Source organism: Aneurinibacillus sp. Ricciae_BoGa-3 (assembly GCF_028421645.1).
GTDB lineage: Bacteria > Bacillota > Bacilli > Aneurinibacillales > Aneurinibacillaceae > Aneurinibacillus_B.
Genome location: NZ_CP116887.1, coordinates 3,212,892 through 3,270,562, shown reverse-complemented (window position 1 = coordinate 3,270,562; position 57,671 = coordinate 3,212,892). Strand labels below are relative to the sequence as shown.

The 57,671-nt window shown below is 43.2% G+C and carries 55 protein-coding genes and 6 pseudogenes (1 of these 61 only partly in view); 51 read left to right on the top strand and 10 right to left on the bottom strand.

What is annotated here, in order from left to right; translation table 11 throughout:
• Positions 1-36: 36 nt before the first annotated feature.
• The 21 genes and pseudogenes from fapR to ylqF all read left to right on the top strand — a co-directional run bounded on the left by fapR (position 37) and on the right by ylqF (position 19,557).
• The gene (gene fapR / locus PP175_RS16555; RefSeq protein ID WP_272439421.1) at positions 37-600 is read left to right on the top strand and encodes a transcription factor FapR; all 564 of its coding nucleotides are present in this window, start codon (positions 37-39) and stop codon (positions 598-600) included.
• 28 nt (positions 601-628) lie between these two features.
• Positions 629-1,635, top strand: a pseudogene (gene plsX / locus PP175_RS16550) (phosphate acyltransferase PlsX).
• The gene (locus PP175_RS16545) at positions 1,628-2,641 is read left to right on the top strand and encodes a beta-ketoacyl-ACP synthase III (RefSeq protein ID WP_272443294.1); all 1,014 of its coding nucleotides are present in this window, start codon (positions 1,628-1,630) and stop codon (positions 2,639-2,641) included. Before plsX ends, PP175_RS16545 begins: the two are co-directional and overlap by 8 nt.
• 1 nt (position 2,642) lies before the next feature.
• Positions 2,643-3,590 carry an ACP S-malonyltransferase gene (gene fabD / locus PP175_RS16540; protein ID WP_272439420.1) on the top strand — a complete coding sequence of 316 codons (948 nt, stop codon included), beginning with the start codon at positions 2,643-2,645 and terminating at the stop codon, positions 3,588-3,590.
• Between the two features lie 23 nt (positions 3,591-3,613).
• Positions 3,614-4,354 (top strand): 3-oxoacyl-[acyl-carrier-protein] reductase, encoded by a 741-nt coding sequence (gene fabG, locus PP175_RS16535; protein WP_272439419.1) that lies wholly within the window; start codon positions 3,614-3,616, stop codon positions 4,352-4,354.
• Positions 4,355-4,390: 36 nt separating this feature from the next.
• The gene (gene acpP, locus PP175_RS16530; protein WP_272439418.1) at positions 4,391-4,624 is read left to right on the top strand and encodes an acyl carrier protein; all 234 of its coding nucleotides are present in this window, start codon (positions 4,391-4,393) and stop codon (positions 4,622-4,624) included.
• A 111-nt stretch (positions 4,625-4,735) separates the two neighbouring features.
• The gene (gene fabF, locus PP175_RS16525; protein WP_272439417.1) at positions 4,736-5,977 is read left to right on the top strand and encodes a beta-ketoacyl-ACP synthase II; all 1,242 of its coding nucleotides are present in this window, start codon (positions 4,736-4,738) and stop codon (positions 5,975-5,977) included.
• Positions 5,978-6,001: 24 nt separating this feature from the next.
• Positions 6,002-6,691: a ribonuclease III gene (gene rnc / locus PP175_RS16520; protein ID WP_272439416.1), complete on the top strand. Its 690-nt coding sequence runs from the start codon at positions 6,002-6,004 to the stop codon at positions 6,689-6,691.
• Positions 6,692-6,709: 18 nt separating this feature from the next.
• Positions 6,710-7,774, top strand: a complete 1,065-nt coding sequence (locus tag PP175_RS16515) for an elongator complex protein 3 (protein ID WP_272439415.1) — start codon at positions 6,710-6,712, stop codon at positions 7,772-7,774.
• Between the two features lie 544 nt (positions 7,775-8,318).
• A complete protein-coding gene (gene smc, locus PP175_RS16510; protein ID WP_272439414.1) occupies positions 8,319-11,879 on the top strand; it encodes a chromosome segregation protein SMC in 3,561 nt (1,186 codons plus the stop codon).
• Positions 11,880-11,896: 17 nt separating this feature from the next.
• Entirely contained in the window at positions 11,897-12,883 is a 987-nt protein-coding gene (gene ftsY / locus PP175_RS16505; RefSeq protein WP_272439413.1) for a signal recognition particle-docking protein FtsY, read from the top strand.
• Positions 12,884-12,981: 98 nt separating this feature from the next.
• Positions 12,982-13,323, top strand: coding sequence for a YlxM family DNA-binding protein (ylxM, locus tag PP175_RS16500; protein ID WP_272439412.1), 342 nt, complete (start codon positions 12,982-12,984; stop codon positions 13,321-13,323).
• A gap of 10 nt (positions 13,324-13,333) precedes the next feature.
• Complete coding sequence (gene ffh, locus PP175_RS16495; protein WP_272439411.1) at positions 13,334-14,686, top strand: signal recognition particle protein; 1,353 nt, start codon at positions 13,334-13,336, stop codon at positions 14,684-14,686.
• Between the two features lie 99 nt (positions 14,687-14,785).
• Positions 14,786-15,058: a 30S ribosomal protein S16 gene (gene rpsP, locus PP175_RS16490; protein WP_272439410.1), complete on the top strand. Its 273-nt coding sequence runs from the start codon at positions 14,786-14,788 to the stop codon at positions 15,056-15,058.
• 25 nt (positions 15,059-15,083) lie between these two features.
• Entirely contained in the window at positions 15,084-15,311 is a 228-nt protein-coding gene (locus PP175_RS16485; RefSeq protein WP_272439409.1) for a KH domain-containing protein, read from the top strand.
• Positions 15,312-15,394: 83 nt separating this feature from the next.
• Positions 15,395-15,859: pseudogene (locus PP175_RS16480) on the top strand (YlqD family protein); the annotation flags it as partial.
• A gap of 27 nt (positions 15,860-15,886) precedes the next feature.
• The gene (gene rimM, locus PP175_RS16475) at positions 15,887-16,402 is read left to right on the top strand and encodes a ribosome maturation factor RimM (protein WP_272443293.1); all 516 of its coding nucleotides are present in this window, start codon (positions 15,887-15,889) and stop codon (positions 16,400-16,402) included.
• A gap of 17 nt (positions 16,403-16,419) precedes the next feature.
• Positions 16,420-17,187, top strand: a complete 768-nt coding sequence (trmD, locus tag PP175_RS16470; protein WP_272439408.1) for a tRNA (guanosine(37)-N1)-methyltransferase TrmD — start codon at positions 16,420-16,422, stop codon at positions 17,185-17,187.
• A 129-nt stretch (positions 17,188-17,316) separates the two neighbouring features.
• Positions 17,317-17,664 carry a 50S ribosomal protein L19 gene (gene rplS, locus PP175_RS16465; RefSeq protein ID WP_272439407.1) on the top strand — a complete coding sequence of 116 codons (348 nt, stop codon included), beginning with the start codon at positions 17,317-17,319 and terminating at the stop codon, positions 17,662-17,664.
• Between the two features lie 353 nt (positions 17,665-18,017).
• Positions 18,018-18,635 carry a signal peptidase I gene (lepB, locus tag PP175_RS16460; protein WP_272439406.1) on the top strand — a complete coding sequence of 206 codons (618 nt, stop codon included), beginning with the start codon at positions 18,018-18,020 and terminating at the stop codon, positions 18,633-18,635.
• Between the two features lie 22 nt (positions 18,636-18,657).
• Positions 18,658-19,557, top strand: coding sequence for a ribosome biogenesis GTPase YlqF (ylqF, locus tag PP175_RS16455; protein ID WP_272439405.1), 900 nt, complete (start codon positions 18,658-18,660; stop codon positions 19,555-19,557).
• Between the two features lie 945 nt (positions 19,558-20,502).
• Here the strand turns inward: ylqF and tnpB are convergent.
• The gene (gene tnpB, locus PP175_RS16450) at positions 20,503-21,612 is read right to left on the bottom strand and encodes an IS200/IS605 family element RNA-guided endonuclease TnpB (RefSeq protein WP_272439404.1); all 1,110 of its coding nucleotides are present in this window, start codon (positions 21,610-21,612) and stop codon (positions 20,503-20,505) included.
• Positions 21,613-21,789: 177 nt separating this feature from the next.
• Between tnpB and PP175_RS16445 the strand changes: the two are divergent.
• The 5 genes and pseudogenes from PP175_RS16445 to PP175_RS16430 all read left to right on the top strand — a co-directional run.
• Positions 21,790-21,957 (top strand): annotated as a pseudogene (locus PP175_RS16445) (mercury(II) reductase); the annotation flags it as partial.
• Positions 21,958-22,560: 603 nt separating this feature from the next.
• Positions 22,561-22,878: a thioredoxin family protein gene (locus PP175_RS16440; RefSeq protein ID WP_272439403.1), complete on the top strand. Its 318-nt coding sequence runs from the start codon at positions 22,561-22,563 to the stop codon at positions 22,876-22,878.
• Between the two features lie 230 nt (positions 22,879-23,108).
• Positions 23,109-23,954 carry an IS110 family transposase gene (locus PP175_RS16435; RefSeq protein WP_272439402.1) on the top strand — a complete coding sequence of 282 codons (846 nt, stop codon included), beginning with the start codon at positions 23,109-23,111 and terminating at the stop codon, positions 23,952-23,954.
• A 593-nt stretch (positions 23,955-24,547) separates the two neighbouring features.
• Positions 24,548-24,631 (top strand): SHOCT domain-containing protein, encoded by an 84-nt coding sequence (locus PP175_RS30050; protein WP_442870475.1) that lies wholly within the window; start codon positions 24,548-24,550, stop codon positions 24,629-24,631.
• Between the two features lie 54 nt (positions 24,632-24,685).
• Positions 24,686-25,357, top strand: a complete 672-nt coding sequence (locus tag PP175_RS16430; protein WP_272439401.1) for a TVP38/TMEM64 family protein — start codon at positions 24,686-24,688, stop codon at positions 25,355-25,357.
• Positions 25,358-25,697: 340 nt separating this feature from the next.
• Here the strand turns inward: PP175_RS16430 and PP175_RS30045 are convergent, their stop codons facing one another.
• The gene (locus tag PP175_RS30045) at positions 25,698-25,856 is read right to left on the bottom strand and encodes a winged helix-turn-helix transcriptional regulator (protein ID WP_442870385.1); all 159 of its coding nucleotides are present in this window, start codon (positions 25,854-25,856) and stop codon (positions 25,698-25,700) included.
• Positions 25,857-26,007: 151 nt separating this feature from the next.
• On the opposite strand from PP175_RS30045, the gene PP175_RS16425 reads away from it, so the two are divergent.
• Together PP175_RS16425 and PP175_RS16420 are read left to right on the top strand one after the other, a co-directional pair.
• The gene (locus PP175_RS16425) at positions 26,008-27,096 is read left to right on the top strand and encodes an NADH:flavin oxidoreductase (RefSeq protein WP_272439400.1); all 1,089 of its coding nucleotides are present in this window, start codon (positions 26,008-26,010) and stop codon (positions 27,094-27,096) included.
• A gap of 317 nt (positions 27,097-27,413) precedes the next feature.
• Positions 27,414-27,758 (top strand): aldehyde dehydrogenase family protein, encoded by a 345-nt coding sequence (locus PP175_RS16420; protein WP_272439399.1) that lies wholly within the window; start codon positions 27,414-27,416, stop codon positions 27,756-27,758.
• A 61-nt stretch (positions 27,759-27,819) separates the two neighbouring features.
• On the opposite strand, the pseudogene PP175_RS16415 reads toward PP175_RS16420, so the two are convergent.
• From PP175_RS16415 to PP175_RS16405, 3 genes and pseudogenes are all read right to left on the bottom strand, one after another.
• Positions 27,820-28,641, bottom strand: a pseudogene (locus tag PP175_RS16415) (ISL3 family transposase).
• A 74-nt stretch (positions 28,642-28,715) separates the two neighbouring features.
• Complete coding sequence (locus PP175_RS16410; protein ID WP_272439398.1) at positions 28,716-29,060, bottom strand: transposase family protein; 345 nt, start codon at positions 29,058-29,060, stop codon at positions 28,716-28,718.
• A 240-nt stretch (positions 29,061-29,300) separates the two neighbouring features.
• The gene (locus PP175_RS16405; RefSeq protein ID WP_272439397.1) at positions 29,301-29,591 is read right to left on the bottom strand and encodes a YmaF family protein; all 291 of its coding nucleotides are present in this window, start codon (positions 29,589-29,591) and stop codon (positions 29,301-29,303) included.
• Positions 29,592-30,837: 1,246 nt separating this feature from the next.
• On the opposite strand from PP175_RS16405, the gene PP175_RS16400 reads away from it, so the two are divergent.
• From PP175_RS16400 to PP175_RS16320, 17 genes and pseudogenes are all read left to right on the top strand, one after another.
• Complete coding sequence (locus PP175_RS16400; RefSeq protein ID WP_272439396.1) at positions 30,838-31,410, top strand: TetR/AcrR family transcriptional regulator; 573 nt, start codon at positions 30,838-30,840, stop codon at positions 31,408-31,410.
• Between the two features lie 577 nt (positions 31,411-31,987).
• On the top strand, positions 31,988-32,281 hold the full coding sequence (locus PP175_RS16395; RefSeq protein WP_272439395.1) for a Dabb family protein: 294 nt from the start codon (positions 31,988-31,990) through the stop codon (positions 32,279-32,281).
• 41 nt (positions 32,282-32,322) lie between these two features.
• Complete coding sequence (locus PP175_RS16390; RefSeq protein WP_272439394.1) at positions 32,323-32,991, top strand: DsbA family oxidoreductase; 669 nt, start codon at positions 32,323-32,325, stop codon at positions 32,989-32,991.
• Between the two features lie 146 nt (positions 32,992-33,137).
• A complete protein-coding gene (locus PP175_RS16385; RefSeq protein ID WP_272443292.1) occupies positions 33,138-34,070 on the top strand; it encodes a beta-ketoacyl-ACP synthase III in 933 nt (310 codons plus the stop codon).
• Between the two features lie 3 nt (positions 34,071-34,073).
• Positions 34,074-35,315, top strand: coding sequence for a beta-ketoacyl-ACP synthase II (gene fabF, locus PP175_RS16380; protein ID WP_272439393.1), 1,242 nt, complete (start codon positions 34,074-34,076; stop codon positions 35,313-35,315).
• Between the two features lie 868 nt (positions 35,316-36,183).
• On the top strand, positions 36,184-37,170 hold the full coding sequence (gene merB / locus PP175_RS16375) for an organomercurial lyase (protein ID WP_272439392.1): 987 nt from the start codon (positions 36,184-36,186) through the stop codon (positions 37,168-37,170).
• A 134-nt stretch (positions 37,171-37,304) separates the two neighbouring features.
• A pseudogene (locus PP175_RS16370) lies at positions 37,305-38,364 on the top strand (IS4 family transposase).
• Between the two features lie 270 nt (positions 38,365-38,634).
• Entirely contained in the window at positions 38,635-39,162 is a 528-nt protein-coding gene (locus PP175_RS16365) for a putative iron-sulfur cluster-binding metallochaperone (RefSeq protein ID WP_442870384.1), read from the top strand.
• A gap of 103 nt (positions 39,163-39,265) precedes the next feature.
• Positions 39,266-39,664: a polysaccharide biosynthesis/export family protein gene (locus PP175_RS16360; RefSeq protein WP_272439390.1), complete on the top strand. Its 399-nt coding sequence runs from the start codon at positions 39,266-39,268 to the stop codon at positions 39,662-39,664.
• An 8-nt stretch (positions 39,665-39,672) separates the two neighbouring features.
• Positions 39,673-40,368, top strand: a complete 696-nt coding sequence (locus PP175_RS16355; RefSeq protein WP_272439389.1) for a cytochrome c biogenesis CcdA family protein — start codon at positions 39,673-39,675, stop codon at positions 40,366-40,368.
• A 243-nt stretch (positions 40,369-40,611) separates the two neighbouring features.
• Positions 40,612-40,944 (top strand): mercury transporter, encoded by a 333-nt coding sequence (locus tag PP175_RS16350; RefSeq protein ID WP_272439388.1) that lies wholly within the window; start codon positions 40,612-40,614, stop codon positions 40,942-40,944.
• Positions 40,945-41,984: 1,040 nt separating this feature from the next.
• Positions 41,985-42,383 carry a mercury resistance transcriptional regulator MerR gene (merR, locus tag PP175_RS16345; RefSeq protein ID WP_272439387.1) on the top strand — a complete coding sequence of 133 codons (399 nt, stop codon included), beginning with the start codon at positions 41,985-41,987 and terminating at the stop codon, positions 42,381-42,383.
• Between the two features lie 143 nt (positions 42,384-42,526).
• Positions 42,527-42,808, top strand: a complete 282-nt coding sequence (locus PP175_RS16340; RefSeq protein WP_272439386.1) for a hypothetical protein — start codon at positions 42,527-42,529, stop codon at positions 42,806-42,808.
• Positions 42,809-43,484: 676 nt separating this feature from the next.
• Complete coding sequence (gene merR / locus PP175_RS16335; protein ID WP_272439385.1) at positions 43,485-43,883, top strand: mercury resistance transcriptional regulator MerR; 399 nt, start codon at positions 43,485-43,487, stop codon at positions 43,881-43,883.
• Positions 43,884-43,915: 32 nt separating this feature from the next.
• On the top strand, positions 43,916-45,556 hold the full coding sequence (gene merA / locus PP175_RS16330; protein ID WP_272439384.1) for a mercury(II) reductase: 1,641 nt from the start codon (positions 43,916-43,918) through the stop codon (positions 45,554-45,556).
• A gap of 177 nt (positions 45,557-45,733) precedes the next feature.
• Complete coding sequence (locus PP175_RS16325; protein WP_272439383.1) at positions 45,734-45,988, top strand: SHOCT domain-containing protein; 255 nt, start codon at positions 45,734-45,736, stop codon at positions 45,986-45,988.
• A 63-nt stretch (positions 45,989-46,051) separates the two neighbouring features.
• Positions 46,052-46,714 carry a TVP38/TMEM64 family protein gene (locus tag PP175_RS16320; protein ID WP_272439382.1) on the top strand — a complete coding sequence of 221 codons (663 nt, stop codon included), beginning with the start codon at positions 46,052-46,054 and terminating at the stop codon, positions 46,712-46,714.
• Positions 46,715-46,963: 249 nt separating this feature from the next.
• Here PP175_RS16320 and PP175_RS16315 read toward each other — a convergent pair.
• Positions 46,964-47,827, bottom strand: a pseudogene (locus PP175_RS16315) (sulfite exporter TauE/SafE family protein).
• Positions 47,828-48,068: 241 nt separating this feature from the next.
• Here PP175_RS16315 and PP175_RS16310 point away from each other — a divergent pair.
• The 4 genes from PP175_RS16310 (at position 48,069) to PP175_RS16295 (ending at position 51,620) form a co-directional block, all read left to right on the top strand.
• Positions 48,069-48,221 (top strand): hypothetical protein, encoded by a 153-nt coding sequence (locus tag PP175_RS16310; protein WP_272439381.1) that lies wholly within the window; start codon positions 48,069-48,071, stop codon positions 48,219-48,221.
• 234 nt (positions 48,222-48,455) lie between these two features.
• Entirely contained in the window at positions 48,456-48,767 is a 312-nt protein-coding gene (locus PP175_RS16305; protein ID WP_272443291.1) for a metal-sensitive transcriptional regulator, read from the top strand.
• 207 nt (positions 48,768-48,974) lie between these two features.
• Positions 48,975-51,392, top strand: a complete 2,418-nt coding sequence (locus tag PP175_RS16300; RefSeq protein WP_272439380.1) for a heavy metal translocating P-type ATPase — start codon at positions 48,975-48,977, stop codon at positions 51,390-51,392.
• 21 nt (positions 51,393-51,413) lie between these two features.
• Entirely contained in the window at positions 51,414-51,620 is a 207-nt protein-coding gene (locus tag PP175_RS16295; protein WP_272439379.1) for a heavy-metal-associated domain-containing protein, read from the top strand.
• Between the two features lie 291 nt (positions 51,621-51,911).
• Here the strand turns inward: PP175_RS16295 and PP175_RS16290 are convergent, their stop codons facing one another.
• Complete coding sequence (locus tag PP175_RS16290) at positions 51,912-52,241, bottom strand: four-helix bundle copper-binding protein (RefSeq protein ID WP_272439378.1); 330 nt, start codon at positions 52,239-52,241, stop codon at positions 51,912-51,914.
• Between the two features lie 423 nt (positions 52,242-52,664).
• Here PP175_RS16290 and PP175_RS16285 point away from each other — a divergent pair, with 423 nt between their 5' ends.
• Positions 52,665-52,892 (top strand): SHOCT domain-containing protein, encoded by a 228-nt coding sequence (locus tag PP175_RS16285; protein ID WP_272439377.1) that lies wholly within the window; start codon positions 52,665-52,667, stop codon positions 52,890-52,892.
• 54 nt (positions 52,893-52,946) lie between these two features.
• Here PP175_RS16285 and PP175_RS16280 read toward each other — a convergent pair whose 3' ends face one another.
• Positions 52,947-53,159, bottom strand: a complete 213-nt coding sequence (locus PP175_RS16280; RefSeq protein ID WP_272439376.1) for a hypothetical protein — start codon at positions 53,157-53,159, stop codon at positions 52,947-52,949.
• Positions 53,160-54,961: 1,802 nt separating this feature from the next.
• Here PP175_RS16280 and lepB (PP175_RS16275) point away from each other — a divergent pair.
• Positions 54,962-55,477 carry a signal peptidase I gene (lepB, locus tag PP175_RS16275; protein WP_272439375.1) on the top strand — a complete coding sequence of 172 codons (516 nt, stop codon included), beginning with the start codon at positions 54,962-54,964 and terminating at the stop codon, positions 55,475-55,477.
• A gap of 345 nt (positions 55,478-55,822) precedes the next feature.
• On the opposite strand, the gene PP175_RS16270 is transcribed toward lepB (PP175_RS16275), so the two are convergent.
• Together PP175_RS16270 and PP175_RS16265 are read right to left on the bottom strand one after the other, a co-directional pair.
• Entirely contained in the window at positions 55,823-56,623 is an 801-nt protein-coding gene (locus PP175_RS16270; protein WP_272439374.1) for an ExeA family protein, read from the bottom strand.
• Positions 56,616-57,671, bottom strand: the 3' portion of a protein-coding gene (locus PP175_RS16265) for a DDE-type integrase/transposase/recombinase (RefSeq protein WP_272439373.1). It continues 300 nt past the right edge of the window; 1,056 of the gene's 1,356 nt are visible here — the last part of the coding sequence; its start codon lies off the right edge, out of view; it ends in the stop codon at positions 56,616-56,618. The genes PP175_RS16270 and PP175_RS16265 overlap by 8 nt, the downstream gene beginning before the upstream one ends.

Sequence of the window (57,671 nt, the reverse complement as noted above, 5' to 3'; positions counted from 1 at the left end):
AGGTCATAAAATACAGGATAATGGCGGTGATGCAGCATGTCTCGCCTCAGTAAAAAGGTCCGTCAGCAGGTATTAAAAGAATGGCTGGCTAAGAGTCCCTTTCATACAGATGAGGAAATCGCTGCTCGGTTTAACGTAAGCATTCAAACCGTACGCCTTGATAGGCTGGAGTTAGGCATTCCAGAGCTTCGCGAAAGAATCAAAAATGTTGCTGAAAACAATCTTGATAAGGTGAAGTCGCTTCCACTGGAAGAAGTGGTTGGCGAGGTTGTCGACCTGCAGCTTGACAGGTCTGCCATATCTATTTTGGAAATAACGACTCACCATATATTTTCACGCACACAAATTGCCAGGGGTCATCATATTTTCGCCCAGGCAAATTCGCTGGCTGTGGCCGTAATTGATGCAGACGTCGTTCTGACAGCAGCTGCGCGCCTGCGTTACATCCGGCCTGTCCGGCTTGGGGAAAGACTGGTCGCCAAGGCTGTTGTACGGTCAACTGACGGTGAACAGAGCAAGGTAAGAGTGGAAACCCGAAGTCAGGATGAGCTCGTTTTTAGCGGCACGTTCCGTGTTTACCGGGCAAAGGAAGTAGGATAGCGCCAGCCAACCGGAAAGAGGAGGAACCATGATTATTGCGATTGATGCGATGGGGGGAGAGATTTTGCTCCCCACGCAACGGTTGAAGGGGCAATAGAGGCAGCGAAAGATTTTCCAGAGCTCCGTATCGTACTTGTAGGAGACGAGAGCCAACTAACGCCTTTATTGCATGAAGCACCAAAGAACATAGACGTACGACATGCCAGTGAAGTTATAGCGACGGATGAAGAGCCAGTTAAAGCTATGCGCCGTAAAAAAGATTCGTCGCTAGTAGTTGCCGTAACAATGGTAAAAAACAAAGAAGCCGATGCCGTCATCTCCGCCGGAAACACCGGAGCGTTTATGACATCCGCGCTGCTTATTACCGGCAGAATTAAAGGGATTGAGCGGCCTGCACTAAGTCCCATTGTTCCTACGATTAACGGGAGCGGGGTTATGGTTCTGGATGCCGGTGCAAATATGGATGTAGGGCCTAAAAATCTTCTTCAATACGGCATAATGGGCAGCATCTATGCTAATAAGGTATTGAATGTCCAGAGTCCACGCATTGGCCTTTTAAATGTCGGAACAGAAGCGGGCAAAGGCAATGACCTTACCAAAGAGGCCTTTCCGCTGCTTCAGCAGAGCAGCTTAAACTTCGTTGGTAATGTCGAGGCCCGGGAAGTTACCCAACATGTCTGTGATGTTGTGGTATGTGACGGATTTGCCGGAAATATTCTGCTTAAGACGATGGAAGGAATGGCACAGGCGATTTTTAATGTGATGAAAGAAGAGTTCACCCGCAACATACCAAGCAAAGCAGGAGCTATGATGTTAAAACCGGCACTGAAACGCATCAAGCTGCAAATGGATTACGCTGAATATGGCGGAGCCCTGCTAATGGGTGTACAGGGAACGTGCATCAAAGCGCACGGATCGTCTAATGCGCGCGCGATTCGCAACGCGGTGCTTCAAGCAAAGAAATTCGTTGAAAAAGATGTTAATGCATTAATTGCGCAGGAAATTCAAGGAGAAAGCGGTGAACAACATGCTTAAGGAGCATTCTGTTGGTATATTGGCGACTGGTCGGTATTTGCCTGAGAGAGTTCTTACGAATGCTGATCTGGAGAAGATGGTTGACACGTCTGATGAGTGGATTGTGACGCGAACCGGAATTAAAGAGCGGAGGATTGCCCGCGATGATCAGCCTTCCTCAGAAATGGCGGTTGCTGCGGCTCGCAATGCATTGGAGAAGGCGGGTTTAACGGGAGAAGATTTAGATTTAATTATTATTGCGACGGTTACACCGGATATGTTCTTCCCATCCACTGCCTGCATTGTACAGGAACAACTTGGTGCGAAGAAGGCGGCTGCTTTTGACTTGTCTGCAGCCTGTTCAGGGTTCCTGTATGGCGCTTCTGTAGCCACTCAGTTTATCAAGAGCGGCGTATACCGATATGCGCTTGTGGTCGGCGTGGAAAACCTGTCTAAAATAACCAACTATGAAGATCGCAGTACGTGCGTATTGTTCGGCGACGGCGCAGGGGCAGCCATTCTCGGTCCGGTTGAAGATGGAAAGGGATTTCTCTCCTTTGACCTTGGAGCTGATGGTACCGGAGCGGAATCGCTTAAACTTGGTGCCGGCGGATCTCGTATTCCTCCATCAAAAATTCAGCCGGGCAGTCCGGATAATTATCTGTACATGAGCGGAAATGAAGTGTTTAAATTTGCAGTGCGCGTGATGAACACCGCTACCGACACCGTTCTGGACAGAGCAGGCCTGACAAAGGATGATATTGATTTTCTTGTTCCGCACCAGGCTAACTTCCGCATTATTGATTCGGCTATGCGCCGTCTTGGCTTATCGGAAGATAAAGTCGTCGTAAACCTGGACCGGTACGGCAATATGTCATCCGCCTCGATCCCTGTGGCACTCGATGAAGCGGTAAGCGAAGGGCGGATTAAAGAAGGCGATACCCTTGTTCTTGTAGGTTTTGGCGGAGGCCTTACCTGGGCTGCTTCAGCCATGAAGTGGTCATCAGTCGAGAAGGGGCAGGAATAATATGGGTTCTATTGCGTTTGTATTTCCAGGCCAGGGAGCACAGTTTGTGGGAATGGGCCGCGAGCTGTATGAATCAGAAGCAGCGGCCAAAGCTGTTTTTGATGAAGCGGATGAGGCGCTCGGATTTTCGCTTTCCACACTTTGCTTCGAAGGGCCGGAGGAAGATCTGCGTCTTACCGCCAATACACAGCCGGCAATATTAACAGCAAGTACGGCTGTTTGGCGGGTGCTTATGGATAAAATAGGTGTAAAACCGGCTTATACAGCCGGCCATAGCCTAGGCGAGTATTCTGCTCTCGTTGCAGCAGGTGCCCTGAACTTTAAGGATGCTGTACAAATTGTACGGGCAAGGGGCCAGTATATGGAGGACGCCGTTCCAGCAGGCCAGGGTGCCATGAGCGCGATCCTGGGAATGGAGCGAGGACCGCTCGCAGAAATTTGTGGCGAGGTGGCCGATTCCGGTTATCCGGTTCAGCTTGCTAATCTGAACTGCCCGGGCCAAATTGTCATTTCAGGCAGTGCTAAGGGCGTCGAGGAAGCAGGCGCCCGCGCCAAAGAAGCGGGCGCCAAACGAGCGATTCCGCTTAATGTGAGCGGCCCGTTCCACTCTTCTTTGATGAAGCCTGCTGCCGATAAACTGCAGGATACGTTAGCTAGTTATACGATTAACGATGCACAAACGGAAGTAATCGCCAATGTTTCGGCCCGTCCGGTTAAAGTGCAAGATGACATACGCAGCGCACTGATTGAACAGGTGGCTTCACCGGTGCTTTGGGAAGACTCGGTGCGTTTTATGCTCAAAGCCGGCGTTGAAGTGTTTGTTGAACTAGGGCCTGGCAGCGTGCTGTCAGGGCTTGTGAAGAAAGTGGACCGAAAAGCGAAAACGATTGCGATCTCTGACAGCGCTACGCTTGAAACAGCGCTCGAAGAACTAAAGGCATTCGTCTAACCACGTGGAACGGGGGACAGGATATGTTACAGGGAAAAACAGCGCTTGTGACAGGCGCATCCCGCGGCATTGGCAGAGCCATCGCCATTGAACTTGCCAGCCAGGGTGCGGACATCGCGATAAACTATGCAGGCAATAAAACTTCCGCACAGGAAGTTGCGGATATCATCCATGGCATGGGCCGTAAAGCTGTCGTGGTACAGGCAAATGTGGCCGATTCCACGCAGGTTGAAAGCATGGTGAAACATGTCGTTGAAACTTTTGGCAAACTGGATATATTAGTTAACAACGCTGGCATCACCCGCGATAATCTTCTTATGCGTATGAAAGAAGAGGAGTTTGACCAGGTTATTGCAACCAACCTAAAAGGTGTGTTTAACTGTATAAAGGCTGTTACACGCCCCATGATGAAGGCCAGAAGCGGCCGGATCATTAACATATCTTCTGTCGTCGGCGTAATGGGCAATGCAGGCCAGGCAAACTATGTCGCCGCCAAAGCAGGCGTCATCGGCCTGACTAAATCCGCCGCCCGGGAGCTCGCCAGCCGCGGTGTGACGGTTAATGCTGTAGCGCCTGGTTTTATTGAAACCGATATGACAGATGTGTTGGGAGAAGACACGAAGGCATCTCTTCTGTCTCAAATTCCACTTACGCGGCTCGGACACCCGGACGACATAGCGCATCTTGTGAAATTCCTGGCTTCTGACGAAGCTTCTTACATAACCGGCCAGGTTCTGCACGTTGATGGTGGCATGTATATGTGACAATGAAGTATAATACCTTGAGGGGAGGTGAATGAATTGGCTGATACTTTTGAACGCGTAAAGAAAATTATCGTTGATCGCCTCGGTGTTGACGAGTCTGAAATTAAACCTGAAGCTTCTTTTAAAGATGACTTAGGGGCAGATTCACTGGACGTTGTTGAATTAGTCATGGAGCTTGAAGACGAATTTGACCTTGAGATATCTGATGAAGATGCTGAGAAGATCGCAACAGTGGGTGACGTGATTACTTACATAAACTCACGCAAGTAATGGATTATAGGTTAAACAGAGGTCCCGTGTACTTTATGCGGGACTTTCTCTCCATTTTAAGGATTGTATACCAGTTATTACAACTGTTGATGATATTGTAGAGGTGAAAGTATGAAGAATCGTGTAGTCGTGACAGGTTTAGGCGCTGTAACGCCTATAGGCAATAATGCAGCAGAATTCTGGGATGGCCTTTTAAACGGAAAATCAGGCATTGATCTCATACAATCTTTTGACACGAGTGAATACCCTGCAAAAATTGCTGGTGAAGTGAAAAACTTCGATCCGGAACAGTATCTTGACAAGAAGGATGTAAAACGCAGCGACCGTTTTGTGCATTTTGCTGTGGCGGCTGCCAGGATGGCTGTAGACGATGCAAAACTTGATATGAGCCAGGAAGATGCAGAGCGTGTTGGCGTTTATATCGGTTCGGGTATCGGCGGTCTTGGAACGTGGGAAGAACAGCATACGATACTGCTGGAGAAAGGGCCCCGCCGGGTAAGTCCGTTCTTTATACCGATGATGATTGCCAATATGGCATCCGGGCAGGTTTCCATCACGATTGGGGCTAAAGGGCCGAATAGTGCAGCGATTACAGCATGTGCCAGTGCCACTCACTCCATTGGTGATGCCTTTAAAATTATTGAACGCGGCACGGCTGATGTGATGATTACCGGCGGATCAGAAGCGTGTGTACGGAGAATGGCCTTAGCTGGTTTTTCGAATGCTAAAGCTCTTTCTACCCGCAATGATGAACCTCAGAAGGCAAGCCGTCCGTTTGATAAAGACCGCGATGGGTTTGTAATGGGTGAAGGCGCCGGGATTATTGTCCTTGAATCGCTTGAGCACGCGCAAAAACGCGGGGCTAAGATTCTAGCTGAAATTGTCGGGTATGGGATGAGCGCAGATGCCTATCATTTGACACAGCCGGCACCGGAGGGTGAAGGTGCGGCCCGTTCCATGAGGGATGCGCTGAGAGATGCAGGTATGAAGCCGGAGGAAGTGAGTTATATTAATGCTCACGGAACTTCAACTGAATACAACGATAAATTTGAAACAGCCGCTATTAAAAAGACGTTTGGTGAGGCAGCATATAAGGTTGCGATTAGCTCGACTAAATCGATGACAGGCCACCTGCTAGGCGCTGCCGGAGGAATCGAAGCGATCGCCTGCGTATTAGCACTGCGCGACCAGATTGTACCGCCGACTATTAACTATGAAACGCCGGATCCCGAATGCGACCTGGATTACGTACCAAATGAAGCAAGAAAAATGGAAGTGAACACGGCCATGTCCAATTCACTTGGATTTGGCGGACACAATGCAACAATTATCTTTAAAAAATATACCGATTGATAGTCAAGTGGTGGTGAATAAGCATTGGATTTTCAACTGCTGCAAAAGGAGCTCGGCGTTCAGTTTACGAATGAAAAACTGCTTAAGCAGGCCTTTACGCATTCTTCCTATGTAAATGAGCATCGTGGAAAGCCTTTTGCTGATAATGAAAGGTTAGAGTTTCTGGGAGATGCCGTCTTAGAGCTTACCATCTCCCAATTTCTTTTTATGAATTATCCCAAGCTTGCAGAAGGGGAATTGACCAAGCTGCGGGCAGCTATTGTCTGTGAACCGTCGCTTGTTTATTTCGCTAACCAGCTTGGGTTTGGCCGTTTTGTGCTCCTTGGCAAAGGAGAAGAGTTGACTGGCGGCAGACACCGTCCTGCGCTTTTGGCAGATGTTTTTGAAGCGTTTATCGGGGCTCTTTATCTGGATCAGGGGATTGATGAGGTTCTGCAATTCCTGGAAAAATTTGTTTATCCACGAATAAGCCAGGGAGAATATTCCCGGGTAACCGACTACAAAAGCCAGCTTCAGGAATTTGTTCAGCATGACGGACTGGGGGATATCCAATACCGCATCGTTTCCGAGCGCGGCCCTGCGCATAACCGTGAATTTATTTCTGAGGTGCTTTTAAGCGGCAAGATTATGGGGCAGGGAATCGGACGTTCTAAGAAAGAGGCCGAACAGAATGCCGCCCATGCTGCTATGAACCAGCTCAAAATTAATCAGTAAGCAAAAGAGGGTGACAGAATGAAACAGCATGTGAACATTGCCCTTTTTGTTCCGCACCAGGGATGTCCAAAGGATTGCGTGTTCTGCAACCAGGCACGCATAACAGGCCGCAAGCGGGAGAGCCTGCTTACCGAAGAGACGGTGCGCTTAAGCGTTGAAGACCAGCTTTCCACCGTTCAACCGGAGCAATCCGTTGAGATTGCTTTCTTCGGGGGCAGTTTTACCGGCCTTCCACGCGGGTATCAGACTATGCTCCTTACGGTAGCGAAGGAATTCCTAGTGTCTGGAAGGGTGCATGGGATCCGGCTCTCCACCCGTCCCGATTATATCGCCGACCATATCATGGAATTTCTCCTGTCTTATGGGGTTACGACGGTTGAACTGGGCTGCCAGTCCATGGATGATGAAGTACTGGAACTTTCAAAACGTGGGCATACATCCGCGCATGTGCAACGGGCAGTGGAGATTATCAGGCACTATCCTACCGTAAAGCTGGGTCTGCAGGTGCTGCCAGGCCTTCCTGGAGATACGCTGGAGAAAAGCATGCAGACCATTCGTAAGATTGTTTCGCTGTCGCCTGATTTCGTCAGAATTTACCCGGCCCTTGTCATTTCAGGTACGGAGCTCGAATGGCTCTATGTTACACACCAGTACAAGCCGCTTACGGTTGAAGAAGCGGTCCAGTGGGTTTCCCATATGTGGCTGCCTCTTATAGAAGCAGGCATTCCAGTGATCCGAATGGGTCTCCATTCTTCAGATGATCTCCGATCTGAGGGAACGGTTCTTGCCGGCCCTTTCCATCCTTCGTTTCGCCAGTTGGTTGAAGAAGAAATATACAGCCGTTTGCTGAACCGAATGATGGAACAGATACCGGATGGCACGAATGATCTGGAAGTATTTGTGCATCCGGCTGATGAAACGCCGCTGCGTGGAAGGCGGGGGGCGAACTGGAAACGGTTCGTTGGTTTACACGGCCACAGGCGGGTTAATCTCACAACGGATCGGTCGCTTCAGAGACACCAGGTCAGCTGGCGCAATGCCGGCGATCTTGAGAAGAGAAAACTGCTTTTTATACACGCATAATGCGGGGCATACACAAAAACCCAGTCATCCACAAAGGAGCTGGGTTTTTCTTAGCCTATAAGATCCCTTGCATAATGCGTTACTGTTATTTTGAGCTGGGACCGTTAGGTCCCTTTCTGTTTGTTGCGCGTCCGGCCAAGCTAGGTACAACTTGCCGGTGAAAGTCTACGTAGTTTAGTGCCTAACGGTGTGCATGATTTTTTAAATGGGACCTACGATCCCGAAACACCCAAGAAAAACATCGTGTGGCGCATGTCCGCACCTTTCTTTCCCCCTGTGGAGCGTGTGGAACAGAGGGCGACAAAGGCCGGCAACTGTCTCCATCATTGAGATACCCAGATGTTTTGCCGGTCCGCCCGTCGTTCCACAAAGCGGCCGTAATAACTTCTATGAGGGGAAAGAAGAGAGCGGCATGGCCCACGATGATTATTCTGATACTGTGCAGGAGTGACAACGTGCTGTCGCGAATGGTATACTGCAAAAGGTTCCAGAAGCAGTACATAGGGGCTAAAAGCGCCAAGTTTTAATTGGAGGAGGCAGATCGATGTATTTAAAACGCCTCGAATTAACCGGGTTTAAATCATTTGCAGATAAAACGGAACTAGAGTTTGTTCCCGGCATTACGGCTGTAGTCGGGCCGAATGGCAGCGGAAAAAGCAACATTTCCGATGCGATCAGATGGGTGCTTGGGGAGCAGAGCGCCAGGACACTGCGTGGGGCCAAAATGGAAGATATTATTTTCTCCGGCAGTGATTCCCGCAAAGCGGTCAATTACTGTGAAGTATCGCTCACACTCGACAATGCAGATGGAAAAGTAAACATGGATTTTACGGAAGTAACCGTCACGCGGCGGGTGTACCGTTCGGGTGACAGCGAATATTATATAAACCGCCAAAGCTGCCGCCTGCGGGATATTATTGAACTGTTTATGGATACAGGCGTCGGAAAAGAGGCGTATTCCGTCATCGGGCAGGGTCGGATAGAAGAAATATTAAGCACGCGATCGGAAGACCGAAGGGGCCTGTTTGAGGAAGCTGCAGGAATCGTTAAATATAAAGCACGCAAGCGTGAAGCGGTGAAAAAGCTGGACGAAACCGAACAAAATCTTGTCCGGATCCAGGATATTATGGGCGAAATAGAGGAACAGATCATCCCTTTAGCCGAACAGGCGGATAAGGCGAAACAGTTTACCGCTCTGAAAGAGGAGCTGGCCCAGCATGAAATTGGACTTTATGTTAAACAGTTTGACACGCTGCATGCCGAGTGGCAGGAGACGAAAGCGCTTGTCGAGGAATTAACGAATAACCAGGTGGCGTGTGCGGCAGAGGTTAATGGCCTTGACGCAGAAATGACGGATTTGCGCCAGTACGCCAGTGAGCAGGATCAAGTTTTAGAAGAGCTGCAGCAGCGGCTGCTTACGGTAACAGAGGAAGCGGAGCGAAGCGAGGGGCTTCGTGAGGTTCTGCGGGAGCGCCTGCGTAACAACAGCAAAAACAAGCAGGATTCACGGGAAAAGGTGATGGCCCTGCAGGCCAAACAGGACGAATACCGTGCATCCGCCAGCGCCAGCCAGGAAAGCCTCGCTGCTTCCCAGCAGGAAATCGATGCGCTGCAAAAAGAGCTTTCCTATGAACAAAAGAGATATGTTAACTTTGCTGTTTTCTCCGAGGGTGACATTGAGCGGCTGAAGGGGGATTACATTGAAATCTTAAATCAGATGGCATCCCTGCGCAATGAGCTTCGGCATTTTCAGCAGATGACCGAGAATACGAAGGTGAAGTGGCAGCGCCTGGAGACCAATAACAGGCAGGTGATTGAAGAAAAAGAGCGCCTTGCTACACTGCGGGAAGAGGTGCAGAGCAAGCTTGAGGCTATTGCGGAGAAGCTGGCACAGGATGTTATCCGATATAAGGAGAAAGAGGCGGGACACAAACAGAGAGCCGCCAAAAAATCCGAATGGCTGGAAAAGCTGCGTGAGGGAGAGCATAGGCTCAACGCGCTCGTTTCACGCAGGGACGTATTAAAAGAAATGCAAGCGGACTTTTCCGGTTTTATGCAGGGAGTCAAAGAAGTGCTCCGTGCCAGAACGAACGGCTTTAACGGAATTGAAGGAGCGGTTGCTGAGTTAATTTCAGTAGAGAAGCGATATGAGCTGGCCATTGAAACAGCACTTGGAGCCGCTCTCCAGCATGTGGTGGTAAGGGATGAAGCCGTTGGCCGGCAGGCGATCGCCTTTTTAAAGAAAAACCGTGCCGGCCGCGCCACTTTTCTGCCACTGGATGTGATTAAGCCGAGGCATCTTCAGCCGCATGATAAGGAGAGACTGACGCAGACTGATGGCGTGGTGGGGTCTGCGGCAGACCTGGTGCGTACTGAACCCAAATATCGAACGATTATTGAGAACCTGCTAGGTACCGTCATTATCACGGAAAATCTGGAGCAAGCTAACCGGGTTGCCCGGCAGTTTCAGTATCGGTACCGGATCGTTACACTGGAAGGGGATGTCGTAAATCCGGGTGGATCCATGAGCGGCGGCTCTGTACAGCAGAAGGCCAACCATCTACTGGGCAGGCAGCGTGAACTTGAGCAGCTGGAAGAAGCTATCAATAATCTGAAGGCAGAAAACCAGGAATGGTACGAGAAGCTCCAGCAGCTTGCTTCCGAAGAACAGGAATGGGAACAGACGCTTGCCCTTATGCGGGCCGACGGTGAAAAGCTCCGGCTAGAAGAGCAGGAGTTTAAAAGCCAGCTTCGTGAAATCGATGCAAATGAGAAGGCCATTGCCGATCGGTGGGCGTTTTTTGCGCACGATCAGCAAGTGCTCGCCGGGGAGCAGGCAGATGCCGAACGCAGAATCGCCAGCATTGAAGAAGAGCTGGAGGAGCTTGCAATAGCCGAACAGGAAAAACAACAGGAAATCGAAACCACGGAAAGGAGCAGGCGTGAGAAGCAAACCGATCGCGAGGCTTTAAACGAACGGATTACAGAACTTAAAATCCAGCTGGCAGCAAGGCGGGAGCAGCATGAGGCAAACGCTAAAGAATTTGAACGTCTGACAAAAGAGCTGGAGGCTGTGTCCAAAGAATTAGAGGACATGACCCGCCTATTGGTGCGGCTTGACTCCGCAGGCGCCAACAGCGACGAAGAAGAAGAGAAATTAGATGCGGCGATCCGGGAGCTGCGCGCCAGCAAAGAACAATACACGCTCCATATCCAAAGCCAGCGGCAGAAAAGGCAGGATGTATATGCCCGCATAGATGCCTATGAAATCGAAGCCAAAGAAAAGCGGCGCCAGCTGAAAATGATAGAAGATAACCTGCACAAATGCGAAGTTAAGGTGGGCCGGTATGACGTTGAACTTGATAATCTGCTGCACAAGCTCCGTGATGAATACGAATTAAGCTACGAAATGGCGAAGAGTGCGTACCCCCTTCCAGAGGATACAGCAGAAGCCGAGCGTATCGTCAAAAATATAAAACACCAGATTCAAGCGCTTGGTGTGGTGAACTTAGGGGCCATTGAAGAGTATGAACGGCTGTTTGAGCGGCAGCAGTTTCTCGAAGCCCAGCAGATTGATCTCAGTGAAGCGAAGGCCACGCTATACAATGTGATCCAGGATATTGAAGAAGAAATGTCGCGCAGGTTTCATGAAACGTTTGAGGCCATCCGTGAACAGTTTGGTGATGTATTTACCCGGCTGTTTGGCGGAGGACGGGCTGATTTAAAACTTTCAGACCCGGAAAATCTGCTGGAAACGGGGATCGATATCGTCGCCCAGCCCCCGGGTAAGAAGCTGCAGTATTTAGCGCTTCTATCAGGGGGCGAGAAAGCTCTTACGGCCATCGCCCTGCTTTTTGCGATACTGCGGGTTAAGCCGGTTCCGTTCTGTGTGCTTGATGAGGTAGAGGCAGCGCTTGATGAGGCAAACGTAGCCCGCTTTGCCGAGTATCTTCGCGTATTTTGCGAAGACACCCAGTTTATCGTGGTCACCCACCGGAGGGGAACCATGGAGGGGGCCGATGTTTTGTACGGCATTACCATGCAGGAATCAGGTGTGTCGCGGCTTGTTTCGGTCCGCCTGGAAGATGACAGTTTGGTTTCGTAGAGAAAGGAGTAAATACTATGAGCTTCTTTAAAAAGTTAAAAGACAAAATAGCAGGACAAACCGAAGCGATCACAACGAAATTCAAAGAAGGCTTAACGAAAACCCGCGGTGCATTTGAAAAGGTCGAGGATCTCGTACGCCGCTACAAACGGGTCGATGATGATTTCTTTGAGGAGCTGGAAGAAATTTTGATTGCCGCTGATGTCGGTGTGAACACGGTGCTTGAGCTGGTCGATGAACTGCGCGCCGAGGCACGCAAGCAAAAGATCGAAGAAGCCGCTGCGTTGCAGCCGCTTCTATCCGAGAAGCTGGTTGAGCTCCTGCAGGATAAAGACGAAGATACATCCTTAAACATCGAAGACGGCCGGATGAACATTATTTTGTTCGTAGGCGTAAATGGCGTCGGTAAAACAACCACCATCGGCAAAATGGCCCACCTGTTTAAAAGCCAGGGCAAAAAAGTGGTGCTGGCTGCCGGAGACACGTTTCGTGCGGGGGCGATTGAACAGCTAGAGGTATGGGGAGAGCGTGTTGGCGTGGAAGTGGTTAGGCAGCAGCAGGGATCCGACCCCGCAGCCGTTATTTATGACGGGATTCACGCAGCCCGCAAGAAAACTGCCGACATTCTGCTGTGCGATACAGCTGGCCGCCTACAGAATAAAACAAATCTGATGGAGGAATTAGCCAAAATCAATCGCGTCATCCAGCGGGAAGTGCCCGGTGCTCCGCACGAGACGCTGCTTGTGCTGGATGGTACAACTGGCCAGAATGCGCTCAGCCAGGCAAAAGCCTTTGGCGAGTCTGCCGATTTAACCGGACTTATCCTGACCAAGCTTGACGGTACGGCAAAAGGCGGCATCGTGATCGCCATTCGCAATGAATTGAACATTCCGGTTAAGTTTGTTGGCCTCGGCGAAAAAATGGACGATCTGCAGCCGTTTGACGCAGACCAGTTTGTGCATGCCTTATTTGCCAACTCAATTGAAAAAGAAACAGCCCAGTAAAGATAAATATCTTGACAGACAGCAACGGATTCTGTATGATTAATTCCTGTAAAGAGATTACTCTTTACACCAAATTTTTTCACATGGGGGAAACGCCCATGATCGAAGAAGATAACCGCAATAGGCTGCAGCTTTTGTTTGACTTTTACGGGCGGCTGCTCAAAGACAAGCAGCGCCAGTATTTTGAGATGTATTACCATGAAGACCTCTCGCTCAGTGAAATAGCTGAACTGCAGAACGTAAGCCGACAGGCCGTATTTGACCAAGTGAAGCGCGTAGAGAGGCAAATTGAGCAGTACGAAGAGAAGCTTAAGCTGCTGGCCCGCTACGAGAAGAGGCGGCTGCTGCTCGATGAACTCAAGCAGGAAATGAATAAGGATAACTCCAGGGCGAGGGAACTTGTAGACGAGATCTCCGCTTTAGAATTGGATATCGATTAGGAGGCGGACCATGGCATTTGAAAGCTTAGCCAGCCGACTGCAATCCACTTTTGACAAGCTTCGCGGCAAAGGGAAAGTTACAGAGGAAGATGTAACGAAAGCAATGCGCGAGGTGCGCCTTGCCCTGCTGGAAGCGGACGTTAACTTCAAGGTTGTCAAAGATTTTGTCAACCGCGTGAAAGAGCGTGCGATCGGCCAGGATGTCCTGAAAAGCCTCACTCCCGGCCAGCAGGTTATTAAAGTCGTCAATGACGAATTAACCGAACTGATGGGAGGCGGGCAGAGCAAAATCGCGGTTGCCGGAAGGCCGCCAACTGTCGTGATGATGGTAGGGCTCCAGGGTGCCGGTAAGACGACAAGCACCGGTAAGCTGGCTAACTATCTCCGCGGCAAGATGAACCGCAAGCCGCTCCTGGTCGCCGCTGATGTCTACCGTCCGGCTGCGATCAAACAGCTCCAGGTTCTCGGGAAACAGCTTGATATTCCGGTCTTTACTATTGAAGGCTCTAATAAGCCGGTTGAAATTGCCCGGGCTGCTATCGAATACGCCAAAACGGAACATCTCGATTATGTGTTGATCGATACGGCAGGCCGCCTGCATATTGATGAGACTTTGATGACCGAGCTCCAGGAAATGAAAGAGGTAGCAAAGCCCAACGAGATTCTGCTTGTGGTCGATGCCATGACCGGCCAGGATGCCGTCAATGTCGCAGACAGCTTTAATAAACAGCTTGCGTTAAGCGGTATCGTCTTAACGAAGCTTGACGGCGACACCAAAGGCGGTGCGGCGTTATCGGTTAAATCCGTTACCGGCATGCCGATTAAGTTTGTCGGGATGGGCGAGAAGCTGGACGCGCTTGAACCGTTTCATCCGGATCGCATGGCCAGCCGCATATTGGGGATGGGCGACGTACTGACGCTGATTGAGAAAGCCCAGATTGATGTGGACGAAGCGACAGCGAAAGAAATGGAGCGCAAAATGCGCAAGGCCGAGTTCACTTTTGAGGACTTTCTTACCCAGATGGAACAGGTCCGCAAAATGGGCCCGCTAAATGAAATCATGAACATGCTGCCTGGGATGAACAAAATCAAAGGCATGAAGGATGTCAAGGTGGACGATAGCGCGCTTGGCCGCATTGAGGCGATTATTCGCTCGATGACGAAAGATGAAAAAGTGAAGCCTGAAATGATTAATGCCAGCCGGCGAAAGCGTATCGCGCTCGGCAGCGGTACAACCGTTCAGGAAGTAAACCGCTTGATTAAGCAGTTTGAAGACATGAGGAAAATGATGAAGCAGTTTACCAAAATGTCAGACAAAGCGAAGAAAAAAGGCGGCGGATTTAAGTTTCCTTTTATGTCATAGGGCTTACTTGATGTTTTTAACTAAAGTTTTCTTTTTGTAAGTGAACTTTGTTATAATTAAAAAATTCGTGTAAAAAACACACTATGGAGGTAATTTATAATGGCAGTAAAAATTCGTTTAAAACGCATGGGTGCAAAGAAAGCCCCATTTTACCGTGTAGTTGTAGCAGATTCCCGCGCACCGCGCGATGGCCGTTTCATTGAAGAAATCGGTACGTACAATCCTGTTGCACAGCCTGCAATCGTTAATCTTGATGAAGAAAAAGCAATGAAATGGTTAACCACTGGCGCGCAGCCTACTGACACGGTTCGCAACCTGCTCAGCAAAGCTGGCATCATGAAGAAGTTCCACGAAGCAAAAAACCAAAAATAATTGCGTTTGATGCGGGGGGCCTCCAGTGAAATCACTAATTGAAGTAATCGCAAAGGCTCTTGTTGATCATCCTGACGCCGTATCCGTAGTGGAAGAGACCCGCGACCGCACCCTTGTTTACCGGCTGTCCGTCCACCCGAATGATATGGGCAAAGTCATCGGCAAACAGGGCCGGATAGCCAAATCACTTCGCACAGTTGTCGGAGCTATGGCGCTCAAAAACAACGAGAAGGTTATCGTTGAAATCGTATAAAACATACACAAAGCTGGGATACATCATCCCGGCTTTTTCTTACTATTTCGGATTGTGCGCAACCGACCTGCAGCCGAGTAGGAATGCCGATCGCGGCCGCATGCGTGCAACCTAAAAGAGGGCACAGTTGTCCAACATGCCAAACCAGTGGAGGTTATGTCATGATAACGGTAAAGCGCCAGGTTAAAGTAAAAATGATACTAACCGAAACATCACGCGCACTCATGGAGCAGGAGTTTACCAGCCTAAAAAACCGTTATTCGCTTGAATTGGAGCAGCTGCAGTTCCAGGCGAAGAAGCTTTTGGCAGAGGCACAGCGGCGTAGCCATGAAGCGTTAGAAGTCGTGCAGCAGCGCCTTATCAGGGAGGAGAACACCCGGCGGGAGAAAATCGAGCAGCTTGATTTTCAGCTGAAACAGCTTAAGAGTATTCCTGAAGGCAGCGAAGTCCTGTACACCACCGTTGAAAGCGATGTGCAGATTAGGCCGGGCGATGACTGGGAATCCTTAATGAACGAAACCGAAATTATCCTGGAGGACGGCATTGTAAAAGAAATCAGGAAAGGGGGAGAAGCGATGGCTAATTATTATACGGTTGGCAAACTGGTTAACACGCAGGGGATACGTGGGGAGGTCCGCGTTGTATCGGAAACCGATTTTCCGGAGGAGCGCTACAGAAAAGGGCAGGTTCTTTATCTGTTCCACCCAACTCTAAAAGAGCCACTGCCGCTTACCATTGAAGATGCGCGCCAGCATAAAAATTTTTACATTCTCTCTTTTAAAGGCTACCATAATATAAACGATGTCGAAAAGTTTAAGGGAGGCATCCTTAAGATTAGTGAGGCGGACCGGGGCACACTGGAGGAAGGTGAGTTCTATTTCCACGATATTCTGGGCTGCGAAATCGTTACTGAAGAAGGAGAACTTCTTGGAACGGTAAAAGAAATTCTTCAGCCGGGCGCGAACGATGTGTGGGTTGTGAAGCGGGGCAAAGAAAGCGATGTGCTTATCCCATACATTGAGGACGTGGTAAAGCAGATCGACATCAGCAATAAGCGAATCGTCATTCACCTGCTGCCCGGGCTGCTTTAAAGTATGGGAGATGGCTAATGAAAATTGATATTTTAACTTTGTTTCCGGAAATGTTCAGCGGTGTTCTGTCCTCGAGCATTATCGGCAAAGCGGAACAGAAAGGCCTTGTTTCCTTCCGCGTTGTTAACTTTCGGGATTTCTCCGGGAATAAACATGGCCAGGTGGATGATACCCCTTATGGGGGTGGGGGCGGCATGGTGCTCAAGCCTGACCCTATATTCCGCGCTGTAGAACACCTTGCGGGAAACTCAGAGGAAGCGGGCGTGGGTACCGGGCAGCACGGAGATTTTAAGCCGCGTGTGATTCTGCTGTGCCCGCAGGGGCAGCGTTATAATCAGCAAATTGCGGAAGAGCTTGCCCGGGAAGACCATTTGATTTTTGTCTGCGGGCACTATGAGGGCTATGATGAGCGAATCCGGACCCACCTGGTAACGGATGAGCTCTCGATCGGCGACTACGTACTGACCGGCGGTGAATTGCCTGCCATGGTGATCATCGACAGTGTCGTTCGCCTGCAAAAAGGCGCCCTTGGCAACGAACTTTCGGCCGTTACCGATTCGTTTAGCACCGGCCTGCTTGAGTACCCGCATTATACGCGTCCTGCCGACTTCCGGGGGATGGCCGTGCCGGATGTTCTATTATCGGGCCACCATGAGAATATCGAAAAATGGCGGCTGAAGGAATCACTGAGGCGCACACTTACGCGCAGGCCGGACCTGCTCGAAAAATATGAGATGACCGGCGAAGTCCAAAAATTATTGGAAGAGCTTAAACAAGAGTTGTAAAGCTCTCCAGGCTGTGTTATGATACGATTTGTGGGCAAATATGCCCCTGACTAAGATGGTCCGCTTCCTATCAGAGGTGAGCAACTTCTCATACGGAATGAACATCTTATATTGAAGGAGGACAGTAGAATGAACAGTATCATTCGTGAAATTACACAAGCCAACTTGAAAGCGGAAATCCCAGCATTCCGTCCGGGAGATACCGTGCGCGTTCACGTTAAAGTTATTGAGGGTCAACGCGAACGTATTCAGGTATTCGAAGGCGTCGTTCTTAAGCGCCGCGGCGGTGGCGTTAGCGCTACTTTCACCGTTCGTAAAATATCTTATGGTGTTGGGGTTGAGCGTACATTCCCGCTTCATTCTCCGAAAATCGACAAGATCGAAGTAGTACGTTACGGTAAAGTTCGCCGTGCGAAACTTTACTACCTGCGCGATCGTGTGGGTAAAGCTGCTCGTATCAAAGAAATTCGTCGCTAATAGTGAAACCGAAGGAGGCTTGCTTACGAGCCTCTTTTTCTTTTCGTTTAGAAACTTATATTGTGCTTTAACGTGTTGAAGTGCGTGAAGTGATTTGTTAAACGGGACCTCCGGTCCCGAAATACCCAAGGAAAACATCGTGAGGCGCATGCCCGCACCTTTCTTTCCCCATGTGGAGCGTGTGGAACAGAGGGCGAAAAAGACCGGCAACTGTCACCATCATTGAGATACCCAGATGTTTTGCCGGTCCGCCCGTCGTTCCACAAAGCGCCCGTAAAAACTTCTATGAGGGGAAAGGAGAGAGCGGCATGGCCCGCGATGTTTTTCTCATTTTCGTTTAAGCAGGCAGTAACATGGGTAGAATGGATGGCGTTAAATCCTATATAAAGGGGCTAAACCTGGTGGAGCAAACTTCCTATCAACCTCGAAAGAGCCGAAAATATAAAAGCGAGATCTATGAATGGGTGAAAGCGTTATTTTTTGCAGTGATTCTGGCACTGTTGATCCGGGCTTTTGTATTTGTTCCGTTTGTTGTGGATGGTTCATCGATGGTTCCAACCCTTGAGGATACCAACCGGTTAATCGTGAATAAACTTATATATCGGATAAACTCGCCAGGGCCCGGTGACGTCATTGTATTTCATGCGACCAAAGAACAAGATTATATCAAACGGATCATTGCTACTGCAGGCCAAACGGTTGCGGTGCGCGGTGATAAGCTGTACATAAACGGCAGGATAAAAGACGAACCTTATTTAAGAGCGTCGAAAGAGCAAGCGAAAGCAGATGGTTTTGTTCTAACAGAAGATTTTGGACCGGTGCGTGTCCCGGAAGGCACGGTTTTTGTAATGGGTGACAACCGCCGCAACAGCACAGACAGCCGGGTAATCGGCCCTGTTCGGGTCGACAGCATAGTGGGAAAAGCAGAGGTCATTGTTTGGCCTTTTCATAAATTCAGGATGATACACTAAACAACGAAAGAGGTGATGGCTCATGACGATCCAGTGGTTTCCCGGGCATATGGCCAAAGCGCGCCGCCAGGTAACAGAAAAGCTAAAGCTAATTGACGTCGTGATTGAATTGTTGGATGCGCGGCTGCCAGTCTCCAGCCGCAACCCGATGATTGATGAGATAGTAGAAGGAAAGCCGCGGCTTATCCTGTTAAATAAAGCCGACCTCGCGGACGAGAGGGTTACTCAGGCATGGATACGTTATTTTGGTGAACAGGGTGTCAGGGCCGTTCCAATTGATGCCCTCTCAGGCAAAGGTGTGAACGCATTGCCTCAGGAGTGCCAGACGCTTGTTCAGGAGATGATGGAAAAACGCAGGGCAAAAGGGATGCAGGATCGCGCCGTGCGGGCCATGATTCTCGGCATTCCAAACGTCGGCAAGTCCTCGCTGATGAACCGGCTCGCAGGTCGGAAGGTGGCGCAGACAGGGGACAGGCCAGCTGTAACAAAAGCCCAGCAATGGGTGAAAGTCGGCAAAACGCTTGAACTGCTGGATACACCGGGGATTTTATGGCCAAAATTCGAGGACCCAATGGTTGGGTTAAGGCTGGCGGCGAGCGGGGCCATTAAGGATGAAATTATCGATTTCCAGGAAATCGCCATCTTCCTGGTGGCCTACCTTCGCCTTCACTATCCCGACGCTTTAAAGGAACGGTATCAACTGGATGAACTGCCTGATAATAAGATAGAGATTTTGGATGCAATCGGCCGTAGGCGCGGATCCATTATCAGCGGCGGCGACATTGATTATGACAAGGTGGCAGAACTGCTGATCCGTGAGGTGCGGGGCGGAAAGTTAGGTCGAATAAGTCTCGAGCGTCCAAATGACACCTTCACGGTCGAAATGGCCCGGATTAGCCTTGATGAAATCTCACCTTACTGACAAATCATGATACAATAAGCGTGCGGGAAGGATGCCTGCATGCTTATTTTTTTTGCCCGATAAGATTGAATGACTTTCACATCTGCATAAGTGCGGGGCAAGATTTGGAATCCTTTTCGCTGGCAAGGAAAAAGAGGATCCCATTAATAAAGTTATCCAAATATCTTTATATTTCAGCTGGCCTTACAGAATTACTGATTTTTTCTTTTTCCAGTAGAATTTTTTTTGTCTCACTTACAAGCTTATCCTTTTCAGCTCCGTTCAATAAAACGTGAGTTTAATAGTGGAATATTTGTTAAAGGGGTTCTAAATGGAAAAATAAAGCCGTGTGCAATAATGAGTGGGAAAGGAATAAATAAATTTGGATTTTATAAGAGTGACGTGACTTTTTCTAGTTTTTAAAAGAGGCTAATTACTATTGATAAATTAACACAAAAAGTACTGGTAGATATAGATAGACACTTGTATCAAGCAATTGGACGTGGATTAATTTATGTAGTCTTGTTGAGATGGAGAGAGGGATAACTTTTCCTGCTTCTGTAAAAAAGTAATTCAGAGGAGGGTTTAATAGCATGTGCGTGAACGACTAACATTTAGGAACACGCAAGCATTGACAGAACAAGGGATTAATTTAGTTACGGATGCAACCTTTGAACGTGTAGAACAGGATGGAGACAGATTATGAACAATACAAAGAAGACCCCAATCCGTCGTGTTTTTGGCAAGGCCCCTTAATGAAAATCGATGTTCATTCGTTGGCTGGGGAGAAAAAGTTCTATAGTGATACTTTTTATTTTACCCGAAATAAAATTGGGAGAAATTAATACAAGTTATTTGAACTACCCCCACTTACCTAACGGTTGAAGTGGGGGATTCCTACGTACGGAAACCTAACGGTTTCTAGTTGGGTAGGCTATATCCCCGTGGTCCCCACGGTTCACTATGCTACACAGGCTGTAGCGATAGTAAGCGAAGTCCTTCTTTCCAAATGTTCATCGCGGCGTTATGGTCACGGTCATGGTGCGTGTCGCATACAGGGCAATCCCATTCGCGCAGATTCAAGTCTTTTACCTCTTTATGCTTGGTTCCACACACATGGCAGAGCTGGCTTGAAGGAAATTGTTTCCCAACTACACTCACCGTTCGCCCATACCACTTGGCCTTGTATTCAAGCATAGAAGCAAAACAGGACCAGCTTGCATCGGCAATCGATTTAGCCAGCTTATGATTCTTCTGCATATTCGATACCTGCAAGTCTTCAAGGCATACCGTTTGATTTTCACGAACAAGCCTTGTGGAGAGCTGGTGCAGGAAATCGTTTCGGCAGTGGTAGATTTTTTCATGCAGGCGGGCCACCTTGATTCGTGCCTTGTGCCAGTTTGCCCCGCCTTTCGTGCGCCGGGAAAGCGTACGCTGCCAGCGATGCAACTGCTTTTCGTACTTTCGCAGGTACTTGGGGTTGTCAATCGCCTCTCTAGTAGATAGGACGGCAAACTTCTTAATCCCAAGGTCAACACCGAGCGTAGAATCAACCGGGGGAAGAGGGGACATCTCTGCTTCGCACAAAAGGGATATGAAATATTTCCCGCTTGGTGTGTGACGAATGGTAGCAGACAGAATTCTGCCTTCTACCTCACGAGATTTGGCAAACCGCATCCATCCGAGTTTCGGAAGTTTTACGTGATTGCCCTGTACCGCAATCGAACCATGGTTGTTTTTCGTGGTATAGGATTGCTCATTTCGACGGCGTTTGAAGCGGGGATACCTGGCTTTTTCCTTGAAAAACTTTTGGTACGCTGCATCCAGTGCCTTGAGCGCGGATTGGAGCGCCGTTGAATCAGGTTCCTTTAACCATGCCAGCGTCTTTTTCAGGAGCGTAAGCTGTTTCGAGCATTCCTTGTACCCCAACGTGCGTCGTTCGGTCTCATAGATTTTCTTTCGTTCCGCAAGGAACGTATTGTAGACAAACCGGAAACAGCCAAACGTTCTGGCGAGAAGTGTTTTCTGTGCCTGATTGGGATACAACCGGAATCGAAACGCCTTATTGAGTACCAACTGAATCCCTCCCTTTTTGCGAACATACATTCTTAGCATACCGCAAAAAGAAGGAAAATCCTACCGATTCATCCCCTCCCTACGCCGGAGGCGTTGAGGAAGGGGATGAATCGGTGGAAATGATAAAACCTAGATAATTCAATTTCGCCCGTTATAAAACACTGATACAAGGAAGGAAATGCAGGGGATGTTATTAATGCTGCAACACTGGCTGTAAAGTTGGGATTAACCATAGAAGATCTTCGAGAAAGCCTTGCTCCATATTTAACAAGGGCAGAAGGATTAAAATTAGCAGCCCTGACGTTTGATAAAGATGTATCCAAATTATCTTGCTGTGCAGGATAACAAGCTTTTGTAATACAAATCAAGCCGATGATTCCTTATTGTGAGGAAAAATTGGCTTTTTTATATTGAAACGGTCTTAACATACATTTTCGGTAAAATGTTGGCGGTACCCATATTGGGACCCCCTATTACACATCTTCTTCCAACGTTTATATTTCCAAGCCTATGTGGAAATAAACCTTGGATTGAAACACAAAGATTGTACATATGCGTGATTAAAACAGTAACGTAATAAGTAAAAATAAACCAACTAAAACTAACAGAATAGCAATAATCAACTTCATCAAATCAGGATCTACTTTATGTTGAATCCAAGGGCCCATTTGTCCGCCGATTAGGACGCTCGGAGCTATAAATAAGATGATTTTCCCGATTAACATTAAGGCTTCATAATTAGCCTTACCGATATCAACGAAAATACGTACAAATGAAAAAGCCGATTTTCCCCTTAGAATAGGGTAGTCGGTTTAAGATAGGACTCTATTTTTATGAGTAAGTCTATATCTAGTACATGTTAAAAGGTGTGGGCTTCTGTAAGATACATTACATTAAAAAGCAACTTTATATTATATATTTATTAATATAAACAAGGAGTTGAAATCAATGAAAAAAATTTTATCGGAACAACAGTTTCAAAATACAATTGTTCAAGAAACCTTCATGGTAATGAAATTCTCGACAACTTGGTGTCCAGATTGCAAAAGACTAAATATATTCATTGATGATATTGTGGCTGAACACCAAGATAAACAATGGTATGAAATTGATAAAGATGAATTCCCCCAAATTGCTGAAAAGTATGATGTGATGGGCATTCCAAGTTTGCTTGTCTATAAAAATGGAGAAAAAATCGCTCATTTACACAGCGCTAATGCGAAAACTCCTGATCAAGTCCGGGAATTTTTAAACACTATCTTATAAACCAGCAGTTTGGCAATATCAAGGAGAAGTTGATTTCCTTAGCATACAGGAAATCAAGGTCAAAATGATTTAGCGAAGAAATTAAAATCCTTGAAAAACCGAAATGATCAATTACTTAAGGAGCATTCCTGTTAAGGGAAAATTTGAGGTTCGATAAAAAAAGTACCTCCTGTTAACATACGAGGTGTCAGCCTGCAGGCGACCCTTAAATAACAGAGGAGGTACACACCGTGAATTATAAGCAAAATCAGCCTATCGAGCAAATGAATGAGTTTACATTAGTGGTAGGGGTTGACATCGCCAAGCACAAACATGTTGCGAGGGCGCAGGGTTATCGAGGCATCGAAATTGGGAAACCTTGTACGTTTGACAACTCACGGTCTGGATTTACTCATTTGTGGAAATGGACACGTTCGCTTATGGAAGCCCATTGTAAAACTCACGTTGTATTTGGAATGGAACCGACGGGGCACTACTGGATGCCTCTAGCTCAGTTTTTACGTCACGAAGGCGTTCCCGTTGTTCTGGTTAATCCGCTGCACGTTAAGCGTAGTAAAGAACTTGATGATAACTCACCAACCAAAAATGATGTGAAAGATGCCCGTGTCATTGCACAACTTATGAAAGATGGTCGTTACTCTGAACCCCAGATTCCGCAAGGAATCTATGCCGAACTTCGTGTCGGAATGAACATACGAGAACAGCTATCTAAAGACTTATTGCAAGTTAAAGGGCGAATTCACAACTGGCTAGATCGCTATTTCCGCAAGCATAAAGGCAGAACCCGTATTACGAAAAGAGGTCGTCCGAAACTGCGTGCCCTCCTGTTTAAATGTGTGATGCCACTTGTCGCTAAAAACCAGCAGTTTAAAGCCCTACACCATGAGTTTACTACCCGAGCTGTGAACCCGCTTCGTAAGAAGCAGTCGCTTATTGCTTTATGTTGTAAATTGATTCGTATTTTCTTTGCATTAGGGCGCAAACAACAGCCATATGACGCTACGCTTGTGAGTAATCCATCTCAACATGCACTTAAAATAAACGTTGCGTATCTACTTTTTCTTGAACATACTTAGTTTTTCTCATTCATCATTGTAAAAAAGTAAGCACGGAGAAGCTGAGCGTTATTTTTTACCATTCGGGCATTTGACCCTGCAAAGGAGCTTTTTCAGCCTCCACCCCACGGATAGGTAGAACGAAGGAATGTAAGGGCCGTAAGGACCCCGTGAGACATGGGAGGGTACACCACCTGGGCTATTGTGGAGATCCATTGTGCTACCATAATTTTCATTTTATATAAGAAAATTCGGTCACCCCGTTTTTGCCCTTTTCTTCTATCCATATAAAACCACTTCTTATTATTTTTGGTTTTATAACGTTTGCTTACTTGCAAGAAATACTGAGAAAACAAGCGTATTCAAGAGAAAAACTTATTTTATAGAGGGAGGTGAATGAATTGAGAAATCAGGAGTATCAAACGTAAAGGGAGCGAGTTAAGATGAGCAATGGTATGATGAATGGTTCATCAATGATGGGTGGTTCAATGATGATAGGAATGGGCTTGATGATGTTGCTGGGTATATTTCTCTTGAACATTATGGTGGGACTTACCCTTTAATTTGTGGTTCGTTTCCTCATCAGAAAGAATAAGGTGGAAGATCATCATTTAATGATACTAAACGAGCGTTTTGCAAAAGGTGAAATTAGCGAGGAAGAATACAAAGAAAAACGAAAGTTATTAAAAGAAGTTTAGATGCTGTGGGGTGATTTTTACTTTCGCCCTGTTCCTTATTTATAAGTGAATGAGGTGAAAAAACTGAAATCGAATCGATTTCGATTGATTATGGCAGGTATTGTTGTAGTGCTGATTTCAATCAGTTTATTGATACCTTCTCTTCGTCATTTCATTGTACAGCTATTTACCAATCATGGATCAGAAGAGATTAAAGAATACATTCGTTCCTTTGGTTTTTGGGGTCCAGTAATATCAATCTTTTTTATGGTCCTGCATAGTATTGTTTTTATTCCTTCTGAAATCATTTTTATTGCCAATATGTATCTTTATGGTCTCGTTTTTGGGTTTATCTATACATGGATTGGTTCGTTGTTGGGAGCTTATTTATCGTTTTACTTGGCAAAATTTTACGGACGTCCTTTTATCAAACGGTTTGTTTCTATTGAGAAGATAAAGCGTTTCGATCAATGGTTTGAAAAAAACGGGGTTTTGGGAATGTTTATCTTGAGATTTATTCCGTTATTTTCTTTTAACTTACTTAATTATGGAGCGGGATTAACACAAATGACGCTTTGGCAGTTTACATGGACAACGGGAATTGGCATTGTACCACCCATGATCGTAATGGCTTGGTTATATCAAAATACAATGAAAGAAAATTGGTACTTAGTGGGATTAGCTATCATTGTCATCCTTTTCGTCTTCATGATAAAAATCATAAAATTAAAAATGAAGAACAAATAATATAAATTTCCCTCAAATACCACTACTTTTTAGACTAACATCACTTTATGGTTAGGCAACTTTGCAATACACACTTTCATCCCTGGCTGCAGGTTGCTTAGATTGAGGGAGGGATTGCCACTAATCAGAACATTTAGGGAGACATAAACTATCTTTGAAATAGTATAAAGACTATCCCCGGGTTGAACCGTAAACCAGGTTGATTAAACTCGCAAACGTGGAGGCAGATTATAAAAACGTTTAGATCCGGAAGATGTAATTATAGCGTTGAAAAATATGTAGATTAAACATAAATTTGATGGCGACCGATGAGACCGTCACACTCTAATTTTCTCAATTGTTACGTCAACATTTTTGGTGGGATCAACGATATTAATTTTTTTAAATCACTGTAGCGTCTTGTACGTCTCATTAAATGCCATAAGATAAGAACCTTCCATTTGTCATCAATAATGTTTAATATAACTTTCACAGGACACAGATGCTCTTCGTTAGCCATTGTGTCAACTTTCGTAACCCACTTTTTAGTGCTAAGTTATTTTTAAGCATGTACTTACTATAAATAATTATATTGTTTATAGTAATATAAAGTTACAACTAACAAAATAAGTATAAATTAAAGTGAAATATTTATAAAGGAGCTACTCGCTATGTCAACATTTAAAACCATTATGTCAGAGTATCAACTAGGAAACCTGCAATTAAAAAACCGTATAGCTCTTGCTCCTATGACGCGTGTTTCTGCTGAAAAGGATGGATGCGCAACGGAAAGGATGGCTCGTTATTATTCAAGTTTTGCAGAAGGTGGATTCAAACTTCTTATAACTGAAGGCGCGTATCCGGACGAGGCTTACAGCCAAGGGTATTTCAATCAGCCAGGCATAGCGAACGAAGCACATGTGAAGGCATGGAAAACTGTAACGGATGCAGTACATGCCAAGGGAAGCAAAATCATCTGCCAATTAATGCATGCAGGGGCACTTTCACAAGGAAATATCAACAAGGATGAGACTGTGGCCCCTTCCGCTGTTAAACCTAAGGGTGAAAAACTGAAAATGTATGCAGGTGAAGGTGAATTTTCAATTCCACGAGAGATTACTAAAGAGGAAATTCGTTCAGTGATTGAGGGTTTCGTTAACGCTGCATCAAACGCAAAGAAGGCAGGCTTCGATGGTGTAGAGATTCATGGAGCGAATGGATATCTTTTGGATCAATTTCTAACCGAATACACCAATCAACGCAATGATGAATACGGAGGCACAACAGAAAACCGTGTCCGCATAATATGCGAGATTATAAAGGCTGTTAAAGAAAAAGTCGGGGACAATTTTGTTGTCGGCATTCGGATTTCTCTTGCAAAAATCAACGACTATACACATAAGTGGTCATTAGGCGAAGATGATGCAAGAATCATTTTTGAGAAAATAGGAGCAGAAAAACCTCATTATATTCACACCACTGATTATCGAGCACTCCATCCTGCTTTTGGTGAGAGTGGACCAACTCTAGCGGAACTTGCGAAAAAATACGGAAATACGACAGTAATTGTAAACGGGAACCTCGATCAACCTTCCGATGCGGAAGAGGCTCTTACAAAAGGTTCCGATATTATAGCACTTGGGAAAGCGGCACTGGCGAACCACGATTGGGTCAAAAAAGCAAAATCAGGTCAGTCGATTGAAGAGTTTACCGGTGACGTATTAAGCCCAGATGCGATACTGAAAGATAAGGAACTATAAAGTAATTCACTGTAATTTACGTAAAGGAGCATATAATCAGTTACTACTACGTATAGTTCAAACGCTAGCACCAGAAGGATGGAGATTCAGTATTCTATCTTATAATCCGAACATTGAGGTTGAAGGCGATCGGGGCGCTATAGTTTCTTTATAAAGACGCCATCCGAGAAGTAGATACACTTCTTATCGCCTACTCTGAATACAATTTTGGCATCCCTAAAATATTAAAAATGTAATTGATTGGGCATCGAAAACATAAGGAAATTGATAGTAATCTCAGATATTGAATATAAACTGTAAGAAAGAGGTTTTTTAATATGGAAAATAATCTACAATGGAGCCAACAATTTATCAATGGTCAATGGAGAGAAGGATCCGGTAAAAACGTTTATGTAGATAAAAATCCTTATAATGATGAATCTGTTGCAGAAATTAAATTAGCAAATATAGATGACATCAATGAGGCGTATGAGTCGGCAAGAGCTGCTCAAGCAGAATGGGAAAAAATCAATCCTTATAAAAGATCAGCCATAGTGGAAAAAGCAGCCGAATTATTGGAGGAAAGAAGAGAAGAACTGGTAGAACTTTTGGTTGCGGAATCCGGCAGTACTCGTATTAAGGCAAATGTAGAAATAAGTAAGACCGATCCTCAACAACACTAGAATCGGTCTTTTTACTTTCTTGTTCATTACAGGGTCTACACCAACATGTTCTTGACAAAACCTAACCTGTAATTTGTTCCTCATTGCACTCCAACAAAATCCTTTGTTTGTAACCCTTCAGATTTCGCGTGAAGTAATGACGGCGTTGCAAAGCTTTGATTTTATTATTTTTACCTTCAACAGATGCATTCGTAAAACGAAGAAGATGATAATTACAGATTTCTTCTTGCTAGTTTTCCATTGTTTTCAGACAAGATTGGACTGCTGCATGATTGATTTTTTCTCCTTGTCTACACCAACGTATAAACCCTTGTTTGGCATAGGCAAAGGAGGAGCTACAATCGTACCATTGGATAAAGGCTTCCTTCCACTCATACACATCTCGCAAGAGATGTGAGTAATGAAGGAGGTCTTTCAAGAGCTCACGCTCTTGATCCGCTAAATCTTCGTTACGTTTGCCAAGAACACGAAAATGCTGCTTTAGTTGTTTACGCGCACGAGAAGAAAGCGTACTTTGTACACTTTTACGTACATTCTGTAGAGTTTTCGTGACATAGCGATTGACATGAAAACGATCGGCAATTCGTATGGCACGGGGATAGACTTCCGTTATAAAAGTGTGATAACAACGAGCTAAATCCATAACTACAGCGACAGGTTCAAGCGTAAATAATTCGGGGTGTTCTTGGTAATAAGCACGCAGCTCGCTTACCGTCCTACCCGGGATGACATCGAGAAGTGTATTTCCTCGTAAATCATACAAGCCTGTATTATAGGTATGTCCTTTACGAATCGCAAAATCATCAATGCCAATGACAAGTCCTTCGCGCTGAGAAGCCGCTTGGATACATTCTGTTTGCAGACGCGGACTTTCTTTTTCCATCCACTTTTTGAAAACCCGTTCAATGGTAGTCGCCGGTGTCTTTGTCTGTTTGGCTGCATGGACAACCGTTGCACCTAGAACGTGAGAAGCCAAAGTATCTTCAAAAGCTTGGGTGTATCGTTTTCAGGCGCAACGCATGAGTAACGACAGACAAATGAGAGATCACAGTTCGTGCATGTCATACGAATAGCCGGAAGCATAAGAAAAACAATACGGCCAAATGCGGGAAGATGACGTACTTTTCGTGTATAAGCAATCCCACGGCGAATCACATGTCCGGCAGAATGGCAACAAGGGCAAGGTTGAATAGGAGCCGTCGGCTCCACATCCAGTAAAAGTACAACAGGATTTTCTTCACGTACATGGGAAACAATTAATTCTGGTATGTTTAATAAAAAATTGATAAACTGAGAGTGCATCTGTATACCTCGTTACGTTGATGGGTGGTACTTTCAGCATAATAGAGATACAGATGTTTTTTTATTTTTCTATGTCAAGAACAGATTTTGGTGTAGACCCTCATTACAAATTATATTTTTTTTGCATAAAAAATAATTATTTGAAACTATAACAACAATAGTAGTTGCATAACTGGTAGAGAAAGGGATGGAAGACAACAAATTAACTACCCGAAATAACCATGTTAATAAAGGGAGTGATCAATAGTCTTTACCTGTTCTTTCATAATAGGAATGGGTATGCCTATTAGTAATTGAAGTTTTACCTGCAAATTCATGTATATGTCCACCGTCTGGTAAAGGGATGGCACGTCCGATTGCTCCCCTATAATAATGAACATGACCGTCATCAAATGAGGTTACCCCACTCATTAAGTGAGTATGACGATCATTAAATGACGTCCTCGTAGAGTACATATGTCTATGTGGAGGGCCTTGGACATGCCAATAAACAAACTTAACATCATGTGTATGGAGAACTTTTTCTTCCATGCCAATTCTCCTTTAATAGGTGATCAAATCTATACTTATTGAACCTCTCGTCACTGAAGTAACGAGATTCCTGCGCTGAACGCCCTACCAGGCGAAGATGATAAGCAGGCCAGCCCCGTGGTACCCACGGTTGGCGTGTCTACACAAGCTGTGCAGTACGCAGTCTCTGTCCTTCGCGGTCGCTCGAGAATTGATTGGGTTTATTTGGGCCATTGGATGTGCCATTGAGAAAAAGAAACTCGAAGAGTTTAACGCTGCATAATCGTCTGCGTAATCAGCAACCCCTTGTCTTTTAAACTAAAAAAGAGATTTTGAAGGTTTGGCTCGAAGGCGAAGCCCCGGTAAGGAAAACCCTCACTCTTAACTATGCACTAGGCGTTACATTACCGAGCGTGCGCCGTTAGTCCGAGGCAGCTCTGTGACGGATCGGATTGAAATGCGGTAGCCAACCCGCGCATATCAGACTGTTAACCGCCGTCAGTGTCCTTTGTCTTCGTGCCAAGGTTTTAAGATTTTCTTTCTTCTACTTTTAAAAAGATATCCTTTCCCGACTGTTCGTTTATCAAGGGCAAAAGACGCCCTTGACAAACACAGCGAGAAAGGATGATGGGTCTGTAAGTTAAAGAAAGGATAACCATGTCCATCAGTGGAATGAAAACTGATTTTAAAACCCTTTAGTTATGGGGCCTTGACAGTTTCGTTCATATCAGTTAAGGAACAGATTAAAAATGAGGTCATCAAACCAATGGATTGGAAATCACGTATAGATCTATATTCTCAGGTACAGTTGATTATGAAGCGAATCGATCAACTCCAAAAATGAGATAAATGGGGAAATACATACAGAGAGATGCATGGATAAATGTATGAAAATCCGGTAAGACCTTCTATGGAAACAAGAAGCTGTGACAAAGCATAAAGTGATCTAAAAGGTGTCTTCTTCTTGGAGGCATGTCCCGTAACAAAAATTACATGCTTCCATACAGACGGGCATTCGGAGATACAATGCTGTATTTCTGCTACTGTCATATCGAATCCAGCCTTTCGTTCTTAAATAATAACCTGTTTTCTTATCAACCATGAGTGAATGAAAAGAAGGGTATGGGAGAGATTTATGAACAAAGGAAAATTAAAATTCACCTAGCATTATTTTGGGTTGGCGATTTAAAACTTCAGTTTGACGACACTATGGATATCTGTTATATTAACTGTACCAACTGGTAGGTTAAGAAAAGAGGAGTTTTTGATGTCGAAAAAAAACAAGATTATTGAAACCACTAAAGAACTAATCCATTCGAAAGGCTATCAAGCCACAACAATTAATGATGTTCTTGAAGCAGCTGAAATAGGTAAGGGGCAGTTTTATCATTATTTTTCTTCAAAGCACGATCTTGGTTTAGCTGTGGTACATGATTTAGTTGATGAATGGAATCATCAATTGGTAATAAATATACTGCAATCATCCAAAAAACCGAAAGAAAAGCTATGTAAGATGCTGGATTGGGCTTTATGTTTTCACAATCAAACAAATAGTGGTTGTCCAATCGGAAACCTTGCTCTTGAAATGAGTGAGCATGATGAGGAATTTCGAATTAAAATTGATGAAGTTTTTCACCATTGGATTTACGCATTAAAAAACGTCTTGGATGAAATGATTGAACGCGGAGAGCTAAAACAAGATATAGACACCGAAAAATATGCACAAGCCATTGTGGCTATGATTGAAGGAGCTATTTTATTGAAAAAAAACAAACAAGACATGCAAATTCTAATAAATATTATAGAAGTTATAAGAGCAAAATTTCAACTATCTCATTAGGAGACCAGTCGGTCTCCAGTCAAATTATTATTGAGTGGAGAAACGAAAAGGCCAAAAATAGTAGCTTCCGTATGAATACAGATGAAAGAATATATAATCAATGATGAATTTATTATCGATGAACCGACTTATGGTAGGATAATCATTGATGCAAATCTTCATTCAGACATTAAAAAATATGAGGAGCTTTTTTTGGACCTCGGTCAGCACATTTAAAAGCGATTATTAAAGGAGTAACTAGTTAATTTTAAGAAAAACTGTTTGTAATTTATTTAACAGAAAAGGGATAAATGGGTATATCATAACCAAGAGGAAATGGAACCGCTATCCCCTGGGATATTTGATCTGGGGATTTAACACAGAAAGCTTCGTCAGATTATAACCCATCCCTTTGATGGAGCAATTGCAACGATAATTGCATGTGACTTTATCGAGAGCAGGGACAACTACAATAGTTAAAAATAAAGTTTGACAAAATGGATTCAATTTCGGTATATTTGTACCAACCGGTTGGTACAAATATAGTTAATTGTTAGTTTGAAAAATAAAATCTAAAAAATTAAGGAGAAAAGAAGATATGGTTGAACATATAGTTTTATTCAAGTTTAGTGAGGGAACCCAAAAAGATCAAAAAGATGAAGCCATTCATAAAATAAAGAACCTAAAACACGAAATACCTGGAATTTTAGATTTGCAAAGCAACTACAATTTTTCAACAAGTAATCAAGGTTTTGAGATTGGCCTTACTGTCCGTCTTGAAACGAAAGAAGCTTTGGAAGCATATGGTCCACATCCGAAACATCAAGCACTTGTCGCTTATTTAAAGGAAATTGGATTGACCGATCTTATAATTGTCGATTTTGAAATCTAAACTTTAGAAAAAAAATAATGTGAAAAGGAGAAAGATGAAGTATGTCAAACCGAAAACTCATCGTCTATTCTGATTTTATCTGTCCGTTTTGTTACATTGGTAAAGTAAATGCTGAGCGTTTATCAAACAAATATCCCGATTTAGAAATTGAATGGCGAGAATTTGAACTTCATCCAGAAGGGCAACCCGATCCAAACAGTTCCTATATGCAGCAAGCTCAAGAAAGCTTAAACCGATTGGCCCAAAAATATGATATTCAAATGAAAACGGATGTTCTTACCACCGTAACGAGTGAATCACGAAAAGCATTGATGGGGTTGGAATTTGCAAAAGAATACGGCAAAACGAACGAATATCATGAGGCAGTCTTTAAGGCATATTGGGTTGATGGTCAAGACATTGGTGACCTGGACGTACTTGTGAATATCGCATCTACAATAGGCCTTGATGGAGAAAAGTTCCGTACGGCGATTAAACAGGAAGTATATTTGCCACAAGTGCTTCGTTCTATTGAAGATGCAAGACAACTCGGTGTTACTGGGGTCCCAACTTTTATATACGGTGAGTATATGTCAGTAGGCGCACAACCGGTGTCGATGTTGGAACGTTTGATTGATACGGTTGATAACGAAAAAAATCAACGGAACGAGAAGGATAAGGTATCAGAAGTGAATGCTTGTGGGCCTGAAGGTTGCAATTTTCCATCATAAGCCTATACTTTACTAAAATTGTACCGGATAGTTGGTACATGGTTGAGATTAAAATACAGCTAATACAGGCTGTATTTTAATCTTTTTGAATCGTAAATTGGAATGAGGCCATAAAATTAGAGCTTATATAAAAGGAGAATGAAATGATTCATGCCGGTATACTGGGGTTAGGTGTTTATGTCCCTGAAAAGACGCTTACCAATTTTGATTTAGAAAAAATGATGGATACCTCTGATGAATGGATTCGAACGAGGACGGGAATCGAGACAAGGCATCTTGCATCGGAGAATGAAAATACATCTGATATGGCTACTATTGCAGCCAAAAAGGCAATCAAGGATGCTGGGGTATTAGCAAAAAATATTGATTTGATTTTAGTGGCAACGGCAACTCCGGATTTTTCGTTTCCTTCCACGGCCTGTTTAGTTCAGGAGAAGTTAGGAGCAAAAAAAATAGGGGCTATGGATCTTAGTGCTGCCTGTTCTGGTTTTATCTATGGGATGGTCACAGCGAAACAATTTATCGAAACAGGCGCTTACCGATACATTTTAGTTATTGGTGCAGAAAAACTTTCTCGCATTGTCGATTGGAGTGATCGTAACACCGCCGTTCTGTTCGGTGATGGTGCGGGAGCAGTTGTTATGGGGCCTGTTAGTGATGACAAAGGAATATTATCTTTTGAACTTGGCGCTGATGGAAGTGGTGAAAAGCACCTTTTCAAGGATGAAAATATTGAAATGAACGGACGAGAAGTGTTTAAGTTTGCTGTTCGTAAAATGCCTGATGCTGTCCTGCATGTGATGGAACAAGCCGATCTTTCCACAGAAGATATTGATATGATTATCCCTCATCAAGCCAACATCCGTATTATTGAAGCAGCTCAAGAAAAATTGGGAATGAGAAAGGATAAGTTTTCTGTTACTGTCAATCAATATGGAAATACGTCATCCGCTTCCATTCCATTAAGTCTTGCTCATGAATTGAACAAAGGAACGATTAAAGATGGGGATACATTGGTTTTCGTCGGATTTGGCGGAGGCTTAACATGGGCTAGTCTAGCGATGAAATGGGGGAAATAATAGATGAAAAAACAGCGTGTTGTTATTACTGGCATGGGAATGATTACCCCTTTAGGTAATAACGTTAGAAGTTCTTGGAAAGGGGTGGTAGAAGGCTGTTCAGGTATTGGGCCGCTGACACGACGGGATGCCACCAATTTTCCTACGAAAGTAGCAGGGGAAGTAAAAAATTTTAATTCTGTCGACTATTTAAAAGCAAAAGAAGCAAGAAAAATGGACCGTTTCACACAATTTGCGGTTGTGGCCACATTAGAGGCTCTGAAAGACGCCGATATCATAATCGGCGAAAATATCAATCCGGAACGTGTCGGCGTTTGGATTGGGACAGGTATCGGCGGAATGGAAACCTACGAGGAGCAATTTAGGAAGTTTTATGAAAAAGGGTATAAACGAGTAAGTCCGTTTTTTGTTCCGATGATGATTCCAGACATGGCTTCCGGACAAGTATCGATTATGGTTGGGGCAAAAGGGATCACCACATGCACAGTAACCGCTTGTGCATCCGGAGCAAACTCGATCGGCGACGCCTATAAAGTAATTGAACGAGGGGACGCCGATGTGATGATTGCAGGAGGCGCGGAAGCACCAATTACAGATATGGCTTTGGCAGGTTTTTCGAGCATGACGGCACTTAGCACCAATCCTGACCCACGAACGGCGAGTCGACCATTTGATAAAAATCGCGATGGGTTTGTTATGGGAGAAGGTGCAGGCATCTTGATTTTAGAAAGCCGGGAATCGGCCGTATCCCGCAATGCAAACATTTACGGCGAAATCGTAGGGTACGGAGCTACGGGTGATGCTCATCATATCACCACACCGGCACCTGGTGGAGAGGGGGGAGCGAGAGCGATGACAATCGCTCTTCAAGACGCCGGGTTGCATCCAGAAGATGTAGATTATATTAACGCTCACGGAACAAGCACGTATTACAATGATTTATATGAAACACAGGCCATTAAGTCTGTCTTTGGAGAACACGCTTATCAATTGGCGGTCAGCTCTACAAAGTCCATGACAGGACATGTACTTGGAGCTGCCGGTGCAATTGAAGCGATTTTTTCAATTCTCGCTATAAAAAAAGGTGTTTTACCTCCTACCATCAATTACGAAACACCTGACAAAGAATTGGACTTAGATTATGTCCCAAATCAGGCGAGACAAGCAAATGTTCAGGTTGTTTTGAGTAACTCATTAGGGTTTGGCGGTCACAATGTTTCGTTAGTCTTTAAAAATTATGCATAGAGCTTTGTAAGACACATTACAGAGGAACAAAACTAAATATTTTATATTGTTTATGTGAAACAGATAATTATAAAAAGGAGCATTCCTGTTAAGGGAAAATTTGAGGTTCGATAAAAAAAGTACCTCCTGTTAACATACGAGGTGTCAGCCTGCAGGCGACCCTTAAAGCCTATAAATTAAGCTGTATATTTACAACAATTGGCTCACTTCAGTTGGAATTAAAAGTCAACTTTAAAAACTTGGACAGAAAAATCTTTGTAATGTCCATCAATTGCCATCAGACTATGGCAAATTATATCCCAAAACGATCAACACCATCCTTTACAAGCTTTATGCAAAGGATGGTGTTTTTTATGAATCAGTAAGCTGGCTACGGGTTGCACCAGGGTGTTATGTGGTACCGGCCTTTGATTTACTTCACCGCAGCAAAACAGTGATAAAGCTATTTCTTGAAATTTAAGGAACCGTTATTTTCCCGAAAGCTGGCTCAATGGCGTATGCCTCGGCGCCCATGAGGGAGACACTTGCTGCCTTGTTGGTTCCGTAATTAGCCAACCCTAAAAGTAGGACTTCTTCAACGGACTACTAAAGCTGTATACGGATTTTAAATTCATTAGAACCAAAGTACGTATACTTTGCAACCAACAATAAAATGAACTCAATGAATGGGCAGGGAACAAACTTGGGAAAGAGCAATCTTCTTATTTACTCAAAAAGAAATTCATGAATCTAAACAACAATGTATTGACCCTGCACTTATGTACATGGTTTATACTGCATACGAGGTAAGCAAGTCACTATTATAGGAGAACTAGCACTCTAAGTCATTCGCTAAAACAAAATTAAAAAGGAGTGAGGAGGTAACAGGATGAATCATGATCAAACAAATGCATCGTTACAGGGCTTGACAGAGAAGGTATTACAGACCATTGGTCTACCAAAAGGAGGCTTTAAAGAAAAAATAAGTTCCCTAACGCCAACAGAAAACATGATTCGTACGGGGATCATCCTTACAATGGTTGAAGGAAAAAGCGTCAATATAAAAGATTTAACCTCTATCTGGGAAGGTAAAGGAATTGATATTAAATCGACTCTTCCATATTTATCGCAACTGGACTTGATTCATTGGGATCAAAGCTCTGGAAGGGTAACTGTTGCGTACCCTTTTTCTGGGACTGCTACCTCGCATCGGGTAACGTTGGCTGGAAAATCACCGACTTATGCTATGTGTGCGATTGATGCTCTTGGTATTCCATCCATGTTTGAAGCAGATACCGAAATCGATTCGAAATGTGCTTATTGTGGAGAAAAAATAATCATCAATGTAATGAATAATGTCCCTGTGTCAAAACCGGATGCTGTTGTGGTGGGTGTTGGAACAATCAGCGATAATATCACTTGTTGCGATACCTGTGAGACTCAACCAAGTGCCTCACTTTCAACCAGCTGTTGTCCAGCGATTCAATTTTTTTGTTCAGAGGATCATTGGATACAATTTAAAAACAGCAATTCTACAAGTGCACGCGACCGTCTTACCCTTCCTGAATCGTTCATTGTAGCTTCACATGTATTTGGCGAATCAATTCAGGGCTTTAAGAACGAGTTGAATGTACAAATGGAAGCTGACAAAATTATTTTGATATCGGAGCGATTCACATGTAAAGGTTGTATGGTTCGAGTGAATGACGCCATTATTGATGTGCCCGGGCTTATAGGGAAACCTGAAAAAAAGGGAAATCTCTTGATCTCTCATTTAATTCCCGAAGCTGACCGGACGGAACTGGTTAAAGCCGCTCAAAATGCATTGGAATCGGATCCCTATTATCCGTTCCCTGTTACTGTTAAATATCACTAGTGTTGCATTAATTATATTTCAGTATTAAAAATCATCCCAATATTTAAATTTAATGTTTTTGCCAATAAAAAAATCCTTTACAATGGAAAGTACAGGTGGTTTCCTGTCCAAATCCAATATAAAGGATCATATCTATGGACAAGAATACACGAAAATCTTCATTTGGTAAATGGATATCGCCGATAAATCTTCAAAACCTTTTTGAACTGGTAGAACTCCATAAACAAGATATTTATACGAAAAAGCTAACGACTGAAGCTTATATCAAGCTGCTTCTTTTTTCACACTTACAGGAGACGGAAAGCCTTCACGCCCTAAGCCATGCTTTACTGGATACGGACCTTCAAAAAACCGTAGGTTTTGAGTCGATTAGTGTCTCACAGTTATCCCGAAAAAATAATAGCGTGGAACCAGCGATACTTTCCTGTGTGTTCTTAGATCTCGTTCAAAAAATCCATGGGTTTCATCAAAAAACCGCAAAGGCGATGCCGTTAAAGATCATTGATTCCAGCACCTTGCCCTTGAATCTCACGCATTATAAATGGGCGAAGTTCCGGAAAACAAAGGCAGGCGTGAAACTTCACCTTCGGTTAGTTTTCATGGATAAAAACACGGCTTATCCCGATAAAGCGATCATTACAACAGCCAAGGAACATGATCGCGGCCAGCTGGAAGTGCTGGTCGATGACAAAGAAACGATGTACGTGTTTGACCGAGGATATGTAGATTACGAACGCTTTGACCGGATGACCGATGATGGATACTTTTTTGTTTCGCGACTCAAGAGGAATGCCGTGACACATGAGATCCACTCCTTCTCTCTTCCGGAGGAAAGTATGGTTTTGTCAGACCGAATGGTATACATAGGGGCAAAATCGGGCAGAAAACATCTTTCGGCTTTTGGAAGTTGTGGATACCAAAGGAAATAAGCTTCGGCTAATCACGAACCGTTTCGATATAAGTGCCGAGGAAATCAGTGAAATCTACCGGTCTAGATGGGCCATTGAATTGTTTTTCAAATGGCTGAAGCAGCACGTAACGATCAAACAATTTTATGGCATGAGTGAAAACGCGATACAAAATCAAATCTTTTCTGCTCTTATTGTGTATTGTTTGCACGTGCTGATTCAACTTGAGACAAACAGCAAAAAGATGGTCCTTCAGATTAGCCGGTGGCTCAAAGCTGCTTTATAGAAATCATCTATCGTTTGGATTCGCCGATTTTCTAATCAAACCGTTCCGTAGGAACGAAGCAGTCGTTGTTGCACAGGTTTAACTGTATAAAAATGCCAAATGGACAGAGCGACCTTTACTATAGCGTTTACCTTTTTGGCTTATAACTAAGGAAGATGTAAATCTGATAATTCTGTATTTATTTATGCAACACTAGTGGTTAAATATCTATAAAATATGTGGAGGTCAGAGCTACGTCAGATTGTTGCGTAGTAAATACTCAAGAAAAAATTGGAAGCCATAAAGGACTGCTGCAGTGTTGAGTCCTCAACACAGGAAACAGCCGAAGATTGTTGTGCTGTGAAGAAGGAAAAGGCCACTACTGTAACCGAATGTCCAATGTGTGGTGAAAAGGGAAAAGACATCAATCTTTTGACGGTTAAGAGCATGCTTTTACCTATCGCTCTTGAAACACTTGATGCACATCAAACCTATCGTTTTTGTGCATCAGACAATTGTAATGTAGTGAACTTCGGAGATCAGGGGGGACGGTTTACAAAAGATGATGTCCGTCTCCCAGTTTTTCAAAAGGATCACGGTCAAGATACAAATGTCTGCTACTACTTTGACTGGACCCGTTCAAAAATTATGGAGGAGATTCGTACAACCGGAAAAAGTACAGCAGTGTCATCGATTTCTTCTCATATTAAAGCAGGACGCTGCGGCTGTGACCTGAATAATCCACAGGGCTCATGCTGTTTAGGTAATGTAACGGCTGCAGTCAAAGAGGTAAAACAAGCGATTCAATCATTGGCGTGACCCAATACTTTTTACGAGATGCGCGTGGTGAGATCAATTACCCAATAAATTCACACGAAAACAAAGTGTTGTTTAACTTAAATAGTATGAAAGAGGGACGTGCATGAAGAACAAGCTGCTACTAAGCTTTGTTACATTGTCTATAGTCCTGTTATCAGGGTGCGGGGTTCCTTCAAATTCAAATTCTCAAACGGCATCTAACAAGACACCATCTACAACTGCGGCCGATTCGTCAATAGCACACCAAACCAAAGCAACAATGTCTCAGACCACTTCTGAAACTGTTAAAAAAATCAGTTTTGTTTTACAACCAGGAGAGGGATGCTGCGCGCCGATTTCACAGGAGCAATTTAAGGAGTTCATCGCGAAATTGCCGGGCATCACCAAAACAGTTGCCGGGCCGAATGAACGGATGACAGTTTGGTATAATTCAGCGAAGACAAGCCCGAGTGAGATAGGAAGACAAATAATGATGGCAACCGGATATTTAGCCAAATTGTAGGTGATAAGATGGATGCTACTACCAATTTAGGATTTGTTTTTATTGCCGGAATCGCGGCAGCTTTTAATCCCTGTGGAATGGCAATGCTGCCATCTTATGTTTCTTACCTCGTGGGGCAGGATCAAATGCATAGTTCATCATATATCCGAAGTGGCCTACGAGGAGCTCTCGTAGGATTGTGGATGACGATTGGATTTCTGATGGTGTTTCTCCTGCTTGGATTGGTAATCACATTTGCCGGTCAAGTTCTTTACACTATCATGCCTTGGCTCTCCGTTGGTATTGGTTTACTGCTAGTGATAATGGGACTGTTCATGCTAAATGGTAGAAGCATCGAATTAAACATGATGAAATATACTGGTAGTAATAAGGTGCAAGTAGGCTCCGTATGGTCGATGTTCATTTACGGGATACTTTATGCAGCTGCCTCCTTGGGCTGTACGTTGCCTGTATTTTTAATGTTGGTCTCCCAGTCGATTATTCTCGGTGAGTTCGCCCAAGGTGTACTGCATTTTGTCCTTTATGCACTTGGGATGGGACTAGTAGTCGTGACTGTTTCCATATTAGCTTTGGTGTCGCGCACATTTCTTGCCAGTCGCCTCAGTAAAATGGTCCCCTTTGTTGCGCGTGCCAGTGCAATAATCATTATAGGGGCTGGGTTGTACGTAATGTACTATTGGTTGATTGGCCACCATTTACTGTAGCACGTTTAATCACTTACTTAAGTTGAAAAGATATATTGATCAAAATACCTACGATGGAAATGTCTTATTGTTGTATCGCGAATCAAGACAAGTCGAATTGCAAGTACGGGCGACTTGTTCTATGACGCCAGTATGTTGATTGGCGAGCAAGTCCGCAACTAAGGTACGTAACCAGGGCCGCTAGATCTATACAACATTTAAATAAATATGCAGTAACGGATTATTTGGAAGGAATGATGACTTGTGGATGAGAAAAAAACGAATACTGGATGGGGTATTTTAGGAGCGATAGCTGCACTGATTTTGCCCTTACTTTGCTGTGGTGGTCCGTTATTACTAGCGGGGCTCGGCGCCAGTGGTGTGGGTGCAGCTTTATCTGGCGTAGTAAAGAATTGGGTTCTTGGTGCGATGTTCGTAGTTATGGCGATTGCAATTATTGCCATGGTGACTCGGCGAAAATCTCGAAAGGGAATGGATTGTTGTACACCTCCATTGTTTAAAAATACCAAAAAAAGTGACTGTTGTACACCTCCTGAGATGTCTGTGAACAGGGAACATGATACGATTCAAAAATAAAGAAGTCGAAATCCCCGGAAGGGGTCTGTCTGGGATGCCTGTAGTCTTAAAATCAAAAGGAAATGTGGCGCGCCTTGGTAGCGAAAACGACAGACACACATTCGACGTAGGTCTTCGTTGACAAAAGGGATGATGGCTCATGGATGAGAAAAAAACGATTGCTAAATGGGGTATTTTGGAGGTTACGGCGTTATTATAGGAGTTTTGGGCGCAGTGATTTTGTCCTTGATTTGCTGCGGTCCGGTATTTCTCATGACGCTCGGCGCAATTGGAATCGGCGAAGCGTTTGCCGGTGTGGCTATAAAATGGATCCTTACTGGGTACTTCGTCATCCTGACGGCTGTAATTATCGCGACGCATATTCGGCGAAAATATCGCTAGGATATGCATTGTTTTACCGCCAGTGATATGTGCGGAAAGGGAAAATGGTACATCAGAAAAACAGCAAAGTTAGTATCACGATAAGATATTTTCAAGTTTTGTGCATACACTGCAACCCTTTTTCTGGAATGCATTGAATCGTTTGTATTCAACAATTTCTATCTGACAATAGAATCGTGAAGAAGATAGAGCAAAGGAATTTCAAAATAAAAAAAGGTAATTCCCCTTACTGTGAACTGCAACCCGAATAATGGACACTTTGAAATAAAAGTCCGTTATTCGGGTTTTTTGAATGAGTAATTCGTAGATATAAAACAGGGGCTATTTCCTCAGCCTCTTCTCTGTAAAAACGAGTCTCATACAGAGACGGTCTAGTAAATAACCCGTTTAAGATAGTATGTTAAAAGTGGATGTGAGCAGTTCAAAGTCTGTACTCCATGAGTGGAAATTTCCCCATGGATTAATACCGTTTTTGGCAGCTGATAAATTCTGCTAAAGGAAAACAATTCGAGCCTTTTACTCCCAGGTTGTTTTACTCACCGTGTTTTCTTCTTCACTCGTAATTATGAGTTGAGAAGATCTACATCAAATAAAGTAAAAAAACTTGTATTGACACTGTACTAAGGTACAAGGTTTATACTACCTATGAGGTGAAACGCATGCAGTTTCGTATCGGACAACTGGCCAAGAAGTCTAGAGTTAACAAAGAAACTATTCGTTATTATGAACGAATCGGTATAATACCAGAACCCGCTCGTACTGATTCTGGATACCGAATGTATTCAGAACAAGCTGTCGATCGCTTACATTTCATCAAAGGTACGCAAGAATTGGGATTTACACTTAATGAAATTGACAAATTATTAGGTGTTCTCGAGAACGATGAAGCAAAGTGTAGCGATATGAAGGATTTTGCTATCCAGAAGTTAGAACATATACATCGTAAAATTCAAGATCTTAAAAGAGTAGAAAAAATGCTTATCAGTTTAAAACAAACCTGTTCCAAAAACAAAGATATTTATGAGTGTCCTATTATCGAAGCATTAATGGATAAATAAAAAGGTTTACATTTTGAGATAAGCACATAGGGTGCTGGTTAGTTTCTATTTTTTCTATCCTTTAGTTAATATCTCGTCCGTTTACTGATGCGCTAAAAATTTTTTCAATTTATTAAGAAACTGAAGGAAAGGAGATTTCGTTTATGGGCTGTTGCTCCATTGGGGCCTTTAAAGATTTTGATGTAATTGTTATTGGTGCCACCCCGACTGGGATATCCGTGGCACTCCATTGTATTTCGTATGGAGCACTGACGGCACTTGTAGATAAGCATAATGCGGATGATCGACTCATTCGATTTTTTGAGGGATATCAGGAACCCATTAAGGAAGATTTTGCAATGGTTAACTCCCTAGATGAATTGAAGCAAGATATGGACTTCGTTTCGTATGAAGGAGAAGCGTATTTAAAGACCAGAACACCTTAATCGTAGACCAAGATGAGATTAGCGGGAAGCAGATTATCATTGCCATATCAGGTCTTAAAATGGAGCAATTACATCTACATCAGGCAGGTCTCATTATAAGAGACGGATTATTACCTGTTAACAAGCGATTTCAAACAAACAATCACAATATTTGGGTGGCTAATCTTGATACCAATGACCAATGGAACAGGAAAAACGCCATTTGGAATATTGGCGGGATAATAAGTGAGGCAATCCATCTGAGGACCAAATAAAAAAATGGACTACTTTTAACAAAATACAGCGGGAACGATAAATGTAAAAGTATTTCACACAAACGGTGTCCTTTACTACCTACCAAATATGGCGTGGCCTTTGTAGTTGTCCTATTTTAAATCACATAAGTTAGCTGTTGTTATGCATTGAGAACCGATACTTAATTCGTAGTTCATTCATAAAAATGTGAACCCTGGACAATATACAACGTTTGAAATAGATTGATGGAAAAGGATAATTACGTCTTGACGTAATTCTAAAACAAAAAAGGAAGTGAGGCGGATATACAAAGCCCAACTTAAATTTGCTGTCTGTTTCAAAATCTATGGTTATAGCGATGAATATAATTAATTAAATTGAATACAACATACTTGACTCTGTAGATAAGTACATGGTTTATACTACCTAAGAGGTGACATACATGCAGTTTCATATCGGAGAACTAACCGAGAAGTGCAGCGTTAATAAAGAAACCATTCGATACTATGAACGAATTGGCTTATTGCCAAAACCTTGTCGTACAGATTCAGGATATCGATTGTATTCAGAACAAACTGTTGACCGTTTAAATTTCATTAAACGGATGCAAGAATTAGGATATACTCTGGATGAAATAGACAAATTACTAGGTGTAGTAGATCGCGATGAAGTAAAGTGCAGGGATATGTATGATTTCACTGTCGAAAAATTAGAAGATATACAACGTAAAATTCAAGATCTCAAAAGAATTGAAAAAATACTTATGAACCTTAAAGCACGGTGTCCTGAAAACAAAGACATTTATGAATGCCCCATTATTGAAACATTGATGGAAAAATAAGTTATTTATTTCTGCGCGAGGAGGGATTTTAAATGAAAAAATATCGAGTTAAAGTTGAAGGAATGACATGTACAGGTTGTGAAGAACATGTGTCAGTTGCTCTCGAAAATATAGGTGCAAAGAGTATTGAAGCAAATTTCCGCCGAGGGGAAGCTGTGTTTGAGTTACCAAATGGTGTAGAGGTTGAAACAGCGAAAAAAGCGATTGCAGAAGCAAAATATCAACCAGGAGCTGTTGAAGAAGTACAATCGCAAGAAAAAGTTGTGTTAGATGATGAAGTTGATTATGACTACATCATCATTGGTTCGGGTGGTGCAGCCTTTTCATCCGCCATTAAAGCTGTGGAATATGGCGCAAAGGTTGCGATGATCGAACGAGGAACGGTAGGTGGAACGTGTGTTAATATCGGATGTGTTCCTTCCAAAACCCTGCTAAGAGCTGGCGAAATCAATCATTTAGCTAAAAACAATCCATTTATGGGATTACACACTTCTGCAGCCGATGTTGATTTAGCACCCTTAATAAAGCAAAAAAATGAATTGGTAACTGAGCTTCGAAATCAAAAGTATGAGAATTTAATTGGTGAGTACGGTTTTGAATTAATAAAAGGTGAAGCGAGATTTGTAGATGAAAAAACAGTGGAAGTGAATGGCAAGCACGTGACTGCAAAACGATTTTTAATAGCCACAGGTGCTTCTCCATCTATTCCTACTATTGCTGGGTTAGAGGATGTAGATTATTTAACAAGCACTACTTTACTGGAATTAAAAAAGGTGCCAAAACGTCTTACGGTTATTGGTTCTGGATATATCGGCATGGAATTAGGACAACTGTTTCATCATTTAGGCGCAGAAGTAACGTTAGTGCAAAGAAGCGAGCGCCTGTTAAAAGAATACGATCCTGAAATTTCGGAAGCCATTATGCAAGCATTTACAGAGCAAGGAATCAACGTAATTACCGGTGTAACCTATGAACGTATAGAACAAGATGGAGATATTAAGAAGGTTCATGTTGAGATTAATGGCAAGAAACGAATCATTGAATCAGAACAACTGCTTGTTGCAACAGGACGGACACCGAATACACAAAGCTTGAATTTACATGAAGCTGGCGTTAAAGTTGGCTCTCGTGGTGAAATCGTCATTGATGAATATTCCAAAACCGCTAATGAGCGAATTTATGCCGCAGGTGATGTAACCCTTGGTCCGCAATTTGTTTATGTAGCTGCTTATCAGGGTGGACTTGCCGCGGATAATGCCATCGGAGGACTCAATCGAAAAGTAAATTTAGAAGTTGTTCCAGGCGTCACGTTTACTTCCCCATCTATTGCAACGGTTGGCTTAACTGAACAACAGGCAAAAGAAAGAGGTTTCGAAACTAAAACATCCGTTTTGCCGTTAGACACCGTACCCAGAGCCCTCGTCAATCGGGAAACGACAGGTGTTTTTAAACTAGTAGCAGATGCAAAAACACTTAAAATATTAGGCGTTCATGTTGTTGCTGAAAATGCAGGAGATGTTATTTATGCTGGGACATTGGCTGTAAAGTTTGGATTAACCGTGGAAGATATTCGCGAAAGTCTTGCGCCTTATTTAACAATGGCGGAAGGATTGAAATTAGCAGCCCTTACATTTGATAAAGATGTTTCCAAATTATCTTGTTGTGCAGGATAGTACTTCTAAAAAACAAACATCTAATTAAGTCGAAGTTAATCCCCTAACATACAGGAAATCAAGGTCAGAATGATTTAGCAAAGAAATTAGAATCCGTGGAAAATCGAAATGATTAATTACTTGAGGATTAAATGAATTGAGAGATCAGGAGTATCAACGTAAAGGGAGCGATTAGGGATGAACAACGGTATGATGAATGGTTCATCAATGATGGGTGGTTCAATGATGATAGGAATGGGCTTGATGATGTTGCTGGGTATATTACTCTTGATCATTGTGGTGGGACTCACCATTTATTTTGTGGTTCGTTTCCTCATCAGAAAGAATAAGGTGGAAGATCATCCTTTAATGATATTAAACGAACGTTATGTAAAAGGTGAAATTAGCGAGGAAGAATACAAAGAAAAACGAAAGTTATTAAAAAAAGTTTAGATGCTGAGGGGCGATTTTTACTTTCGCCCTTTTCCTTATTTATAAGTGACTGAGGTGTAAAAAATGAAATCGAATCACTTTCGATTGATTATCACAGGTATTGTTGTTGTACTGATTTCGATGAGTTTGTTGATAACTTCTCTTCGTCATTTCATTGTACAGCTATTTACCAATCATGGATCAGAAAGCTTTAAAGAATACATTCGTTCCTTTGGTTTTTGGGGTCCGGTAATGTCAATCTTTTTTATGGTCCTGCATAGTATTCTTTTTATTCCTTCTGAAATCATTTTTTTTGCCAATATTTATCTTTATGGTCTGATTTTAGGGTTTATCTATACATGGATTGGTTCCATTTTGGGAGCTTATTTTTCGTTTTACTTGGCAAAATTTTACGGACGTTCTTTTGTCAAACGGTTTGTTTCTATTGAGAAGATAAAGCGTTTCGATCAATGGTTTCAAAAAAACGGGGTTTTGGGAATTTTTATCTTGAGATTTATTCCCTTATTTTCTTTTAACTTACTAAATTATGGAGCAGGGTTAACACAATTGACGTTTTGGCAGTTTACATGGACAACGGGAATTGGAATTGTACCACCCATGATCGTAATGGCTTGGTTATATCAAAATACAATGAAAGAAAATTGGTACTTAGTGGGGCTTGCTATCGTTGTCATCCTTTTAGTCTTTATGATAAGAATCATAAAATTAAAAATGAAGAACAAATAATATAAATTCCTCTTTTAGGTTAACATCACTTTATGGTTAGGAAACTTATGAATAAAAAGTCTCATCCCTGTCTGCAGGTTGCTTAGATTGAGGAAGGGTTTGCCACTGATGAAAACATAAAGGAGACATAAACCATCTTTGAAAATGAAAATCCCCGAGCTCAACCGTAAACCAGTCAGTCACGTGGTTTTCATTAAAGTAAGTGGCTTTTTCATATCAGCACCCCGTTTTTTTTTGGCATATGCCTAATTAAAGCATTTTCGTAATAAGTAAAAATAAGCCAACTAAAACTAACAGGATAGCAATAATCAACTTCATCAAATCAGGATCTACTTTATGTTGAACCCAAGGGCCGATTTGTCCGCCGACTAGGACGCCCGGAGCTGTAAATAAGATGATTTTCCCAATCAACATCAATGCTTCATAATTAGCCTTACCAATGTCAACGAAAATACGTACAATTGAAACACAAATTACAGTAAGAGCGACTAAAAAAATCGAGGTGGCAACCGAGATGGGTGTGGGAATACGACATCGTACTAATAACTGGTATTCTTGAAGTTCGGCAAGTCCTACTGAAATCATTCCGAAAAACATCCCGCCGACAAACGCAAAAAAACACGCAAGTGGCTTATCGCATATCGTGTACCTATATACGTTCCCTTATTGGTCAACGATTTCAGATTCGAACTGGTTGGTTACGTTAAGAACAATATTAAATTGACTTTTTTCTTTTTGATCTTGTTTATACGATAAATAAAGTTGCCAGCCAACTAAAATAATGCCAATTGCAAAAACTGTCATTAACAAATCTTTTGGCAAATAAGCGGATAAAAAGACGCCAATCGTCGATGCTGGAATCGAAAAAAGCAGCAAATGTTTTCCAAATTTATAATCGATTGTTTTTCTTTTCATATAGCCTATTAATCCCGAGCTAAATCCAAACAGCTCGGTGATCAAACCAGCACCGATCGCCGTATAAGGGTCTACCTTTAATCCCAGCATAAAGAGTGGGGAGAAAAACACCGCGCCTCCAATACCGCTTGATATCGCAAGCGTGGCAATGGCAATAGAAATAGGGAACAAATACCAATACCGAAAGATTCCTTGCATGCTCATCATCCTGTCTGTATGTATTGTTTACACGGTCTTATTTACCCCAAATAAATTTATCTAAAAAGCTTCCTTACTCCTTTTTGTTTGATACAAACACAGAATTTCGAAACCTTTTCTTTTATTAAATAACCAATTAAGGGTAATTCTATAATCAAATGACCTGGAAGTTGGAGACATAGGAAAGGGATAATTGTTAGTTCTTCTTGGATTAATTGTCACATTATGAGATCACTTTTACTTGGCCAAGGAAAAAAGCAAAGAAAATGGAGCAGTTATAAATCAAGAAATAAAGAAACAGTTATGTGCGCTCACTGTTAAAACCGGATTTCATCTTGCACTAAAAACAAGAAAAACTTTAAGCATAGATAAAAAAATGTTTCAAACCCATTGACTCCGTACTAAGGTACATGCTTTATAATTGCAAATGAGTGAGGACCTTAGTCCCGCCGGCATTTTGTTTTTTTCTTTTATAAAAAACGCTGGAGAGAATAACAATAAAAAACATTGTTGATATACGGTGCTGGGGTATGGTAGTATAAGGATAGTCATACACCGTAGGGATAAGAAAGGTCTTATCTCTTGTAATAAAAGAAGAGGTGGTATTTACGTGGATGAAAATCAAACGATGGAAATAGAGACATGTTGTTCACCGACAACGGATCGAAAAAGTCATCATTCGGTTAAAATCAAGTCGAACTTAATAACTCGTTTAAACCGTATCGAAGGTCAAATTAGAGGCGTAAGAGGAATGATTGAAAAAGACACGTATTGTGACGATGTACTCAACCAAATTGCGGCCATTCAATCCGCTCTAAATGGGGTTGGAAAACTGTTACTTGAAGGTCACATGAAAAGTTGTGTTATAGAACGCATTCAAGAAGGAGATCAAGAAGTCATTGATGAGCTTCTTAAAACCATGAATAAATTAATCAAATAACCTGCACAACTGGACGAAATTATTAACTGCGAATCTCTAAGGTAAGGTTGAATTGTTTACAATGGTTCATTCTACCTTTGTTTTCTTTAAAATATACCTTACAACGGTATAGTAATTTATTGTGTTAGCTCATTTAACAAAAAAGCTCAGCCACTCGGGTTGTTTGATGTAACCAGTCTAATACTAAACGTAAGGAGGGATTTACAAATGCTCAAAGAGGCAACGGGTCGTCCGCAAACAAACGCTGATCATGTCGACCTGAATATAACGGGAATGACCTGTGCAGCTTGTGCCACCCGTATCGAGAAAAACTTAAATAAAGTAGCGGGGGTAAAACAGGCCAATATCAATCTTGCTTCAGAAAAAGCGTCGATCTCCTTTGACCCTACTCAGGTAACACCTGGAAAGTTAGTCGAGACCATCCAAAAAACGGGCTATGATGTGGAAAACGAAATGGTTGAATTAAATATTCAAGGCATGACCTGTGCTGCTTGTGCCACCCGCATTGAAAATAATTTAGGCAAAGCACCTGGAGTGGTGAAGGCCAACGTGAACCTGGCTAGTGAAAAGGCAATGATTAAGTTTAATCCTGCCCTAACAGATGTCCAGGACATGATTCGAGTTATAAAGAAAACAGGGTATTCAGCTGTGCAATCAGCAGAATCCAATCTAGGACAAGAACGGGAAGACCAGCAGAGGGAGTATCGTAAGCTAAAGATTTCCCTTTATGCCGGTATCCTGTTAAGTCTTCCGCTTGTCATTCAGATGCTAAGTCAGTTTACGCCCTGGGCGTTTATGCTTCCCGTTTGGGTCCAGTTTGCTCTGGCCACACCTGTTCAATTTTGGGTGGGTTGGCGATTCTACAAGGGGGCCTATCATGCGCTACGCGGTGGGGCACCAAACATGGACGTATTGGTGTCCCTAGGAACTTCAGCCGCCTATTTCTATAGTCTTGGTTTAATGCTGTTAGGTATAGATGGAATGGTTTACTTTGATACATCGGCAATGATTACAACCCTGATCTTACTTGGGAAAGTCCTCGAACATAAAGCGAAAAGACAGACTTCAGAAGCGATCAAGAGTCTGATTCAACTTCAGGCGAAAACGGCTCGCGTGATAAGGGAAGGGAAAGAGGTTGAAATTCCTTTAGAGCAAGTAGTAGTTGGCAATGAAATCATCGTTCGTCCTGGGGAGAAAGTTCCGGTTGATGGCATCATTCTAAACGGTCAAACGACCGTGGATGAATCCATGTTAACCGGTGAAAGCTTTCCTGTTTCAAAATCAGAGGGAGATCAGGTGATTGGGGCTACCATTAATCAAGAAGGGGCGTTCCGGTTTAGAGCCACAAAGGTTGGGAAAGACACAGCCCTCGCCCAAATTATTAAGATGGTCGATCAAGCCCAAGGTTCAAAAGCACCGATTCAGCGACTTGCCGACACCGTTGCCGGGATCTTTGTGCCGATTGTTTTGGGAATTGCAGCCGTTACGTTTATTGCATGGTATTTTACCGGAGGGTTAACTTCAGCCATTGTTCATGCTGTAGCGGTTCTTGTCATTGCCTGTCCTTGTTCATTAGGTCTCGCTACACCGACCGCGATTATGGTGGGAACAGGAAAGGGTGCAGAGATGGGGATCCTGATAAAAGACGGAGGATCGCTCGAACAAGCGCAAAAGATTAATGCTGTCGTGCTTGATAAAACAGGAACGATTACCAAAGGTAAACCAGAAGTGACCGATTTAATAACCATTGGAGATCAATCAAAAAATCAATTATTACAGCTTGTTGCCAGTGCAGAAAAGGGCTCAGAGCATCCATTAGGTCGATCCATTGTCGAATATGCAGAAAAACAGAAGATTGAGTTTCTAGATACCTCCAATTTCAATGCCATCCCAGGCCATGGTATAGAAGTACTCATAGAAGGTACGAAGGTACATGTTGGAAATCTAAAACTCATGGCTCAACAAGGTGTGGATGTGCATGAATCAACCCTACGGATGGAGCAGCTCGAAAAAGAAGGAAAAACCGCTATGATGATTGCCAAAAATGGTCAGTTAGCGGGGATAATCGCTGTTGCGGATACCATCAAGGAAACGTCAGCTCAAGCCATTCACGAGTTGCATGAAATGGGAATCGAAGTCTTTATGGTAACCGGAGATAACAGGCATACCGCAGAAGCGATAGCGAAACAGGTCGAAATTGACGTTAATCATGTGATTGCAGAAGTGTTACCTGAACACAAAATTGAACATGTGATGCGCTTAAAAAATGAAGGAAAAGTAGTGGCTATGTCCGGGGATGGAATTAACGATGCCCCTGCTCTTGCTGGGGCGGATGTCGGAATGGCCATGGGCACGGGTACGGACGTAGCCATAGAGGCTGCAGATGTTACGCTCATGCGTGGGGATTTATCAAGCATCGTGGATGCGATTCGCTTATCAAAGGCAACCATGCGTAAAATCAAGCAAAATCTGTTTTGGGCGTTTGGGTATAACACAATTGGTATTCCGTTTGCTGCCTTTGGTGTGGTAAGCCCGGTTATTGCGGGAGCAGCAATGGCGCTTAGCTCGGTTAGTGTGGTTTCTAATTCCTTGTTATTAAAACGTTGGAGGTCAGCTCGTGATTAATGAAAGGAGGTGGAAACATTTATGAGTACAGCTACGATTAAAGTCAAGGGAATGACATGTCAAGCTTGTGTGAACTCTGTGACAAAATCCCTTCAGGGAGTGGAAGGTGTACAAAAAGCGGATGTAGACCTTGCCAAACACCAAGCTACAGTCACCTATGATGAAGGGAAAACATCCCCAAGTGATTTGAAAAAAGCGGTTGAAGACGCTGGATTTGAAGCTGAATAACCATAAGACACCGGGTTCTCTAAATGGATAAACCCGGTGTCTATTCTTTACATACGATACTTGTAAAACCACTTCGTGCCAATAAATAGATGTAATAATTTACTTTTTGTTATGTCCTTCCTCGTCGGTTTTATACCCTATATTCCAGAAGTCTAGTAAAGAAAAAAGCCGTTTCGAATCAAGATCAAACGGCTTTTTTCTCATTTTCTTTGTTTTTTCTTTCATTCCTATCAAAGAGACTGATACGTGATTTTGATAAGATAACACCGTAAAAAAAGAAGAAGGGGAGTTCTATGCTGCCATTTTACGGCAAGCTTCTGCACAACGGCGGCAGGCTTGAGCACATCTTTGACAATGTTCGGCTTCGTGTTTTGCACATTCTTCTGCACAGGCTTCACAAATGTCAACACAAAGCTGGCAAATCTGGGCAGCGAAAGGGCTTTGAGAAGCCATATATTGAGCAGCTAATGCACAGATATCTGCACAATCACGGTCAAGCTGGATACAACGCTTCATCATGTCCACATTTTCTTCCCTAAGGCATGCTCCGTAACAAGTGTTACATGCTTCTATACATGCCAAACATTCCCTGATACATTTCTGCATTTCGGTTGCTGTCATTTTTATTCCTCCTTATAGTGAACGAATGATTTCCAACAGTTATTATGTACCACTTGTCCTTTTTACTAAACAAAAAGGGGTCTTCATATTTTCTTCACATTTGCACGGTACAAAAAAGGAGGCAACCATCACAATTTATTTGATAGGATGAAAATAGATGACAGAAATATAAAGATGGACCACGGGCAACAGTAAGAAAGAATAGGTAGTGAGAGGGAAGACAAAAAGTGTACTTGTCTTTCCTTTTTCCAAAACATGATTGGTATTGTTGCCCAAAAGGAAAAAGCCCAAAAACGGCTCAACTTGACCGGATTTGGGACTTTTGATAATTGTTCATTTACCATAGTGACTATTGACAGACAGTAAATACAAGAAAAAACAACATTTACACATAAATGAAGGTAATAACAATAGAGTTGTTTTATGATGAATGGTTCCATGATGACTATAATGTGCATGATGATGTTTATTGGGATGTTGCTCTTTGTACTTGTTGTGGGAGCAACCGTTTATGTTGTTACTCGGTTGTTAATGAAGAAAAGCAATGTTGAAGATTATCCTCTTATGATAGTAAAAGAAAGGTATGTCAAAGGTGAAATGAATGAAGAAGAATATAGGCTAAAACGAAACATACTTCATGAATCAAAATAAAAAGGGGGTTATCCAACACAGTATGAATACGTTCGTTTATTTCTAGAAATATATCTACATCATCGTTTTGCCTTGCATTTGGTCCATCCTTTCTTCCATACGTCTACATCTGTCATTAATTTCATGCACCACTCGTCTAATTTCATCCGTCATTCTCATGTGTTCTTTCATCATTTCCCTCATTTGTTGCATATCTCCAGGCATCATCGTTTCTTGCCGACCCGGTTGATAAGGGGAATACCACGGGTTTGGTTGTGAATAATACACTTTTATCACTCCTCCATTATGTTTCCATCTCATTGTATGATTCCATTGAGATATATGCCCTCATGAAAATGCCTAAACGGTAAAAAAAAGCCTACTAAGCAAGTTTAGTCTTGTTAGGTTTTTGATTCTTATTTAATCATTTTAACTAAATTAACTAACATGTTTTTATTAGGGAACGTTTCCCTAAACTATGGAGGCGTTTCGGGAAACACCGTTAGCATATAACATGGATTTTTGTTGGGGGATGGGAATCGATAGTTGAACAACGTCCGATAATCGTCATTATGGTGCGACAAGTAAATCGCTTTCATATATACAGTGCAGCGCTAGTCTCATTTGCTGGTATGCTGCTAGCCTAGTCGCAAAGGCTATCTCTGCCAAAAACAGCGTCTCTGGTAACGGAGGGGTTGGTTGCATGAGGGAAATGCAGAAACAGAGGATGAGTGTACTGTCCGGAATACTGCTAGGAGAAGATGGGTAAGGCTGTACCTTACGGTACAAGCTTGCGGTGAACGAAAGTGAAGGTTTGTAAGCTTCGTAAAGGTTAGCTTGAGATGGTACACAGCCTAGCTCAGGTATTGGTAAGAGGAAAAGCGGAGTCATAATGCCGCTCTGACACGATCCACATCTTACCCGGAGTAAAGAACCCACCTGTCCCCATCGTATCTGTGAGAAGGGAAACTTGGTAAGCCCGATGACATCTGCGTGAGCAGTAGAGCGATGGCAATATCTATTGATGTGTCAACGGGTAAAGGATGTCGGAGAAAGCGAATGCCGTTATGCCGAAAGGCAACAGGAAAACCAGAAAAGGGATAACTGGACGGATACTGTCGGTCGAAAGGCTTTTACCATGACAGAACCCGAAAGGGTGCAGACTTCCGACGGGTCTTCAACATGGAGCGTAAATTGATGGCTATCTTTTGACGTAAGGAACGTGCAGCGATGTATGCTAACCTTTTCATTTAGTCCGCGCACGCTTCGCTTACCCTGTAAGTGAAGCGGATACAATCAAACAACGACCGTGCCTATCAGAAACACTCCGTTTCTGATAGGGGAAAAAGAAGGCTTGAGCCGTATGAGTTGAAAGGCTCACGCACGGTTCTGAGGGGAGAAAGGGGCAGCGATGCCCCCGACTTACCCGACAAAACTGGAAGTAAATATATGTATAATATTTACTTTCAATTTTCCTTATCATACTTCTAGATATATCAAGGCTTCGTACGTTTCTATCGAATGCTACCCAATGTAATTATGTACTATTGGGATTCAGTGAAAAAGACTCTTTAATTACAAGTGTCCTGTGACATTTTGACGAAAACATACGTTAAGCCCTTATTGGATATGAATATGCTTTTTTTGCAGGTAATTTAAAACTTTAACTTATGATTGGATCCATTTTTTAAATATTAACATAGAAATAAATATAAGTTATCATAGATAAATAGTTTGTTTTTTTATATAGCAAAGCTACAACTTCTTATTAAAAACCATGAAGGCTGGCAAAAGGGTCGTGTAGTCAATGAAAGCTCGTTTATGCACCTATTGCGAACCGCCCGTGGGTTAAATAACGAAAGCAATACAGGATGAGAATGGCCCGATATTTTGTAGTACAGCCAAGGCTAAATCAGAAGGAATACTAGACCGTATACATGAACAAACCATGAAACGAATACGGGAGAAGGATTAAATCAGCCAAAATCATTCGCTAAATGAATAGTTAAAAAGCTGGTGAGTTGCGGACTCAACTAAGTAGAAAAAAAGTATACCTTTGTTGTAATAAAAAGGAGAGTGAGCTGTAAAAAATGAAGAAGTTTATAAAGGAATGGGGCAGTACTATTATAATTGCTGTTGTCTTAAGCGTTGTATGCCGAACGTATATTGCGGAGGCTGTTGTAGTGCCAACAGGCTCCATGCTCCCAACTGTTCAATTACAAGATCGGCTGATTGTGAACAAAATGATGAATCCAGATAATCTTAAAGATGGTGATGTGGTCGTTTTCTATCCACCACTTAGCGGAATAGAAAAAAATGAACGTTATATAAAGCGTTTAATTGGTAAAGGCGGGGAAACCATTGAAATTAAGGATCATACGCTATTTCGGAACGGAAAAAAAGTAGACGAACCTTATCTTAGCGAACCGATGAATTACAATTACGGGCCTGTGACCGTACCAAAAGGAAAATTCTTTTTTCTAGGGGATAATCGAAATGAAAGTTATGATTCTCACCTATGGCCGAGTCCATTTGTCGATAAGGATAAAATTATCGGCAAGGCAGAAGTAACTTATTTTCCATTTTCGGATATGAAGAAGTTTTAATTGTTTTTTATCAATAGCCTAACGGTAGAATGCAAAAAACGGTAAACTCAACAGCCGACCTAACTTTCTAGGTCGGCTACTTGCATATGCGTCATTATCGGAAATTGCACATCATTTGCGTAATATCTGAATCCAGGTACATGCTCATCAAATTAAATTAAATTAATCAACGTATATATATATAAGTAGTCTGGTGGTTAATTTATAAAAAAGTGAATACGGTAATGTATTAATGGAAATTATTTTTATTGTTAATGACGTAGTATATCGTCCCGAAGGTGACGGCGTTAGTTGTCCGCAAATTGACGAATCTATTGTCCTAGTGCCATTTAAAAAAAGGGAGAATCATGATAATTCTCCCTCAATCACCCGTTTCACCATGTGATCATCAATAATTCTATATCCGTTCTGTGCCCCATAAAGTAAACAGTGCGTACACACCTTGTTGATGAGCCTTGCGGCCCCTCCAGAATAGCGGTGGATTTCATCTAATGCACCGTCAGAAAAGATTTGTTGGTCCACTCCTGCATAGTGAAGATGGCGTGCCACATACTCATCAACCTGTACACGATCATAATGACCCAGTCTGCATTGAAGGTCGATTCTTTGACGTATCGCCGCAAATGATTGAAGACGCAGGCGGTCCCACAATTCACTCTGCCCTACAAGAATGAGGGCCATTGGACTTTGTGCATCCATTTTAAAATTGAGTAAGAACCTAACTTCCTCAAGCATCTCACGATCTAAAAGGTGAGCCTCATCGACAACGACTACTGGCTGAATATCATGAATCCCTTTCATCAGCTCAATCTCCCGATGGAGCTGCCGTTTAGCGTCCCCCCTATAAAACTTTGCTTCAGAGCCCAACTGTTCCAACATCCCCTTATAAAAATGACGAGGAGTTAATTTAGAATCCGACAAATAGAGCACTTGAAATTTACCACGATCCAGCCCATCTACAAACCTTCGAATCGTGGTAGTTTTTCCCGTACCGCAATCGCCAGTCAATACCGCAAATAACTGGCGTTCTGCCGCATACTTAAGCCTTCCTAAAATTTCTTGCATCGGGAGAGAATCGTACAACTTCTCCGTAGGGAGATCTCTTGAAAAAGGGGTGTGCTGCATGCCATAAAAAGCCTCAAACATCCTGGCCATCCTCCTTCCATATGGCACGGAAGGCAACGGCAGGTGCCTGTTTCAGCTGACGCTCCTGGTGTTTCTGTTCCGCTGCTTTTAACAACCGTGGCGAATCAGCTTCTTGTGTTTGAAGAAGAGGAGGCAATGCAGGCCGTTTACCTGCCCTTTCACCAATGGCTAGCTTCCGCGCTTTCCAAGGGGAATGCCCTTCAAACTCAATGGTAAGCTCATCTAGATCCGAAGGATCGTATACAACGTCCACTTCTCGACCGATAAATGAAATCCCAACTTCATATTTTTGGTCCATAAAACTAATGCACCCTGATTTATCTACCTTCCTTGTCTCAGAATGCAGGAAAGCATTTGCCAATGTATCCGGATCGATAAAGCGAAGAGCTTTCCGATCACTACGGAATGCCGATTCAGGACTTGTTTTCTCACCAAGAGCGGAGTGAGGTTTGCCTTGGTAACATTCGGCGAGCCATACTTGGAAGAGTTCATTCAACCGATCCAATGTATTCGGCTTCTCGAGTGCCGCTTCTCCCAGGAAAGAATCTACGATTCTATTAAATCGTTCAACCTTACCCTTTGATTCAGGCGAATAGGGTTTTGCGAATACAAGACGGGTACCGAGCTTTGAACACGTTCGCGCCATCCACTTGGTTCGGTACTGCTTGCCGTTGTCAAAATAAACCGCTTCGGGCACGCCATATTTTTGTATGGCCTGCCGAAAGGCATCTTCTACAATTCGAGAATCCAACGTTGGGTAAAAAGCACCATGTAAAACAAATCGGGTCGCGTCATCCAAAATAGCCACCAGATAGACTTGCTTTTTCGTTCCATTTGAACCGATAGGCAAATACGGGCCATATTTGATGTCTGACTGCCATAGCTGATTGCGATGCCTCTTTTGAAAGCGTCTGGCTGCAACCCCAGAGTCAGCATAGAGTCTCATTTGGCGCGTGCTATATCCTTTTTCCGTTAATTTTTCCTGAAGGGTGGAACGTTTAAGTTGACCCGGCTTTGCCAAGCCCTCCCACTCAAGTATTTGAATGAT

Excerpts from the sequence above, each read along its gene's own strand:
- PP175_RS16410 (WP_272439398.1), bottom strand. The coding sequence starts at position 29,060 with ATGCACTCTCAGTTTATCAATTTTTTATTAAACATACCAGAATTAATT.
- PP175_RS16360 (WP_272439390.1), top strand. The coding sequence starts at position 39,266 with ATGAAGAACAAGCTGCTACTAAGCTTTGTTACATTGTCTATAGTCCTG.
- PP175_RS16325 (WP_272439383.1), top strand. The coding sequence starts at position 45,734 with ATGAACAACGGTATGATGAATGGTTCATCAATGATGGGTGGTTCAATG.
- merA (WP_272439384.1), top strand. The coding sequence starts at position 43,916 with ATGAAAAAATATCGAGTTAAAGTTGAAGGAATGACATGTACAGGTTGT.
- ylxM (WP_272439412.1), top strand. The coding sequence starts at position 12,982 with ATGATCGAAGAAGATAACCGCAATAGGCTGCAGCTTTTGTTTGACTTT.
- PP175_RS16390 (WP_272439394.1), top strand. The coding sequence starts at position 32,323 with ATGTCAAACCGAAAACTCATCGTCTATTCTGATTTTATCTGTCCGTTT.
- PP175_RS16270 (WP_272439374.1), bottom strand. The coding sequence starts at position 56,623 with ATGTTTGAGGCTTTTTATGGCATGCAGCACACCCCTTTTTCAAGAGAT.
- ftsY (WP_272439413.1), top strand. The coding sequence starts at position 11,897 with ATGAGCTTCTTTAAAAAGTTAAAAGACAAAATAGCAGGACAAACCGAA.
- ylqF (WP_272439405.1), top strand. The coding sequence starts at position 18,658 with ATGACGATCCAGTGGTTTCCCGGGCATATGGCCAAAGCGCGCCGCCAG.
- fabG (WP_272439419.1), top strand. The coding sequence starts at position 3,614 with ATGTTACAGGGAAAAACAGCGCTTGTGACAGGCGCATCCCGCGGCATT.
- PP175_RS16405 (WP_272439397.1), bottom strand. The coding sequence starts at position 29,591 with ATGGAAGAAAAAGTTCTCCATACACATGATGTTAAGTTTGTTTATTGG.
- rpsP (WP_272439410.1), top strand. The coding sequence starts at position 14,786 with ATGGCAGTAAAAATTCGTTTAAAACGCATGGGTGCAAAGAAAGCCCCA.
- PP175_RS30045 (WP_442870385.1), bottom strand. The coding sequence starts at position 25,856 with ATGGCTAACGAAGAGCATCTGTGTCCTGTGAAAGTTATATTAAACATT.
- lepB (WP_272439406.1), top strand. The coding sequence starts at position 18,018 with ATGGGTAGAATGGATGGCGTTAAATCCTATATAAAGGGGCTAAACCTG.
- trmD (WP_272439408.1), top strand. The coding sequence starts at position 16,420 with ATGAAAATTGATATTTTAACTTTGTTTCCGGAAATGTTCAGCGGTGTT.
- PP175_RS16425 (WP_272439400.1), top strand. The coding sequence starts at position 26,008 with ATGTCAACATTTAAAACCATTATGTCAGAGTATCAACTAGGAAACCTG.
- fabF (WP_272439417.1), top strand. The coding sequence starts at position 4,736 with ATGAAGAATCGTGTAGTCGTGACAGGTTTAGGCGCTGTAACGCCTATA.
- fapR (WP_272439421.1), top strand. The coding sequence starts at position 37 with ATGTCTCGCCTCAGTAAAAAGGTCCGTCAGCAGGTATTAAAAGAATGG.
- PP175_RS30050 (WP_442870475.1), top strand. The coding sequence starts at position 24,548 with ATGATACTAAACGAGCGTTTTGCAAAAGGTGAAATTAGCGAGGAAGAA.
- PP175_RS16290 (WP_272439378.1), bottom strand. The coding sequence starts at position 52,241 with ATGACAGCAACCGAAATGCAGAAATGTATCAGGGAATGTTTGGCATGT.
- smc (WP_272439414.1), top strand. The coding sequence starts at position 8,319 with ATGTATTTAAAACGCCTCGAATTAACCGGGTTTAAATCATTTGCAGAT.
- lepB (WP_272439375.1), top strand. The coding sequence starts at position 54,962 with ATGAAGAAGTTTATAAAGGAATGGGGCAGTACTATTATAATTGCTGTT.
- PP175_RS16515 (WP_272439415.1), top strand. The coding sequence starts at position 6,710 with ATGAAACAGCATGTGAACATTGCCCTTTTTGTTCCGCACCAGGGATGT.
- merR (WP_272439387.1), top strand. The coding sequence starts at position 41,985 with ATGCAGTTTCGTATCGGACAACTGGCCAAGAAGTCTAGAGTTAACAAA.
- fabD (WP_272439420.1), top strand. The coding sequence starts at position 2,643 with ATGGGTTCTATTGCGTTTGTATTTCCAGGCCAGGGAGCACAGTTTGTG.
- PP175_RS16400 (WP_272439396.1), top strand. The coding sequence starts at position 30,838 with ATGTCGAAAAAAAACAAGATTATTGAAACCACTAAAGAACTAATCCAT.
- fabF (WP_272439393.1), top strand. The coding sequence starts at position 34,074 with ATGAAAAAACAGCGTGTTGTTATTACTGGCATGGGAATGATTACCCCT.
- PP175_RS16420 (WP_272439399.1), top strand. The coding sequence starts at position 27,414 with ATGGAAAATAATCTACAATGGAGCCAACAATTTATCAATGGTCAATGG.
- PP175_RS16320 (WP_272439382.1), top strand. The coding sequence starts at position 46,052 with ATGAAATCGAATCACTTTCGATTGATTATCACAGGTATTGTTGTTGTA.
- PP175_RS16300 (WP_272439380.1), top strand. The coding sequence starts at position 48,975 with ATGCTCAAAGAGGCAACGGGTCGTCCGCAAACAAACGCTGATCATGTC.
- merB (WP_272439392.1), top strand. The coding sequence starts at position 36,184 with ATGAATCATGATCAAACAAATGCATCGTTACAGGGCTTGACAGAGAAG.
- rplS (WP_272439407.1), top strand. The coding sequence starts at position 17,317 with ATGAACAGTATCATTCGTGAAATTACACAAGCCAACTTGAAAGCGGAA.
- ffh (WP_272439411.1), top strand. The coding sequence starts at position 13,334 with ATGGCATTTGAAAGCTTAGCCAGCCGACTGCAATCCACTTTTGACAAG.
- PP175_RS16340 (WP_272439386.1), top strand. The coding sequence starts at position 42,527 with ATGGGCTGTTGCTCCATTGGGGCCTTTAAAGATTTTGATGTAATTGTT.
- merR (WP_272439385.1), top strand. The coding sequence starts at position 43,485 with ATGCAGTTTCATATCGGAGAACTAACCGAGAAGTGCAGCGTTAATAAA.
- PP175_RS16295 (WP_272439379.1), top strand. The coding sequence starts at position 51,414 with ATGAGTACAGCTACGATTAAAGTCAAGGGAATGACATGTCAAGCTTGT.
- PP175_RS16285 (WP_272439377.1), top strand. The coding sequence starts at position 52,665 with ATGATGAATGGTTCCATGATGACTATAATGTGCATGATGATGTTTATT.
- PP175_RS16355 (WP_272439389.1), top strand. The coding sequence starts at position 39,673 with ATGGATGCTACTACCAATTTAGGATTTGTTTTTATTGCCGGAATCGCG.
- rimM (WP_272443293.1), top strand. The coding sequence starts at position 15,887 with ATGGCTAATTATTATACGGTTGGCAAACTGGTTAACACGCAGGGGATA.
- PP175_RS16440 (WP_272439403.1), top strand. The coding sequence starts at position 22,561 with ATGAAAAAAATTTTATCGGAACAACAGTTTCAAAATACAATTGTTCAA.
- PP175_RS16545 (WP_272443294.1), top strand. The coding sequence starts at position 1,628 with ATGCTTAAGGAGCATTCTGTTGGTATATTGGCGACTGGTCGGTATTTG.
- PP175_RS16305 (WP_272443291.1), top strand. The coding sequence starts at position 48,456 with ATGGAAATAGAGACATGTTGTTCACCGACAACGGATCGAAAAAGTCAT.
- PP175_RS16395 (WP_272439395.1), top strand. The coding sequence starts at position 31,988 with ATGGTTGAACATATAGTTTTATTCAAGTTTAGTGAGGGAACCCAAAAA.